The following is a 56,596-nucleotide window of genomic DNA, read 5'->3' as shown; positions in this document are numbered from 1 at the left end:
GCCGTCGGCTGTCGTGTGCGTCGCGAAGTCGCCCGTCACCGCGTACTGCCTGTCGCCCGCGCTGCCGGTGATCGTATAGCTGTCCTTCTTGGCGTCGCGGCCGCCCTGCTTGTGGTTGTACTGGCCCGCGAACACCCACTCGCCGACCGCGACCTTGCGGTCCGGCTTGAGCGTCCAGGTGTAGACCAGGAAGCCGTCCCGCTCGGTCACCGACTGCGTGAAGTCGGTCTCCGGCAGCGAGCGCCAGGCTCCGGCCGAGGACACCCCGCCGGTCTGTGCCACCTTCAACCGCACGGTGAGCGCGGTCAGTTGTGCGGAGGTCTTCAGGGTGACGTCGGACTGCGCCCAGAAGTCGTTGCTGTGCGGGTCCACCGAGCCGTCCGACCACAGCGGCCCGTCCGTCTCGCCCCCGGCGGCCGGTGCCGTCGGGGTGGCGGAGGCCTTCGCGGTCGCGGAGGGCGTCGAACCCGCCGCCGGGGAGGAGGACTTCGGGGGTGTGCTGGGGGGCGGCGGCGGGACCACCGGGCGGGACGGCGGCCGGGAGGTGGGGTCCGGGGACGCGGAGGGCGTCGGCGACACCGCGACCGTCTTCTCGGTGGGCGTGTCCTGCACGGCCGAGGCGACCGCGTAGCCGCCGACGCCGAGGACCGCGGCGACCGCCGCAGTGGCGCCGACCACCCGGACCCAGCCCCACACGGGCGGCAGGGTGGCGCGATGGCCGGGGCGGGCCTGCGGGGCCACGCCCCGCTCGACCCGGGCCAGGATGCGGGCGCGGTCGGGCTCGTGCTCCTCGGCCGCCTCGTGCAGCCGGGCGCGCAGCTCGTCGTGCACGTCCTGCTGCCTCATCGGTTCCTTCCTCCGCTCTCACCGGCGCGCGGCGCCATCGCCGCGTGCACCCGCTGCGGCACACCCTGGGAGTCGCCGAGCAGTCTCTGCAGCTCGGCCATGCCCTTCGAGGTCTGGCTCTTAACGGTACCCACCGAGATCCCGAGGGCGAGCGCGGTGTCCTTCTCCGACAGGTCGAACGCGTGCCGAAGTACCACACACGCCCGTTTGCGGAACGGCAGGCGGCGCAGCGCCCCCTGGACGTCGACCACGCCGGCGATGTCCGGGTTCTCGGTCTTCTCCTCGCGGTGCGGCCAGAACAGGGCGATACGTCGCCGCTCGCGCACGGCGCTGCGGATGCGGGTGCGGGCCAGGTTGGCGACGACACCCCGGGCGTAGGCCACCGGGTGGTCGGCCGCGCGCACCCGGTCCCAGCGGTGCCAGAGCGCCAGCAGCGCGTCGGCGGCCAGGTCGTCGGCGGCGTCGGCCTCGCCGGTCAACATGTGGGCGAGGCGGGAGAGTTCGGCGTAGTGGCGTTCGAAGAAGGCATGGAACTCCGCGGAGGCGGCGTCGTCGACGACTGTGCCCACGGGTGACCTCTTCTGTCAGGGTGTCTGCGTCGTGCGTACCTGTGTCATGCAAATGACAGGTAAATCGACATGCGAACGTCCGGAGGAACGTTCCGGCGAGATCCGGAGCGTAGCAGTGATCTTTTTGTGTGTGCGGTACGGGGGTTCGGTGGCGGTCCGGTCCACCGGAGTCCATCAGGCCTGATTCCGTAACACGGAGAAAACCTGAAACCGGTTCAACGCGGGAACAATCCAGCCAGCATCCGCACACGATCGCTCAGGCAACGAGGAGTACGACCATGTCCGAGTCGCAGAAGGTGGACGAGCGGCAGAGCGCCCCGCCACCTGCCGGCAACACCGTCGACCGGTTCTTCAAGATCTCCGAACGAGGGTCCACCTTCGGCCGGGAGATACGCGGCGGCTTCGCCACGTTCTTCACCATGGCCTACATCCTCGTCCTGAACCCCATCATCCTCGGCAGCGCCAAGGACAAGTTCGGCCACACCCTTGACACCGGCCAACTGGTCACCGCCACCGCGCTGGTGGCCTGTGTGATGACGGTCATCATGGGCGTCGGCGGCAACCTGCCGCTGGCCATCGCGGCCGGGCTCGGCCTCAACGCCGTCGTGGCCTTCCAGTTGGCGCCGCTGATGAGCTGGTCCGACGCGATGGGCCTGGTCGTACTCGAAGGCATTTTGATCTGTGTGCTGGTGGTGACCGGCCTGCGCGAAGCGATCATGAACGCGATCCCACAGGCGATGAAGCAGGCGATCGGGGTCGGCATCGGTCTGTTCATCGCCTTCATCGGCTTCGTCGACGCCGGGTTCGTCAGCCGGATCCCGGACGCCGCGAACACCACGGTGCCGGTGCAGCTGGGCGCCGTCGGCCGGCTCACCGGCTGGCCCGTACTGGTCTTCTGTCTTGGCGTGCTCCTGACCATCGCGCTGGTCGCGCGCAAGGTGAAGGGCGCGATCCTGATCAGCATCGTCACCATGACCGTCGTGGCGATCGTCATCGACTCGGTCGCCGACATCAAGAGCTGGGGCCTGACCACGCCGAAGGTCCCCGACAAGATCGTCGACGCCCCCGACTTCGGACTCTTCGGCCACTTCAGCCTGTTCGGCGGCTTCGCCGAGGCCGGCGTCCTCACCGCCGTCCTCCTGGTCTTCACGCTGATCCTGTCCGACTTCTTCGACGCCATGGGCACGATCGTGGGCATCAGCGCGGAGGCCGGGCTGCTGGACGAGAAGGGGCAGGTGCCCGGCATCGGACGGGTGCTGTTCATCGACGGCGCGGCGGCGGTGGCCGGCGGTGTGGGCTCGGCCTCCTCCAACACGGCGTACATCGAGTCGGCGGCGGGGGTGGGCGAGGGGGCGCGCACCGGCTTCGCCAACCTGATCACCGGCGGGCTGTTCGGCCTCGCGCTCTTCCTGACGCCGCTGCTGACGATCGTGCCGCTCCAGGCGGCGGCGCCGGCGCTGATCGCCGTGGGCTTCCTGATGATGACCCACGTCAAGCACATCGACTGGGACAAGTACGAGATCGCCATCCCGGCGTTCCTGACGATCGCCGCGATGCCGTTCACCTACTCGATCACCGACGGGATCGGGGCGGGGTTCCTGGCGTACGTGGTGATCAAGGCGGTGCTGGGGAAGGCGAAGGAGGTCAACTGGCTGCTGTGGGTGGTGTCGGCGCTGTTCCTGGTGTACTTCGCGATCGATCCGGTGGAGCAGGTGCTGGGCGTGAAGTAGGGGGTGGGGCGCGGAGGTTGCGCTTTCGGCTGCGGGTTATTCGTGGCTGATCGCGCAGTTCCCCGCGCCCCTCAGGGGCGCTTCAGCTCGGGGCGCTTCAGAGTTCGGGTGGGTCTACTTCAACGCCGCCTGCATCATCGCCTTGGCCACCGGCGCCGCCAGCCCGTTGCCGCTGACCTCCGACCTCGCCGCGTCCGACTGTTCGACCAGGACCGCCACCGCGACCTCCTTGCCGGTGCTGTCGGACTTGCCGTACGAGGTGAACCAGGCGTACGGGGTCTTGGAGTTGTTCTCGCCGTGCTGGGCGGTGCCCGTCTTGCCGCCCACCGTCACGCCGTCGATCAGCGCGTTCGTACCGGTGCCCTGTTCGACGACCGTCTGCATCGCGGACTGCAACTGCTCGGCCGTGCCGGAGCTGACGATCTGCTCGGTGCCGGTGTCGTCGTCGTAGTTCTTCAGCACGTCACCACCGCTGTCGGTGATCTGCGAGACCATGTGCGGCGAGACCAGCTTGCCGCCGTTGGCGATCGCGGCGGAGACCATGGCCATCTGGAGCGGGGTCGCCGTGACGTCGAACTGGCCGATGCCGGAGAGGCCGGTCTGCGCCTTGTCCATGTCCGACGGGTAGACGCTGGCCCAGGCCCGCACCGGGATGTCCTGCTCGGCGTTGTTGAAGCCGAACTTCTCTGCCATCGCCCGCACCTTGTCCTGGCCGAGGTCGACGGCCATCTTGCCGAAGACGTTGTTGCAGGAGTAGCGCAGCGCCGTGCGGATCGAGGCGTCCTCGCAGGGGGCCGTGCTGCTCTCGTTCTTCAGCGGAGTCGTCGTGCCCGGCAGGGTGTACGGGTTCGGGCTGTCGGTCTTGACGTTGACGTTCGCGTATAGACCGTCCTCCAGCGCCGCCGCCGCGACCACCAGCTTGAACGTCGAACCCGGCGGCAGCGGCTGGCGCAGTGCCCGGTTGGTGAGCGGCTTGTCCGCGTCGGCGTTCAGCTTCTTCCAGGCCGTACCGGCCGTGTTGGCGTCGGTGAGCGAGGAGGGGTCGTACGACGGGGTGGACTCGACCGCGAGGATCTTGCCGGTCTTCGGGTCGATCGCGACCGCCGCGCCCTTCTTGTCGCCGAGCGCCCGGTACCCCGCCTTCTGGACGGCCGGGTCGATCGTCGTGATCACGTTGCCGGGGTCGGCGCGCTGGTCGGTGACCGTGTCCATGACCGTCTTCAGCCGTGTGTCGGTGCCGTTCAGCAGGTCCTGGTAGATGCCCTCCAGCTGGGTCGGGGCATAGGCCTGCGAGGCGTAGCCCGTGACGGCCGCGTACAGCTTGCCGTCCCTGTACGTGCGCTTGTACTTGAGGTCACTGCTGCTCAGGGTCCGTGCCGAGCCGGTGACCGAGTCACCGGCCACGATGATGTTCCCGAGCGGCCGCGAGTACGTCTCGATCGCGTTGCGCCGGTTGTCCGTGTCGTCCGCGAGGGTCTGGCCGTCGTAGAACTGCACCCATGTCGCCCTGAGCAGCAGAGCGAGCACGAGCAGCAGCGCGAAGACGGACGCCCGCCTGATCGTCTTGTTCATTCCGCTCAGACAGACGAGCGAAGACGGGTCGTCCGTTCCCTCGGGGGCGGAATTCTCATCGCCCGTTCATGCGGAACCGGGCTAGAGCCGGCGCGTGGCCAGGGTCAGGCGGTCCCGGGCGTCGAACAGGGCGTCCTTGATCATCTGTTCGTGGGCGGGGGTGAGCCGGGCCACCGGGACCGAGCAGCTGATCGCGTCGCGGGCCGGGGTGCGGTAGGGGATCGCCACCCCGAAGCAGCGCAGCCCGAGCGTGTTCTCCTCGCGGTCGATCGCGAAGCCCTGTTCACGGATCTGGTGGAGCTCCTCGATGAGCTTCTCGCGGTCCGTGAGGGTGTGCTCGGTGAGCGCCGGGAGGGTCTCCGGGAGCAGTTTCCGGACCTGCTCGTCGGTGTGGGTGGCGAGCAGCGCCTTGCCGAGGGAGGTCGAGTGCGCGGGCAGCCGGCGGCCGACCCGGGTGAAGGGGCGCAGATAGTGCTGGGACTGGCGGGTGGCCAGGTAGACCACGTTCGTGCCGTCGAGGCGCGCCAGGTGGATGGTCTCCGTGGTGTCGTCGGAGAGCCGGTCCAGGGTCGGGCGGGCCGCCGCGACCACCTCGTCGCCGTCGATGTACGACGTGCCGACCAGCAGGGCCCGGACCCCGATGCCGTACCGGGTACCGGTCGCGTCCGTCTCCACCCAGCCCAGCTCCACCAGGGTGCGCAGCAGCATGTAGAGGCTGGACTTGGGATAGCCCACGGCCTCCTGGACCGCCGCGAGGGAGTGCATACCGGGCCGGCCGGCGAAGTACTCGAGCAACTCCACGGTCCGTACCGCGGACTTGACCTGTGCCCCGCCGCCTGTCTCGCCTGCCGACATCGCCCTTGACCCCTTCGTTGGACGAGAAACCGAGGTTATAGTCTCCAACAGCATATTCATCATCAGAGACAGCGTTCAGTATATCGAACATCCCTGGTGAGTGACCCGGCTCTGCGGCAGAACGCAACTCATGGAGGGACCCGCGGTGGCAGCAGCACCAGTCTGGAGTGTCGACCCGCGCACCGGGAAGCAGCGTGAACAGGTTGCGGTGGAAGCCACAGCCGAGGAGGTGGACACCACCGTCACCGCGGCGCACGCCGCACGCGGCTCCCTGGCCGACCGCACGGTCCGCGCCGCCTTCCTGCGGTCCGCCGCCGCCGGACTCGACGCGGCCAAGGGCCACCTCGTGGAGGCCGCCGACGCCGAGACCGCGCTCGGTCCGGTCCGGCTCACCGGGGAACTCGCCCGCACCACCTACCAGCTGCGGGCCTTCGCCGACATCGTCGACGAGGGCGCCTTCCTCGACGTCATCGTCAACCACCCCGACGCCACCGCCACCCCGCCCGTCCCCGACCTGCGCCGCTACAAGGTCCCGCTGGGCGTCGTCGCCGTCTACTCCGCCTCCAACTTCCCCTTCGCCTTCTCGGTCGCCGGCGGCGACACCGCGAGCGCGCTGGCCGCGGGCAACCCGGTCGTCGTCAAGGCCCACCCCGACCACCCGGGCCTGTCCGAGCTGGTCGCCAAGGTGCTGCGCCGGGCCGCGGCCGAGCACGGCATCCCCGCCGAGGTGGTCGGTCTGGTGCACGGCTTCGAGGCCGGCATCGAGCTGATCAGGCACCCGCTGGTCGCCGCGGCCGGCTTCACCGGTTCGGTGCGGGGCGGGCGTGCGCTGTTCGACGCGGCCGCCGCGCGTCCGGTGCCGATCCCGTTCCACGGCGAGCTGGGCTCCCTCAACCCCGTCCTGGTCACGGAGGCCGCGGCCGCCGAGCGCGGCGGGGAGATCGGCACCGGGCTCGCCGGGTCGATGACGCTGGGCGTCGGCCAGTTCTGTGTGAAGCCGGGCCTGGTGCTGGTGCCGGCCGACACCGCCGGTGACGGCCTGGTCAAGTCCCTCACGGACGCGGTCAGCGACACCGACGCGGGCGTGCTGCTCGACCACCGGATGCGGGACAACTTCGTCGCCGGGGTCGCCGAGCGCGCCGGACTCCCCGACGTGGAGAGCCCGGTGACCCCGGGCGCGGGCGGCGAGCACACCGTCAGCGCGGGGTTCCTCACGGTGCCGGCGAGCCGGCTGGCCGAGGAGGGGGCGTACGACCTGCTCCTGGAGGAGTGCTTCGGGCCGGTGACCGTGGTGGTTCGTTACGCGGACCGGGGTGAGGCGACGGCGGTGCTGTCGCGGCTGCCGGGGAATCTCACGGCGACGGTGCACGTCTCTGCCGAGGAGGCCGCGGGGGAGGGGCTCGGGGCGGAGATCCTCGCGGAGCTCACGCCGCTGGCCGGCCGGGTGCTGGTGAACGGGTGGCCGACGGGGGTGGCCGTGGCGCCGGCCCAGCATCACGGTGGGCCCTACCCGGCGACCACTTCCACGTCCACGTCGGTGGGCGGTACGGCCATCGAGCGGTGGTTGCGGCCGGTGGCTTATCAGGGGGTGCCGGAGGCTTTGCTGCCGGAGGAGTTGCGGGATGACAATCCGCTGGGGCTTCCTCGGCGGTTCAACGGGGTGCTGGAGCGGTAGCGGCGCGGGGGTGCGGGTGCGTCGCCGGGTGCCGGTTCGTTGTGGTTGCTCGCGCAGTTCCCCGCGCCCCTTCGGGGCGCGCCTGGCCGGGCGTAAGGCGAAAAGTTCTGCTGACACAATCTGACCATGGACGTGGAACTTCCCGAACTTCCCTTTCCCCTCCGTACCTACGGGCCCGACGGGCACTGGTTCTATGAGGACGGTGTGCTCACCGGGTGGGCCGGGGCCCGGCAGGATCGGTTCGTGTCGCCGACCGGGGAGGCCCTGGATCCCGCCTCGGACGCACCCCGGCTGCTCGGGGCGCCCGAGGGGGACTTCCAGCTGATCGCCCGGGTCACCGTCGGGTTCGGTGCCGCCTTCGACGCCGGTGTGCTGTACGTCCACGTCGGCGACCGGGCCTGGGCCAAGCTCTGTCTGGAGAACTCCCCGGACGTCCCCACCGTCTGCACGGTGGTCACCCGGGGGCACTCCGACGACTCCAACGCCTTCACGGTGGAAGGGAGTTCGGTCTGGCTGCGGATCAGCCGGACCGGGCGGGCGCTCGCCTTCCACGCCTCCCGCGACGGCAAGAGGTGGGTCTTCGTGCGGCTGTTCACGCTGGGCGGGGAGAAGGAGACGGAGGGCGCCCTGGTCGGCTTCATGACCCAGTCGCCGATAGGGGAGGGGTGCGTGGTGACGTACGACCACATCGAGTTCAGGCCCGACTGGCCGGCCGACCTCCGCGACGGAAGCTGAGCGGCGAGCGACCGCGGAACCGGTGCGGGCGTGGCCGCGTCCTCCGTTGCATGATCAGTGACCGTCTGAAGGGGCTGCGGGTGATCCGTACGGCCCTGCCCGCCGAGGCCGAGAAGATCGCCGCGCTGCACCACCGGGCCCGGTCGACGTACTACCCGGACGGCCTCCCGGACGACGGCGTCGACTGGACGGCGGCCTGGCGGGGAGCCGTCGAGCGGCCCGACGGGCAGGTGCTGTGCGTGGTGGAAGCGGGCGTGATCACCGCGGTCGCCTCCTTCCGTGCGCCGGAGGGCGCGCCTGCGGAAACGGTCAAGCTGTTCCAGTTCCACGTCGACCCCGACCACTGGCGGGCCGGGGTCGGCACCGCCCTGCACGCCGCCTGCCTGGAGCAGTGGCGGGCCGACGGCAGGCGGACGGCCGTGCTCGACGTGCACACCGACAACCGGCGGGCCCAGGCCTTCTACGCCCGCCAGGGCTGGGTGCCGGACCCGGAGCACCCGCCCGTCGACGGTGACCACCACCGGTATCTGCGGTACACGGTGCGCGGGGAATGAAGCGGGCTGATTGAAGGTTCAGGCAGTTGAGAGACGTCTTACTACCTGGAGAGCCGAAGACATGCGCGTCGAGATCTGGAGCGACATCGCCTGCCCGTGGTGCTACGTGGGCAAGGCCCGCTTCGAGAAGGCGCTCGCCGCCTTCCCGCACCGCGACGAGGTCGAGGTCGTGCACCGCTCCTTCGAGCTGGACCCCGGCCGCGCCAAGGACGACGTCCAGCCCGTGCTCGCCATGCTCACCAAGAAGTACGGCATGAGCGAGGCGCAGGCCCAGGCCGGCGAGGACAACCTGGGCGCCCAGGCCACCGCCGAGGGCCTCGACTACCAGACCCGCGGCCGGGACCACGGCAACACCTTCGACATGCACCGGCTGCTGCACTTCGCCAAGGAGCAGGGCCGGCAGGACGAGCTGATCCAGCTCCTGTACCGGGCGAACTTCGCCGAGGAGCGGTCCCTGTTCACCGAGGGCGCCGAGCGGCTCGTCGAGCTGGCCGTGGAGTCCGGGCTGGACGCGGAGGCGGTGCGCGGGGTGCTCGCCGACCCGGCCCGCTACGCCGACGACGTCCGCGCCGACGAGCGCGAGGCCGCCGAGCTCGGCGCGAACGGGGTGCCCTTCTTCGTCCTCGACCGGAAGTACGGGGTCTCCGGCGCCCAGCCCGCCGAGGTGTTCACCCAGGCGCTCGGCCAGGCCTGGGGCGCGCGTTCCCCGCTGCAGCTCATCGACGAGGGTGGCGCCGAGGCCTGCGGGCCGGACGGGTGCGCGGTCCCGCAGCACTGAGAAACCCCAGGTCAGGGCGGTCGTATAAGCAGGGCTTAGCGGTTCTGCGTAAAAATCCGCAATGGACGGGGGGTTCCGTGGGCCGCAGAGTGGAGCCATGGAGACCACGGAGACGTTCGAGAGCCTCGTCCGCGCCGAGTTCACCCCGAAGAGCACCTATCTGAACACCGCCAGCAACGGCCTGCTGCCGGCCCGCACCGTCGCCGCCCTGCACGAGGCGGCGCTGCTGCGGGCCGAGGGCCGTCCGCTGACCTCGCTGTACGAGGACGTGGAGGCCAGCCGGGCCGCGTACGCCCGGCTCGCCGGCGTTCCCGCGACCCGGGTTGCGGTGGGCGCGTCGGTCGCCGCGCACTCCGGCGTGATCGCCGCCTCGCTGCCCGCCGGCGCCGAAGTCCTCACCGCCGAGGACGACTTCACCTCCGTACTGAACCCGTTCCACGTCCGCGGCGACCTCAAGGTCCGCGCCGTGCCGCTGGAGCGGATCGCCGAGTCCGTCCGGCCCGGCACCGCGCTGGTCGCGGTCAGCGCCGCCCAGTCCGCCGACGGACGCGTCGCCGACCTGCCGGCCATGCGGGAGGCCGCCCGCGAGCACGGAGCGCGTACCTACGTCGACTTCTCCCAGTCCGCCGGCTGGCTCCCGATGGACGCCGACGGCTACGACTTCTCGGCCGCGGTCTCCTTCAAGTGGCTGCTCGGCCCGCACGGCACCGCCTTCCTCGTGGTCCCCGAGGACTTCGGTGGGCTGACCCCGCTGCTCGCCGGCTGGGTCGCGGGCGAGCAGCCGTGGGACAGCTGCTACGGCCCGGTCACCGAACTCGCCCACTCCGCCCGCCGGTTCGACCTCACCCACGCCCTGTTCACCTTCGCGGGCCTGCGCCGCTCCCTCGACCTGATCGAGGAACTCGGGGTGGCCGCCGTGCACGCCCACGACGTGGCCCTCGCCGACCGGTTCCGGGCCGGACTCGCCGCCCTCGGCCACGCGCCCCTGCCCGCACCCGGTTCGGCGATCGTCTCGGTGCCCGGACTCGGCGGCCGGCAGCCGGAACTGAGCCGCGCCGGCATCGAGGTCTCCAACCGGGCGGGCAACCTGCGGGCCGCGTTCCACCTGTACAACACCGCCGCGGACGTGGACCGGCTCCTGGACGTGCTCGGCGACTGAGCGGACGCGGACACGACCGGGCCGGGACCCCGTCCCACGGGAGGTCCCGGCCCGGCCGGCTCAGGGGGAGATCACCGCACGGGCGTGAAGTCCCGCGCCCCGATGAACTCGGGCCGGCGGACCGGTGCCGAGAACGGTTCCACCGCCGCGTTCTCCACGCTGTTGAACACGATGAAGACGTTGCTGCGCGGGAACGGCGTGATGTTGTCGCCGGAGCCGTGCATGCAGTTGCAGTCGAACCAGGTCGCCGAACCGGCCCGGCCCGTGAACAGCTTGATGCCGTACTCGCCGGCCATCTCGGTCAGCGCCTCGTCCGAGGGCGTGCCCGCGTCCTGCATCTGCAGCGACTTCTTGTAGTTGTCCTCGGGCGTGGCGCCGGCGCAGCCCAGGAACGTCCGGTGCGAGCCCGGCATGATCATGAGCCCGCCGTTGGTGTCGTGGTTCTCGGTCAGCGCGATCGAGACCGACACGGTCCGCATGTTCGGCAGCCCGTCCTCGGCGTGCCAGGTCTCGAAGTCCGAGTGCCAGTAGAAGCCACTGGCCCCGAACCCGGGCTTGACGTTGATCCGCGACTGGTGGACGTAGACGTCCGAGCCGAGGATCTGCCGGGCCCGGCCGACCACCCGCTGGTCGCGCACCAGGTTCGCGAAGACCTCACTGATCCGGTGCACCTCGAAGACCGAGCGGATCTCCTTGGACTTCGGCTCGACGATCGAGCGCTCGTCGGCCCGGATCGCCGGGTCGGCGACCAGCCGCTCCAGTTCCTCCCGGTACACGGCGACCTCGTCGTCCGCGAGGAGCTGGTCGATGGCGAGGAAGCCGTCCCGCTCGAACTCCTCCAGCCGGTCCGTGGCGATCGGCCCGGCCGCACCGGGCGCCGACCAGACGACCGGGTCCTTGCGGGGTACGGAGACCTCGACCGGGCCACGGCTCGGGTACAGGTCGGTGATCGTGGTCATGGGTCAGCCCTCCTCCGTCAGCAGGGGATAGACGCCGTTCTCGTCGTGGTCCTCCCGGCCGGTGACCGGCGGGTTGAACACGCAGATGCAGCGGAAGTCCTCCTTGACGCGCAGCGTGTGCCGCTCGTGCCCGTCGAGGAGGTACATGGTGCCGGGCGTGATCGTGTACGACGTCCCGGTCTCGCGGTCGGTCAGCTCGGCCTCGCCCTCGACGCAGACCACGGCCTCGATGTGGTTGGCGTACCACATCGACGTCTCCGTGCCCGCGTACAGGATCGTCTCGTGCACCGAGAAGCCGACCCGCTCCTTGGCGAGGACGATGCGTTTGCTCTCCCAGGTCCCGGACGCGGCCTTGACATGCCGGTCGGTGCCTTCGATCTCCTTGAACGAACGGACGATCACGGTGGTGTACAGCCTCCTTGCTAGATCCTGGTCAGACGGTCTCCCGGACGGCCCGGGCGAGGATGCTCAGCCCCTCGTCCAGCTCGTCCGGGGTGATGGTCAGGGCGGGCAGCAGCTTGACGACCTCGCTCTCCGGCCCCGACGTCTCGATGAGCAGCCCCAGTTCGAAGGCGCGTTTGGCGATCCGCCCGGCCCGCGCCTTCTCGTGGAACTCCATGCCCCACACCAGACCCCGGCCCCGGTACTCCCGCACGTCGGCGAGGTTCTCCTCGACGATCGCGATGAGCCCCTGCTCGACCTGCTCGCCCTTGGTCCGGGTCTGCTTCTCCATCGCCGGGCCGTCGGTCCAGTAGGACTCCAGGGCGGCGGTCGCGGTGACGAAGGCGGGGTTGTTGCCGCGGAAGGTGCCGTTGTGCTCGCCCGGCTCCCACACGTCCAGCTCGGGCCGGAACAGGCACAGCGACATGGGCAGCCCGTAGCCGCTGATGGACTTCGACACCGTGACGATGTCGGGGACGATCCCGGCCTCCTCGAAGGAGAAGAAGGCGCCGGTCCGTCCGCAGCCCATCTGGATGTCGTCGACGATCAGCAGCATGTCCTGCCGTTCGCACAGCTCCTTGAGGGCGCGCAGCCACTCGGCCCGGGCGACGTTGATGCCGCCCTCGCCCTGCACGGTCTCCACGATCACCGCGGCGGGCTTGTTGAGCCCTGATCCCTGGTCCTCGAGCAGCCGCTCGAACCAGAGGAAGTCCGGGACCTTGCCCTCGAAGTAGTTGTCGAAGGGCATCGGCGTCCCGTGCACCAGCGGGATCCCGGCCCCGGCCCGCTTGAACGCGTTGCCGGTGACGGCGAGCGACCCGAGGGACATCCCGTGGAAGGCGTTGGTGAACGACACGATCGCCTCGCGCCCCTTCACCTTCCGCGCCAGCTTCAGCGCGGACTCCACGGCGTTGGTGCCGGTCGGCCCGGGGAACATGACCTTGTACGGCAGGTCGCGCGGCCGCAGCACCAGGTCCTGGAAGGCCTGGAGGAACGACCGCTTGGCGGTGGTCGACATGTCGAGGCCGTGGGTGACCCCGTCGCGTTCCAGATAGTCGAGCAGCGCCCGTTTCAGCACCGGGTTGTTGTGGCCGTAGTTGAGTGACCCGGCGCCGGCGAAGAAGTCCAGGTACTCGTGGCCGTCCTCGTCGTACATCCGGCTGCCCCGGGCCCGGTCGAACACGGTCGGCCAGGCGCGGCAGTAGCTGCGGACCTCGGACTCCAGGGTCTCGAAGACACTCAGGTCGGGCTGGGTGATGGTCACAGGGAGGCTCCTCAGTGCGATGTGGGGGTCAAGGGGCCGATGCGGTACAGGACTTCGGGATCGTGCGGACCGTCGGGGAACTCGCCGGCCTCGAACAGCACGGTGCGCTCGACGGTGGCGCCGTGCCGGGCGGCGTACGAGGTGAACAGCCGCTCGGAGGCGGTGTTCCCGGGCGTGATGGTGGTCTCCACGGCGGTGAGCGGCTGTTCGGCGGCCACCCGCGCCGTGAGCCCGTCCAGCAGCTGCGCCGCGACACCGCGGCCGCGTTGCACGGCATCCACGGCCACCTGCCAGACGAGCAGCGTGTCCGGGCGGTCCGGCCGGGTGTATCCGGTCACGAATCCGACGGGCTCGCCGTCCGCGCCGCGCGCCACCGCCGACGTGCCGGAGAAGTCCCGGCACCACAGCAGATAGCTGTACGAGGAGTTCAGATCGAGGCTTCCGGAATCCTTTGCGATACGCCACAGGGCGGCGCCGTCGGTCACCATCGGGCGCTCGACGATCAGGTCTGCTTGTGGTGCGGTCATGCGGACTGAATTTAGCGAGGCAAATGCAAAAATGCACGGCAGGTGCTGTTGCCAGCTCGATCTGCCGTGCCCGTATGTGCCGATATTTCCCACCACAAATCGGGCAAATGACCCGCTTATGTGGAGTGTGTCACAGGGTTGAAACCTGGATGAAATTCCCCCGGTTTAGCTCCGCAAAAAGCGGGCAGAAGACTCGGGTAAGCCATCCAGTAAAAGGGAATTCGGAATTGCCTTGAATTCTGGCGCCGTTAACGCTTTCGATACGCTTCCGCAGGATGTCGGCGTGCCCGTTGCGCCGGGCGTACTCCTCGATGAGATGGATGAGCACCCAGCGCAGACTGACCTCGACACCGTCCATCGGACCGCCGACGATCCGCCCGTCGTCGAATGACCGCCCGCGCGCAGCTCCGGCTCCCCGCACGATCTCCCGCCGCCACACATCGAGCGCCTCGCCGAGCCCGAGCCCGGGGACGAGGCTGTACCCCGTCTCCTCCTCGTAGACCGGAGGTACGTCGAGTCCCGCGAACACCCGCTGGAACCAGTCCGTTCCACCTCGGCGAGGTGCTGCACCAGGCCGAGCAGGGTGAGTTCGGAGGGCTCGGCGGACACGACCCGCACTTGGTCGGCGTCCAGCCCCGCGCACTTCAGCTCCAGCGTGGCCCGTTGGAAGTCGAGCCAGGTCCAGCAGGGGCCGCTCGGGGCCGGGTCAGGAGGGGGATAGGACGGCCGCAGGGGAGGGTCTGGGATGTGTCGGCGGTCATGGCCTCACCCTGCTCCAAACCTCACTCGGTCCCGCCGGATCAGCAGCTGCCCCGGTGTGTTGAAGAACCACGACCCGGCGGGCATTTTTCCCATAGCGCTGCGCAGGACCAGAGCGGAGCCTTACTTTGCTCACGAGGTCAGTGCTTTCGGGGAGGGTAAACGGGGATGCTGGAACAGGCGTTGATGACGTTGGCCGCGGCCTGTGGAGCCGCCGTTGTACGGGCGGCGGGGACGGATGCGTGGACCGGGTTGCGGGTGGCGGTGGCACGTTGGCTCGGGCGAGGCGACGGACAGCGTGAGCAGGCGGAACTCGAACGACTGGACCAGACCGCCAGTGAACTTCAGTCCGCGGAAACGGCCCAGGCCGAGGTACTTCGTATCCGTCAGGAAGCGGCCTGGCAGGCTCGTATCGAGGCCTTGCTGGAGCGCCTGGACCACGACGAACGGGCGCAGGCCGCGGAGGAGCTGCGCACCCTGCTGACCCAACACACCCACCAGGGCGGGGTATCGGCCGGACCGGGAGGCCTGGCTGTGGGCGGAAGTGTGGACATGCACGCCGGGGAAGGTTCGATCGTGGCGGGGGTCATCCATGGAGGCGCGCACATCGGACGCCCTTCGAAGCCGGATCCGTCCCAGGGCTGAACGGACCGGCTAACTCGAGACCAGCCCTGCCCACGGTCGACGCCCGTGCATCGAGGGCCTTCTCACGTCCTACCGAACACCACGGGGCGGCCGTCGGACGAGGCCTCGGGGCCTTCTCCAGGACCGGGCCCGCCGCAGAGGTGAGCGTGCCAGGAGACATGTACGCCCCCGCGATGCCCCGGATCGTCACCGAGCAGAGCCAACTGCTCAACGTCACCGGCGGCGTTGCGGCGAGCTACGTCGTCGGTGACATCAACTACCACGTGGCCGACTCGGCGGAGACGGCCACGTGGAACTGGCAGCCTGTGGCCGGCACCGACCTGCTCGGCCTCGGTGTGCACCGTGCCCGCGCCGGAGGCAGCGATGGATCCGCGCTGCCGCCCTACGTCCTGCGCGACGTGGACGTCCAGATGCGGGACGAGCTGAGGATCGCGGCCGAGTCGGGCGGATTCGTACTGCTCACCGGCGACTCGACCGCGGGCAAGAGCCGCACAGCTCTCGAGGCCGTGCGGGCCGTGCTCCCCGGACATCTGCTTGTCGCCCCGCCCCAGGACGCCGATCTGCGGCCGTTGCGACGGGGACCCGACGAGCCCGGGTACGACCGGCATGTCCTGTGGCTCGACGATCTGGAGCGCTACTTCGGGCCGGGCGGCCTCGAACCGTCCCTGCTGACATCGCTGATCAGGTCCCGCTTGGTGGTGTTGGCGACTCTGCGGGACGAGCGCTACGACACCCTGAGGGAGGTCGCCGACAAGGTATCCGGTGAAAGCGGCTCGAGCCGCATGCCGCCGGATACCGTACTGCGCGTACTGAACATGGTGGAGCCCATTGTCGTCAGGCGGTTGTGGAGCGACGCCGAACTCGCCCGGGTGGCGCAGGCCGACGACAGCCGCCTGAACGAGGCCCATGCCCGCCATGGCCTCCACGGCATCGCCGAGTACCTGGCAGCTGGGCCGGAACTCCTCGCTGAGTGGCGCAGGGCGGAGCGAGCCACCGCCAAGGGCGGCCATCCACGAGGCGCGGCACTCGTCGCGGCCGCCGTGGACCTGGCCCGCGTCGGTCTGATCGGCGACCTGCCAGCAGCCCTGCTGCAGGAGGTCCACCACGGCTACCTCAAGGCCCTGGGCGGCGCCGCGCTGCGCCCGGAGCCGTACGCCGAGGCCTTTGCCTGGGCTTCCCAGGTCCGCTACGGCGTCGCCAGTCTGCTGATGGAAGGCGAGGAGGACGGCAGCAAGAGACCTTTCGACTACCTCGTCGACTCGGTGGCCCGAGACTCCGAGGTGTCGGACGTACCGGATTCGGTGTGGCTCGCCGCCCTGGAGCACGCCGACGACGGGATGCGTCCGGACATCGCTCAGATCGCTTCGTTCAGCGGGCGGTGGGCGATCGCCGCGCAGGCATGGCGACCGCTTGCCGAGGTCGGCGATGAGGCGGCGGTCATCAACTACACCTCCGCCCAGCTGTTCCATCGTGTGGATCCGGACGAAATCGAACCGCTGCTGCGTCCGATGGCCGAGGCGGGGAGTGCGCTCGCCCAGCTGAACCTCGCCGCCGTACTGATGATGCGGGGAGCTGGAGAGGAAGCTGAGCGATGGTGGTTGGAGGCTGCGGAGCGAGGCCTGGTCCTCGCGGCTTTCAACCTCTTCAGGCACTACCGAAACAAAGGTGATGAAGAGAAGGCCGAGACCTGGTTGCGGAGTGCCGCGGACGGTGGCTACGCCACGGCCATCACCACACTGGCGACGCTCCTGCACATGCGTGGTGACGAGGCCGAGGCGGAGCCGTGGTGGCAGGCGGGAGCCATGGCCGGAGACACCGAGGCGATGTATGTGTACGGGCACTTGCTCCGGCTGCGCGGCGATGACCAGGCCGAGCGGTGGTTGCGCCGTTCCGCCGAACGAGGCCACGACCGGGCCGCGGAGATTCTGGGCCTAGCCGCCGACGAGCGTGGCGATCTCATCGGGGCTGAGAAATGGTGGCGTGCCGCCGCCGAGGCGGGAAACGCGGAGGCCGCCAACCAACTCGGGGTGCTCCTCAGCAGACAGGGCAAGCGGGCCGAGGGAAGAACGTGGTACGCCAAGGGAGCCGAGGGCGGCCACGAAGTGGCCATGTTCAACCTCGCCGTACGGCTGTCCGACGAGGGCGACGTAGAAGCGGCCAAGGAGTGGTATCGGCGGTCGGGTGAAGCCGGGCATGCCGAGTCCTTCACCAACCTCGGAGCCCTTCTCCTGGCGGACGATGCTGTCGGAGCCGAGGCCGAGTTTCGCCGGGCCGCGGACGCCGGTGACGCGATGGGATGCCTCAATCTGATCGACCTGCTGATCGTCGAAGGACGTTCCTCGGAAGCCCGGCCGCTGCTCCTCGAACTGCTCCGCGATCCCGATGGCGCAGAGGAGATCATCACGTTCGCCGAAATGGTCCGGCGGCGGGGGAGGTCGCACGTGGCACGGACCATCATGCAGTGGGCAGCCGAGACGGGTCGCATCGACGCGGCCCACAACCTTGGGATCTATTACTCCCTGCAAGGGATGGTCGAGGAAGCGGAACACTGGTGGCGCGTCTCCGCCCCCGGGTTCTCGGTCTCCGCTTACAACCTCGGCATCCTGCTTTCCCAACGTGGTGAGACAGAGGAGGCGGCCTCTTGGTGGCGCAAGGCTGCCGATGAAGGACACCAGCAGGCGAGCCTCCGTCTCGCCGACTGGCTCGTCGAGTCCGGGGCGACGGAGGAAGCCGAGGAAAGGCTCCGTCACCTGGCCGGTGAGTTCGCCGAAGCCGCCTTTGCGCTGGGCCTGCTGCTCTTCGACAAGCCCGGCGGTCGTACAGAGGCCGGGTACTGGTGGCAGCAGGTCGAGGAGCATGGGGACGCGGACACCATCTTCGACTGCGCGTGCTACTTCGCCGAGCGTGGCGACCAGGAAAGGACAGAGTTCTGGTGCCGTAAGGCGGCCGAGGCCGGGCATCCGCGGGCAGCGCTGAACCTCGGCATCCTGCTGGCCGGGCGCGGATTGTGGGCAGAGGCCGAGTCGTGGGTGGCCGAAGCTGTGCGCAGTGGCCTTGAGGACGCGGCTCAACCCCTGGCGCAGATAAGGGAGATCCTGGCCTCCCTGTGAAACTCCGGAGCCTGTCCTTTGACCTTCGTTCGCCCCTGGCGGGGCGGCCGGCAAGCCCGAGAGTGAGCGGTCGAACCTGGATGCTTTGCTCTGCGGGGTAGTTGCATACTCACCGTATGGCCTTGTTATCTGCTCGGTTTCGGGATCCGCGCAGCACCGAGTACGACTTCATCAACTTGATCATCGTGCGGTGCCCCGGTTGCGAGAAGCCCGCCCGTGTCGTTCCAGCGCCCGAAGACTCCGCTCCCGGGGGCTGGATTCTGTTTCGGCCGCGGCGTCTTGTCTGTCGTGGCTGCGGACTGTCACGGGTGTGGAGCGGCCGTCAGGTCACGCTCTCTCCCGGCACAGTTCGATCAGCGACGGATCCGTACTTCGGATTGCCGCTGTGGCTTCAGGCCGAGACTCGGAACGGGTGGTTGTGGGCGTACAACCTCGAACACCTCGACTTGATCCGTCGCTTCGTCCAAGCACCGCTGCGTGAAAGGGCTCCCTGGTATGACATCGGACAGAAGATGACGTTGGTGGCCTGCCTTCCGGCCTGGATCAAGCGAGCGAAGAACCGAGACGAGATCCTGCGTGCCGTCAGTCTGATCCACGCCTCACTGGTTGCCGCCTGACCTCCTTGCCAGCGTCCGAACGTCCCGACACCTGGGGCGGCCCGATGCCGTGACCACGGCTGTCAGCGACCGCTACGGCATCGCTCGCGCCATGGCCTGGGACCGCGTCCACCCGTGTCTGGCCACCCGCTCAGTATGGATCGACCGCATCGGCGGACTTCCTGCCATCGAGGGCGCGTTGATTCGACTGGAAGTCGACCGCCTGCCCGGCGGCCACGATCCACCTCCGTGCGGCTGTGGACGCCGACCACCTGTCTACCGGCTGAGGTGTCGTCCTGCGTCGACAGGCGTTTCTGCGCCGATTCGACCCGGATTATGGCAACGACCCTACTCAGCGTCTGATCGGGTCTCGTCACTCACGGTCAGGGCGGGTCGCACCATAAGTTACAACCTTAGCGCTACCGCCCCTGTGCCCAGGCCGCGGAGACGGCCCGCCGGGCCCCTTCCAGGTCCACCGTCCGGCCCTGCTTGGCCAGCCCCGCGCCGAGTGCCGCCAGGCTCGAGTGGACCGCGCCCACGGTCGCGTCCATCCCGTAGTGGTTCACCCGGATCATCTCGGTGGCCAGCGCGCCCCCGCCCGCGGCCAGCGGCAGTGTGCCGTCACCCGCCAGCGCCTCGGCGACCAGCTCCGAGGCCACCACCCCCGACGGCACCCGCAGAGTCGTGGCGACCGGCGCCGCGTCCGACTCCTCGTACACATACGGCTCCAGGCCGCCGCCCAGGGCCACCGCCCCGGCCCGGGTGGCCAGTGCCGCCGTACGGTGACGGCGCATCACCGCCTCCAGCCCGTCCGCCTCGATCCGCTCCAGGCATGCCTCCAGGGCGAGCATCTCCAGCTGCGCCGGCGCGTGCAGCAGCACCTTGCGGCCGCCGTCGACCCAGCGCTCCTTCCAGTCCAGCAGCGACAGGTACGACCGGCGCGGGGCCTGCGGGTTCGCCGCCATCCGGGCCCACGCCCGCTCGCTCACCGACACCGCCGAGACACCGGCCGGACCGCCCATCGCCTTCTGTGCCCCGATCACGCACAGGTCCACGCCCCAGGCGTCCGGCAGTACCGGCTCGGCCCCGACCGAGGCGACCGCGTCCAGATAGAAGAGGGCACCCTGCTCCCGTACCACCGCGCCGATCTCCGCGACCGGGTTGGTGTTGCCGGTCGCCGCCTCCGCGTGCACCAGGGAGACGAAGTCGATCTCCGGGTGCTCGGCGAACGCCTCCCGGATCTGCGCGGCCGTCACCGCCGAATGGAACGGCACCGTGAGGTCGATCACCGTCGCACCGCAGTCCCGCAGCCAGTTGCCGAAGGTCTGCCCGTAGGGGCCGGTGATCACGTTCAGTGCGGTCGTCCCCGGCCCGGCGGTCGCCCTGATCGCGCCCTCCAGCGGCAGCAGCGCCTCGCCCTGTGTGATCAGGACGTCCTGCCGGGTGTCCAGGAGCCGGGCCACGCGGTCCTCGATGGCGGCGAAGTGCGCGGCGCTCAGCGGGGGCAGGTCGAGGAAGGGGTGGGTCACGGCGGTGCTCTCTTCGCTCACGGAGGGGTGGATCAGCATGAGCGTAACCGGCACCCGCCTCCCCCTTTGCGCCGGTGCTGACCGGCGACTTCTTAGGCCGGACGGCCTCACGGCCATCGGTTTGGTTTGAGATACCCAAACATCTCCTTATAATCGGAACCCGCAGAACCGGAATCCAAAGCTCCCTCACAGCCTCGCGGGGAGCCCCACAGACCTACGGGAGGTCTCGTGACCACGCTCCTCGGGCACCGCCGGGCTCGCGCCCTGGCCGCCGTCACCGCCGCGGCCGGGCTCGCCCTCGTGGCCGGCTGCACGTCGAGCGGCAACGGCTCCAGCGCCTCCAGAACGGCCGCGGGCGGGGTCGAACTCGTCAAGGCCGGCCAGCTCACCACCTGCACCCACCTGCCGTACCCGCCGTTCCAGTCGGAGATCGACGGCAAGGTGCAGGGCTTCGACGTGTCGATGATCGACCTGGTCGCCAAGGACCTCGGCGTGAAGCAGCAGATCCTCGACACGCCGTTCGAGAACTTCAAGACCGGCGCCTTCCTCAACTCCGGCGAGTGTGACCTGGCCGCGGCAGGCATGACCATCACCGCCGAGCGCAAGAAGAACGTCGACTTCTCCGACCCGTACTTCGACGCCACCCAGGCCCTCCTGGTCGCCAAGGACAGCGGTATCACCTCGCTCGCCGACGCCAAGGCGAAGAAGGTCCAGCTGGGCACCCAGGCGCAGACCACCGGCGAGGACTACGCGAAGGCACAGGGCTTCGACCCGGTCTCCTTCGAGTCCTCCGACGCCGTCCTCAACGGCCTGCGCACCGGCCAGGTCAAGGCCGTCGTCATCGACTACCCGGTGGTCCAGGGCTGGCTCAAGGACAAGGCCAACGCCGCCGCCTTCCAGGTCGCCGGGCAGATCAACACCGGTGAGCAGTACGGCTTCACGGTCAAGAAGGGCAACACCAAGCTCCTCGCCGCCGTCGACAAGGCGATCGCGGACGCCAAGGCCGACGGCACGTACAAGAAGCTGTACGAGAAGTGGATCGGTCCCTACGACGCCTCGGCCGCGTCCCCCGCCGCCTCATGACCGTCGGCACGGACACGGAACTCCAGCCTCGCAGGAAGGGCCTGTCCCGGCGGCAGAAGCGCCGGCTCTCGCGCGGTGTGCAGTACGTCGTCTTCGCCGCCGCCGTGGTCGCCTTCGCGGTCGGCGCCGACTGGGGACGGCTGCAGAACCAGTTCGCCCAGTGGGACATCGCCCGGCAGATGTTCCCGGACGTCATCACGCTGGCGCTGAAGAACACCGTGCTCTACACGGTGTCCGGCTTCGTCGTCGGCCTGGCGCTCGGCATGCTGATCGCGCTGATGCGGCTCTCCTCCGTCGGCCCCTACCGCTGGCTGGCCGGCATCTACATCGAGATCTTCCGCGGCCTGCCCGCTCTGCTGATCTTCATCTTCATCGGGGTCGCGGTCCCGCTCGCCTTCCCCGGCACGGAGATCATCGGCGGCACCTACGGCAAGGTGGCCCTGGCCCTCGGCCTGGTCGCCGCCGCCTACATGGCCGAGACGATCCGCGCGGGCATCCAGGCAGTCCCCAAGGGACAGCTGGAGGCGGCCCGTTCGCTGGGCTTCTCGCCGGCCCGCGCGATGATCTCGATCGTCATCCCGCAGGCGTTCCGCATCATCCTCCCGCCCCTGACCAACGAGTTGGTGCTCCTCTTCAAGGACTCCTCCCTGGTCCTGTTCCTCGGCGTCACCCTGGAGGAGCGCGAACTGTCCAAGTACGGCCGCGACCTGGCCAGTACGACCGCCAACTCCACGCCGATCCTCGTCGCCGGCCTGTGCTACCTGCTGGTCACGATCCCGCTCGGCTTCGTGGTGCGCCGCATGGAGGCGAAGGCCCAGGAGGCCGTCAAATGAGCCGACCCGAGATCGAGGTCAAGGACCTGCACAAGTCCTTCGGCGACAACGAGGTGCTGCGCGGCATCGACCTGGAGATCGGCCAGGGCGAGGTCGTGTGCGTCATCGGCCCGTCGGGCTCCGGCAAGTCCACGTTGCTCCGATGCGTCAACCTCCTTGAAGAGCCCACCAAGGGCCAGGTGTTCGTCGGCGGCACGGAGTTGACGGACCCGGACGTCGACATCGACGCCGTGCGCCGCCGTATCGGCATGGTCTTCCAGCAGTTCAACCTCTTCCCGCACCTCACGGTGACCGAGAACCTCACGCTGCCGCAGCGGCGGGTGCTCCGGCGGGACAAGGCGCGGGCCGCGCGCGTGGCCGCCGAGAACCTGGCCCGCGTCGGCCTCTCGGAGAAGGCGAACGCCTACCCCGCCTCCCTCTCCGGCGGCCAGCAGCAGCGCGTGGCGATCGCCCGCTCGCTGTCGATGGGCCCCGAGGTGATGCTCTTCGACGAGCCGACCTCGGCCCTCGACCCGGAGCTGGTCGGGGACGTCCTGGCGGTGATGCGGATGCTGGCCCGGGAGGGCATGACCATGATGGTGGTCACCCACGAGATGACCTTCGCGCGGGAGGTCGCCGACCGGGTCGTCTTCATGGACGGAGGGGTGATCGTGGAGGACGGCGCCCCCGACCGGGTCATCGGCAACCCGCGGCACGAGCGCACTCGCCATTTCCTGTCGCGCCTGCTGGATCCGGCGATGGCGGACGTGGAAGAGGACGGTACGCCGTAGGACGCGCCCGCTAGGACGCGCCCGCTAGGACGCGCCCCAAGGGGGCGCGGGGCTGTATTCGATATGCGGCTACCGCCGCGCGGGCGCGACCAGCCACGACGCACCCGCACCCGACGAACTATCGTGCGTCCCATGAGCGATCAAGCGGTGCTGCACGTAAAGGGACGGATCCTTGTCGGCCCCGACGATGTCCGCGACGAACTTTGGGTCCTCGGCGGACGCATCTCCTACGACCGCCCCTTCGGCACCCAAGACATCCGGACCGTCGAAGGCTGGGCCCTCCCCGGCTTGGTGGACGCTCACTGTCATGTCGGCCTTGGCCCACAGGGGCCGGTCGACCCGGCGACAGCCGAGTCGCAGGCCCTCACCGACCGCGAGGCCGGCACCCTCCTCATCCGGGACGCCGGGTCGCCCTCCGACACCCGCTGGGTCGACGACCGCGAGGACCTCCCGAAGATCATCCGGGCCGGCCGGCACATCGCCCGCACCCGCCGCTACATAAGGAACTTCGCCCACGAGATCGAGCCGGACGACCTGGTCGCGTACGTAGCCCAGGAGGCCCGGCGCGGTGACGGCTGGGTCAAGCTGGTCGGCGACTGGATCGACCGCGACCTCGGCGACCTGGCCCCCAGCTGGCCGCGGGACGCGGTGGAGGCGGCGATCACGGAGGCGCACCGGCTCGGCGCCCGGGTCACCGCCCACTGCTTCGCCGAGAACTCGCTCCAGGACCTGGTCGAGGCCGGCATCGACTGCATCGAGCACGCGACCGGCCTGACGGAGCAGCTGATCCCCCTCTTCGCCGCGCGCGGTGTCGCCATCGTCCCGACCCTCGTCAACATCGCCACCTTCCCGCGGCTCGCGGCCGGCGGCGACGCCAGGTTCCCGCGCTGGTCGGCCCATATGCGCCGGCTCCACGAGCGCCGCTACGACACCGTCCGGGCCGCCTACGACGCCGGCATCCCGGTCTACGTCGGCACCGACGCCGGCGGCTCCCTCGCCCACGGCCTGGTCGCGGGCGAGGTCGCCGAGCTGGTCACCGCGGGGATCCCGCCCGTCGACGCGCTCGCGGCGACCAGCTGGGCGGCCCGCGCCTGGCTCGGCAGGCCCGGCCTGGAGGAGGGCGCGCCGGCGGACCTGGTGGTGTACGAGAGCGACCCGCGCGCGGACGTACGCGTCCTCGCGTCCCCCCGACGGGTGGTGCTGAACGGGCAGGTCGTCGAGTAAAGGAACGCCTGTGCCTGGCGACTCGAACGCGCGCGCGGAAAGTCCACTGATGAGTGAAGTCACGCAGGATTGCCGCCCGTTCACCCCTGGTGCGTAATTCTTGGCGGGTCCCGAGCAAGTTTCCTCTGGGGGTCCCACCACCTTGAACAGCGACACATTCCGTATGCCCGCACGCCGTCTCGCGACCGTCGCGACGGCCACCGCCCTGGTCGCCGGTCCCGCGGTCCTGGCGGGCGCGGGCGCCGCACACGCGACCACCGACCAGGGTCGCGCCGGCGCGGTCGTCCTCCGCACCGGCCTGGACGTCTCCCTCCTCAACAAGACCGTGAACGTCCCGCTCGCGGTCTCCCTGAACGAGGTCCGGGCACCGCGCAGCGCCGACCGCACCGCGCTGACCGCCACGCTCGACGGAGTGGACGGCGGCAAGCCGTTCAACGTCCTGGGCGCCGATGTCGCCTCGGCGAAGGCGACGGTCTCCGACAGCCTGGCCGAGGGCTCGGTCCACCTCGCCCACGCCCGGCTGCACCTGCCCGGCCTGCCCCTGCTGTCCCTCGTCGAACTCGACACGGTCACCTCCAAGGCCACCTGCGAGACCGGCAAGCAGCCGGTGGCCTCCGCGAACGTGCTCGGCGCCGTCACGGTCCTCGGCAAGCGCGTGACGCTGAGCGCGGGCGGCCCCACCGACGTCAAGGTCCCCGGCGTCGGCGAGGTCCGCCTCGACCTCTCCAAGCGCGAGACGACTTCGACGACGGCGGCGGCCAGCGCCCTGGAACTCAAGGTCTCCGTGAACCCGCTGAAGCTGAACGTGGCCGACGTGGAAGGAACGGTGACCCTCGCGAAGGCGACCTGCGAGACACCGCCGGACCCGGCCGCCCCGTCGGACCCGGCCGACCCGGTGACCGACGTCAAGCCCCAGGGTGCCCCGGTGAAGGAGACCAGGCTGGCGGAGACGGGCGGGAGTTCGGTGACGCCGTATGTCGTGGCGGGAGCGCTGGCGTTGCTTCTGGCGGGTGGAGGAGCGGTGACCGTCGCCCGACGCAAGCGGTAGAGCCCCGTAAGGGGCGCGGGGCGGTAGTCGATCTGTGGCTACCGCCTCGCGGGCGCGACCGGCCACAGACAACCGGCACTCGGCAACGGCGCGCAGTCCCCGCTCTCCTCACCCCCGAACCAGACTCAGCGCCCGATCCAGCGCCTGCAAGAACCCGTTCACCGTCCCCCGGTCCCGCACGGCGACCCGCACCCACTCCTCGTCCAGCCCCGGAAACGTGTCCCCCCGCCGCACCGCATACCCCAACACCCGCAACTGCCGCCGCACCGCGGCGGCCCCGGCCATCCGGACGAGCACGAACGGCCCCTCCGCAGGCCCCGCCACCCGCACCCCCTCCGGCGCGAACTCCTCGAGCCCCGCCACCAGATGGGCCCGGTCGGCCGCCCCCCGGTGCGCCGCATGCGCCGCCTCCGCCAGCGCCCGCGGCGCCACACACGCCTCGGCCGCCACCAACGCCGGCGCCGACACCGGCCACAACGGCTGCGCCCGCGCCAGCTCCGCGATCATCTCCGGCGCGGCCAGCACATAGCCGACCCGCAGCCCGGCCAGCCCCCACGTCTTCGTCAGGCTCCGCAGCACCACCAGCCCCGGCACGTCGGTCCGCCCGGCCAGCGCCTCCCGTTCACCCGGCACCGCGTCCATGAACGCCTCGTCGACCACCAGCGTCCGCCCGGGCCGGGCGAGCCGGGCGATCGTCTCGGCGGGATGCAGCACCGACGTGGGGTTGGTCGGATTGCCGATCAGCACCAGATCCGCGTCCTCCGGCACGGCCGCGGGATCGAGCCGGAACCCGTCCCCCCCCCGCAGCAGCACCCGGTCCACGGTGTGCCCCGCGTCCCGCAGCGCCGCCTCCGGCTCGGTGAACTGCGGATGCACCACCACCGGCCGGCGCACCTTCAGCGCACGCGCCAGCAGCACGAACGCCTCCGCCGCGCCCGCCGTCAGCAGCACCCGCTCCACCGGCAGCACGTGCCGCGCCGCGACCGCCGCCCGCGCCGCCCGCCCGTCGGGATAGGCCGCGAGACCGGCCAGCGACCCGGCGATCCGCTCCCGCAGCCAGGCCGGGGGAGTGTCGGCCCGTACATTGACCGCGAGGTCGATCAGCGCGGAACCGTCGTCACGGACCTCGGCGTCACCGTGGTGCCGCAGATCGTGCGGGCCTCCCGAACCGCCGGAACCACCGGAACCGTCGTCAGTGCGCATGCGCGTGCCCGCCGTGGTGATGGTGGTGCCCGTGGTCGTGGCCGTCGTCGTCGGGATGGAAGTGCGGTTGCTGCGGCAGCCCCACCTTGTCCTCGAAACCGGGCATCGCGATCCGGTACACACACGAGTCGCAGTTCATCCGCACCTCGCCGGCGGCCGCCTCCCGGTACCGCTCCATCACCAGGTCGAGCAGCTCCGGCTCGGGCCCGATGACGTCCGCCGAGCGCACCTCGGCCCCGGGGTGCGCGGCCGCCCAGCCCTCGGTCTGCTGCCGCACCCGCTCCGGCAGGATCCCGGTGAACAGGAAGTACGGGAGTACGACGATCCGGCGCGCCCCCAGTTTCAGACACCGGTCGAGTCCGCTCGGCACGTCCGGCGCGGCCAGCGACACGAACGCCGTCTCCACACCGGCGTAGCCGCGCCCCTCCCACAGCAGCCGCGCCGCCCTGTGCACCTCGGCGTTGGCGTCCGGGTCCGTGGAACCCCGGCCCACCAGCAGCACGGTGACGTCCGCCCGGTCCATCGGCGCGCGCCCCCCGTCGGCGCCCAGTGCCTGGTCCAGGCGCCGCTCGAGCACGGTCAGCAGCGAGGGGTGCGGGCCCAGCGGACGCCCGTACGTGTAGGAGATCCCCGGGTGCCGTTCCTTCTCCCGGGCCAGCGCGGCCGGGATGTCGCCCTTGGCGTGCCCGGCGGAGACCAGCATCAGCGGTACGGCGGCGAACCGTCGTACCCCCCGCTCGACCAGCTCGGTCACCGCCTCGCCGAGCGGGGGCGGGGACAGCTCGATGAAGCCGCCGGCGACGGGCAGTTCGGGGTGGCGGTGCCCCAGCTCCCGTACGAAGTCACGGAACGCCTCGGCCCCGGCTTCGTCCCGGGTGCCATGGCCGGCGATGAGCAGGGCGGGCGGGGTGGTCACAGCGTCTCCTCGGAAGTGGGGTGGTACAGCAGGGCGTTGAGTGCGGCGGCGGCGACCGCCGAGCCGCCCTTCTCGGACACGTTGCTGACGGCGGGCAGCCCGCTCTCCCGCAACGCGGCCTTGGATTCGACGGCACCGACGAAGCCGACGGGCAGACCGATGACGAGAGCGGGGGAGGCGTCCAGCGTCAGCAGCTCCTCCAGGGCGGTCGGCGCGTTGCCGATCACCCACAGGGCACCGGGCCCGACCTGCTCGTAGGCGAGCCGGATCGCGTGTGCCGAACGGGTCAGGCCGGGACCGGAGCCGGCGTCGCGCAGCCGGCACACCGTCTCCCGGCGGGTGATCCCGGCGGCGACCATCTCCACGTCCACGACGACCGGCGCCCCGGCGTGCAGCGCGGCATGCGCCTTCACCAGGTCGTCCTCGTCGGTCACGAGGTCGGTCGCGTACTCCAGGTCGGCGGCCGAGTGGATGACCCGCTCCACCACGGCACGGGTCAGCGGCGGAAAGTGCGAGGTGTCCAGGCGGGCCCGCAGCCGCCGGAAGGACTCCTCCTCGATGGGGTGGACGACCCGGTTCATTCGGCCCCCTCCGGAGCGCTCTCCTGCCAGCGGTAACCACGCGGGGTGACCATGCGCCCGGCGATGTTCCTGGTCGCGGTGTTGCCCACGGTCACGACGGTCATCATGTCGACCCACGCCGGGTCCAGTGCGCCCAGGGTGGTCACCCGGCTCGACTCGTCGGGGCGCGAGGCGTTGCGTACGACACCGACCGGCGTCGTCGGCTCGCGGTGCTCGGCGAGGATCGCGAGCGCCTTCGGCAGCTGCCAGTCGCGGCCCCGGGAGCGCGGGTTGTAGAAGGTCACCACGATGTCCGCCTCGGCGGCGGCCCGTACCCGGCGCTCGATGACCTCCCACGGCGTGTGCAGGTCGGACAGGCTGATGGAGACATGGTCGTGGCCCAGCGGCGCGCCCAGAATTGCCCCGGCGGCGAGCGCCGCGGTGACACCCGGGACACCGATCACGTCGATGTCGTCGGAGGCCTCGGCGAGCGCGGGGGAGGCCATCGCGTACACGCCGGCGTCGCCGCTGCCGATCAGCGCGACGGCATGCCCGGCGCGCGCTTCGCCGACCGCGGTCCGCGCCCGCTCCTCCTCGGCGCCGAGCCCCGACTCCAGGACGCGGGTACCGGGCCGCAGCAGGTCGCGGATCTGGTCCACGTACTGGTCGAGCCCGACGAGCACGGAGGCGCGCCGGAGTTCGGCCTTGGCGCGTGGGGTGAGCAGGTCGCGGGCGCCGGGTCCGAGCCCGACGACCGCGAGCCGGCCGCGCGCGAGTCGTCGTACGACGGCGCAGGTCGCCATGGCGGGCCCGGCGTCCTCGGGGGCCGACTTCCGCTTGGGGACGAGGAGTTCGCCGCCGCGCACCAGGGCCGCGGCCTCCGCGACGGACGGGGTGCCGACGGCGGCCAGCGGCGCGCCGGAGGGGTTGGGCACCGCTACCGCGGCCAACTCCTCGGCGGCGTACGTCACCAGGGGGACCCCGAGCCGTGCGGCCGCCTCGACGATGCCGGGCTCCTCGGCCTTGGCGTCGACGGTGGCGAGTTCGGCGACGCTACGAGGGGAGAGTCCCGCGTCCCGCAGGGCCCCCGCGATCAGGGTGAGCACCTCGTCGACCGGAGCGCCCTTGGAGGCGCCGACGCCCACCACGAGGGACGGCGGGCGCAACAGCACCTCGCGCTCGGCGGGTTCGACCGCGCGGTCGGTCAGCCGGACCGTGTGCGCGCCCTCCCCGGCCAGCGGCAGCGGCGGCAGCGGCCACGTCAACTCCGTTCGCAGGGCGACCGGTTCACCGTCCAGCAGGGCCCGTGACACGGTCGCCACCGAGCCCTCGACCGGGAAGCCCAGGGTGTCGAGGCCGGGCAGTCCGACGGAGTCCGTCGCGGTGGTCACCACCGGCTGCGCGGCCAGTACCTCGGCCACCTCCCGGGCGAGTTCGTTCGCGCCGCCCGCGTGCCCGCCGACCAGGGACACGGCGAACCGCCCGCCCTCGTCGACGCACACCACACCCGGGTCGGCCGTCTTCTCGCCCAGCAGCGGGGCGATCAGCCGGACCACCGCACCCGTGGCCAGGAAACACACCAGTTGCCCGCACTCCGCGAACGCGGACCGCACGGCGTCCCCGACCGGACCGTCGTAGACCCGCGTGCGGTCCGGCCACGCCGCGGCCAGCCGGTCGCGTGCCGCCGCCCCCGCCGCGGTGGCGGAAATGAGGCCGATCACTGAGCAACTCCTTCTTCGGAAAGGGGGATTCGATTCCCCCACAGCAGGAACACGGGATTGGCCGCCGCCAGCCGGGTCACGTCCCCCGGCAGCGGCGCGAGACGCGAGGACTGCAGCAGCACCCCGTCGCAGGAGAACCCGGCACCGGTCAGCGCCTCGCGCGCCGCCGGTACCCGGTCCAGGGCGGCCAGCGCGACCACCACCGACCGCCGGGCCCGCAGCGCGCAGGCGCCGACCACGGCGGGCAGCTCACGACCGCCGCCGCCGACGAACACGGCGTCGGGATCCGGGAGCCTGGGCAGGACCTCCGGCGCCGTACCGTGCACCACGTCCACGTACACGCCGTGCGCACGCGCGTTGGCGGCGATCCGCTCGACCCCGTCCGCGGCCTTCTCCACGGCGACGGCGGCGGCCCCGAGCCGCGCGCACTCCACCGCCACCGACCCGGAACCCGCGCCGACGTCCCAGACCAGGTCGCCGATCCGCGGCCCGAGCCGGGCCAGCGCCAGCGCCCGTACCTCGAACTTGGTGATCATCGAGTCCCGGTGCGCGAACTCCCGCTCGTCCAGGGCCCATCGGACAGGCCCGGCGGGCACCCCCGCGACGGTACGCACCGCCCCCAGCACCCGCGCCGGGTCCAGGCACAGCACCACACTGACGTCCGCTCCCCAGTCCCGGCCGGCGGCCTCGGCGGGCATGACCCGCTCCACCCGCTCCCGCTCGGGGTCACCGAGCGCGCTCGCCACGACCAGCAGCCGGTCCGCCGGCACCGCGGCCCCCAGCTCCGCCGGGCCGGCCCCCGGCCCGGTCAGCACCGCCACCTTCGGATGCGCCCGGCACACATGGACCGCCGTACGCGGCTCCCGCCCGTGCGCGCTCACCACCACCGCGTCGTCCCAGGGCAGCCCGACCCGTGCGAACGCGGCGGCGACGGACGACACCCCGGCCCGCACCTCCAGCCGCTCCGGCCCGAACCGCTCGGCCAGCGCCCGCACGATCCCGAAGAACCCGGGGTCGCCCGAGGCCAGCACGGCCACGGACCGGTCCTTGCCGGCGTACTCCTCGATGGCGTCGAGCGCGGGTGCCAGCGGCCCGAGGACGATCCGCTCGGCCCCCTCCGGCAGCCGGACCGCGTCCAGGTGCCGCCGCCCGCCGACCACCAGCTCGGCCCCGGCCAGCGCGTCCGGCGGGAGCGGCGCCCCCGTCCCGGTACCGAAGACCGTGATCACGTACTCGCCCCCCGCTCACGCAGGGCCCGCCGGGCCTGAGGGTCGGCCTTGCGGAAGCCGTGGAAGTGGCCGGGGTGGTAGAGGTGCGAGCGGGTGCCGTGGGCGTCCAGGGCGGGGCCGACCAGGAACAGGGTGTGCTTCCAGAGCTTGTGCTCCTTGACCGTCTCCTCCAGCGTCTCGATCGTGCACTTCACGACCAGCTCCTCCGGCCAGGTCGCCTGGTAGGCGACGACCACCGGCGTCGACGTCGGATAGCCGCCCTCCAGCAGCTCCCGCACCAGCTGCCCGCTGCGCGCGGCGGAGAGGAAGATCGCCATGGTGGTGCCGTGCCGGGCGAACTCCCGTACCTCCTCGCCCGGCGGCATCGGCGTCTTGCCGCCGCCGAGCCGGGTCAGGACGACGGACTGGGCGACCTCGGGAATGGTCAGCTCGCGCCGGGCGAGCGCGGCGACGGCCGAGAAGGAGGACACACCCGGCACGATCTCGACCTCGACGCCGATCCCGGCACACCGGTCGACCTGCTCCTGGGTACCGCCCCACAGGGCCGGATCGCCGGAGTGGATCCGGGCGACCCGCAGCCCCTCCGCCCGGGCCCGCTCGTAGACGGCGACGACGTCCTCCAACGACATCGTGGCCGAGTCGAGGATCTCGGCGTCCTCGCGCGCGTGCTGGAGGACCTCCGCCTGGACCAGGCTCGCGGCCCAGATCACCACGTCGGCCTCGGCGATCGCGCGCGCGGCCCGGAACGTCAGCAGATCGGCGGCGCCGGGGCCGGCACCGACGAAGGTCACCTTGCCGGTGGAAGCGGCGGCAGCGGCATCGGCCATGGAAAATCGGTCCTCTCTGGACAAACGGTGTTACGGGTGCTGCTGGATGTGCGCTGGGGCGGGTCGATCGGATAGCAAGGGCACATGGCGGTCTTCGTCGCGCTCGGCGCGTTCCTGATGACGCTGGCCGGCGGCTGGACGGCACAGCGCGTGACCGACCGTCGCCATCTGGTCCTGGGCCTGGCCGGCGGCCTGATGCTCGGGGTGGTCGGCCTCGACCTGCTGCCGGAGGCGCTGCACGCGGCCGGCCGGGAGATCTTCGGCGTACCGGCCGCCCTGCTGCTCTTCGTGGCCGGCTTCCTGCTGGCCCATCTGGTGGAACGCACGCTGGCCCTCCGCCAGGCCGCGCACGGCGGTGACGAACACGGTCACCGGGCGCCCGAGGTGGGCCTGACGGCGGCCGGCGCGATGGTCGGGCACAGCGCGATGGACGGCGTGGCGATCGGCGCGGCCTTCCAGGTGGGCGGCGGCATGGGCACGGCGGTCGCGCTGGCCGTGATCGCGCACGACTTCGCGGACGGCTTCAACACGTTCACCATCACGAGCCTCTACGGCAACGCGCGCCGCCGGGCGATAGGCATGCTGATCGCCGACGCCTGCGCACCCGTCCTGGGCGCCCTGTCCACCGTCTTCCTCACCATCCCGGAGACCGTGCTCGGCGGCTATCTCGGCCTCTTCGGCGGTGTCCTGCTGTATCTGGCCGCCGCCGAGATCCTCCCCGAGGCCCACCACGAACACCCCGCCCGCTCCACCCTGCTGTGCACGGTGGCCGGGGCCGCCTTCATCTGGCTGGTGGTGGGCATCTCGGGCTGAGGCGCTCACAGTTTCCCGCCTCTGCCACCGTCCCGGCGCGGCGGCGCGATGAGCGTGGAGAGATACGGCAGCGGGGAACCATCGAGCTCGGCGGCGGGCCGGATGGACTCCTCGTCCAGCCCCAGCGCCGACCCCCACACGGCGTCCTCGATCCGCCCGGTCTCCCGCAGCGCCTCGGCGACCGCGCCGGCCTGCCGCCCGAACTTGTACGCCACGACCGTCCCCGGCCCGCTCAGCGCGTCCTTCAGCACCTCGGCACCCGCCGTCACCGGCACCAGCGTCAGCGGCTCGGTCCCCTCGGTGAGCACGGCACCGGAACGGGCGGCGAGGTCCTGCATGGCGGTGATGCCGGGCACGGTCTCCACGACCACACCCGGGACCAGCCCGGCGATGGTCTGCGCGAGATAGGTGAAGGTCGAGTAGACGTTCGGATCCCCGATGGTGGCGAAGGCGACGGACCCGCGCTCCCGCAGCAACCCGGCGACCGTGGTGCCCGCCGCGTCCCAGGCGGCCTCGCGCCGCCCCCGGTCACTGCGCTCGTTCAGCGCGAACACGACCCGGACGACCTTCTCCGCGCCGACGTAGTGCAGCACGGTCGCCTCGGCGCGCCCCCGCTCACCGACGTCTTTTCCATCAGGCCCAGCCATTACGGGTACGACGACAACATCGGCCGCGCGCAGGGCGTTGACCCCCTTGACGGTCACCAACTCGGGATCGCCGGGACCCACCCCGACTCCGGTCAACCTGCTGCTGCTCATGACGTCCGGCACCTCTCCACGAACCTTCGGGCCACACCGGGCTCGGACGCCCAGTGCGTGTGCAGATAACTCGCGTGCACACCCTGCTGTACAAAACCCTCGACCCGCGGCCGGGGGGTACGCACACCCCACGCGGCCGCCGCACCGGCCCCCGGCTCGACCGCGGTCCGGTGAAACTCGTGCCCCCGCAGCCGGGTTCCGGCGACGGCCAGCACACTGTCGCTCACGGCGACCGCGTCCCGGTAGCCGAGAGTCAGCCGCTCGGTCATCCGCGCCCGGACGTCCAGCACACCGCACATCGCCAGCCCGTCCAGCTCCCGGCACAGATAGAGCAGCCCCGCACACTCGGCGGCCACCGGAGCACCGCTGTGAGCGAGGGCACCGACGGCCTTGCGCAGCGGCTCGTTGGCGGACAGCTCGGCGGCGTACACCTCGGGGAAACCCCCGCCGACGACCAACCCCCGTGTACCGTCCGGCAGTTGCTCGTCCCGCAACGGATCGAACGGCACGACCTCGGCCCCGGCGGCGGCGAGCAGTTCGGTGTGCTCGGCATAGGAGAAGGTGAAGGCGGCCCCGGAGGCGACGGCGACCACCGGCCGAAGCGGGGGCCCGGGGGCGGCAGCCCCCGAAGCCGGGGTCGAAGGGGCGCCGGCCCCTGGTGAGGGGACCGACGGGGGCAGCGGGGGCGAGGAAACCACGGCCGCAGCCGCATCCCACGCCGCACCCGGCACCACACCGGCCCCCCGGGCCACCCCCAGCAGCCCCTCCAGGTCACACCCGTCGGAGACCTGCGCGGCCATCGCCGCCACCGCGTCCACCGCCTCGCCCCGCCGCTCGGCGACCGGCACCAGCCCCAGATGCCGCGACGGCGTATCCACCTGGGCCACCCGCCGCAGCACCCCGAACACCGGCACCCCGGAAGACTCCAGCGCCTCCCGCAGCAACTCCTCGTGCCGGTCCGACGCCACCTTGTTCAGGATCACGCCCGCGACCCGCACCTCCGGATCCCACGACGCGAACCCGTGCACCAGCGCGGCCACCGACCGCGACTGCGACGACGCGTCCACGACCAGCACCACCGGCGCCCGCAGCAGCTTCGCGACATGAGCGGTGGACGCCAGTTCACCTTCCCCGGCGGCCCCGTCGTACAGCCCCATCACACCCTCGACCACGGCGATGTCGCAGCCGTGCGCACCGTGCGCGAACAGCGGACCGATCAGCTCAGGACCGCACAGATACGCGTCGAGGTTCCGCCCCACCCGCCCGGTCGCGAGCGCGTGGTACCCGGGGTCGATGTAGTCCGGTCCGACCTTGTGCGGGGACACGGCGAGCCCCCGCGCGGCGAACGCGGCCATCAACCCCGTGGCAACGGTGGTCTTGCCGCTGCCGGACGACGGCGCGGCGACGACCAGCCGTGGGACGGAAGACATCACCACTCGATGCCCCTCTGCCCCTTCTGCCCCACGTCCATCGGGTGCTTGACCTTGGACATGTCGGTGACGAGGTCGGCGAGGTCCACCAGCTTCTCGGGCGCGTTCCGCCCGGTGATCACGACATGCTGGTTCCCGGGCCGGTTCCGCAGCACCTCGACGACCTCGTCGGTGTCCACCCACCCCCAGTGCATGGGGTACGCGAACTCGTCGAGCACGTACAGCTGGTAGGTCTCGGCCGCCAGGTCCCGCTTGACCTGCTCCCAGCCCTCCCGGGCCTTCTCCTCGTTGTCCATCTGCGCGTCCCGCTGCACCCAGGACCAGCCCTCGCCCATCTTGTGCCAGGCGACGGTCCCGCCCTCCCCGGAGTCCCCGAGGACCCGCAGCGCCCGCTCCTCGCCGACCTTCCACTTCGCCGACTTGACGAACTGGAACACCCCGATCGGCCACCCCTGGTTCCAGGCGCGCAGCGCGAGCCCGAACGCGGCGGTGGACTTGCCCTTGCCGACGCCCGTGTGTACGACGACAAGTGGCCGATTACGACGCTGACGAGTCGTCAGTCCGTCGTCCGGTACGACACTCGGCTGTCCCTGCGGCATTACGCGGCCCTCCTCTGCACGTCCTTCACCAGCCCGGCGATGGAGTCCGCCCGCAACTCGTCGAGCGTCACCGCCGTACCGCCCAGTTCACCGGCCAACTGTCCGGCGAGTCCCAGCCGTACCGGTCCCGACTCGCAGTCCACGACCACCGAGGCGACCCCGTCGGCCGCGAACAGCCGGGCCGCCCGCCCGGCGAGCGCGACCGGCTCCGGACCGCCGGTGGCCCGCCCGTCGGTCACCACGACCACCAGCGCCCGTCGCGCGGGGTCCCGCAACCGCTCCACCCGCAGCACGTCGTGCGCCTTGAGCAGCCCGGCCGCGAGCGGGGTGCGCCCGCCGGTCGGCAACGCCTCCAGCCGGGCCGCCGCCGCGTCCACGGACGAGGTCGGCGGCAGGGCGACATCGGCGGCCGAGCCCCGGAAGGTCACCAGCCCCACCTTGTCCCGCCGCTGATAGGCGTCGAGCAGCAGTGACAGTACGGCCCCCTTCACGGCGCTCATCCGCTGCCGGGCCGCCATCGACCCGGACGCGTCGACCAGGAACAGCACGAGGTTGCCCTCGCGCCCCTCCCGGGTCGCCTGCCGCAGATCGTCCCGCCGGACCACCAGCCCCGGGCCGGACCGCCCGCGCGCCCGCTGATGCGGGGCGGCGGCCTGCACGGTCGCCGCCAGGTGCAGTTTGGTCAGGGCGCCCCGGGGCCGCCGGGCACCCGTCGTACGGCCGTGCTCGGTGCGCGCCCGGGATCGCCGCCCGGCGGCGCCCGTACCGATCCCCGGCACGGTCAGCACCTTGGTGCGGAAGGGCTCGGCGGCCCGCGTCGGCGCCTGCTCGCCCGAGCCGCCGGAGGCCTGCGGCTCGCCGTCCTCGCCGGCCTCGGGCCGCGCGCCCGTGTCGCCGCCCTGCGGGTCACCGTCGTCGGGCGCCGGCTGCCCGCCGCCCCCGCCGGGACCGTCCGGACCGGGATCGTCGTCCTCGGACTCGCCGGAGAACTCCTCCAGCGTCTGGTCCAGCTTGTCCTCGTCGAGGCCCGGCGCGTCAAAGGGGTTGCGGCGCCTGCGGTGCGGCAGCGCGAGCAGCGCGGCCTGCCGGACGTCCTCCGCCAGCACCTCGGTCCGCCCGGCCCACGCGGCCAGCGCGGTCGCCGTCCGCGCCATCACGATGTCGGCGCGCATACCGTCGACCTCGAAGGCCGCGCAGGTCGCCGCTATCTGCCGCAGCGCCCCGTCGCCCAGCCGCACCGACGGCAGCAACGCCCGTGCCGCCACGATCCGTTGCCGTACAGCGGCCTCCTCGCCGGCCCAACGCGCCGCGAATCCGGCCGGGTCGTCGTCGTAGGCGAGCCGCCGGCGGACCACCTCCACCCGCTGGTCGGGCTCGCGCGAGGCGGCCACCTCCACCGTCAGCCCGAACCGGTCCAGCAACTGCGGCCGCAGCTCGCCCTCTTCGGGGTTCATGGTGCCGACGAGCAGGAACTTCGCCGCGTGCCGTACCGAGACACCCTCGCGCTCCACGTAGGAGGCGCCCATCGCGGCCGCGTCCAGCAGCAGGTCGACGAGGTGGTCGTGGAGGAGGTTGACCTCGTCGACGTAGAGGATGCCCCGGTGGGCGTCGGCCAGCAGACCCGGCTCGAAGGCCTTCACGCCCTCCGCCAGGGCCCGTTCGATGTCGAGGGCGCCGACCAGCCGGTCCTCGGAGGCGCCGACCGGCAGTTCGACCATGCGTGCCGGGCGGGACTCGAAGGCGCCGGGCGGGTGGTGCGGCCCGTCCGGGCAGGCCGGATCCGGGGTGGCCGGGTCGCAGGAGAAGCGGCAGCCGGCGACGACGTCCACGGTGGGCAGCAGCACCGAAAGGGCGCGTACCGCCGTGGACTTGGCGGTGCCCTTCTCGCCGCGCACCAGCACTCCGCCGACTGCCGGCGACACCGCGTTCAGCAGCAGCGCCAGCCGCAGGTCGTCCTGACCCACGACGGCCGTAAAGGGGAAGGGGGTGGTCACTGGTCGCCCTCCAGGTCGCCTTCGAGCTCCAGGTAGGTGGCGCGCAGCCGCTCCAGGGTGTCCGCGTCCGGCTCGGCCCACAGGCCCCGGTCGGCGGCTTCCAGGAGCCGTTCGGTGATGCCGCGCAGCGCCCACGGGTTGGACTTCTTCATGAAGTCCCGGTTCTCCGCGTCGAAGACGTACTCCGCGCTGAGTTTCTCGTACATCCAGTCGTCCACGACCCCGGCCGTGGCGTCGTAGCCGAAGAGGTAGTCGACGGTCGCCGCCATCTCGAAGGCGCCCTTGTAGCCGTGCCGGCGCATCGCCGCCATCCAGCGCGGGTTGACCACCCGGGCCCGGAAGACACGGTGGGTCTCCTCGCCGAGGGTGCGGGTCCTCACCTGGTCGGGTGTGGCCGAATCACCTACGTACGCCTCGGGGTTGGTGCCGGTCAGATGGCGCACCATCGCCACCATCCCGCCGTGGTACTGGAAGTAGTCGTCGGCATCGACCAGGTCGTGCTCGCGCGTGTCCACGTTCTTCGCGGCGACCGCGATCCGCCTGAACGCGGTCTCCATGTCCCCGCGCGCCGCCCGCCCGTCGAGCCCGCGCCCGTAGGCGTAACCGCCCCAGACGGCGTACACCTCGGCGAGGTCGGCGTCGGAGCGCCAGTTGCGGGCGTCGATCAGCGGCAGCAGGCCCGCGCCGTACGCGCCCGGCTTGGAGCCGAAGATACGGGCGGTGGCGCGCCGCCGGTCGCCGTGCTCGGCGGTGTCCTCGTCGGCGTGGGCGCGCACGTAGTTCCGGTCGGCCGGTTCGTCCAGCTCGGCGACCTTGCGCACGGCGTCGTCGATCAGCCCGACCACGTGCGGGAACGCGTCCCGGAAGAAGCCGGAGATCCGGACCGTGACGTCGATGCGCGGCCGGCCCAGTTCGTCCAGCGGGACCACCTCGAAGCCGGTCACGCGCCGCGACGCCTCGTCCCAGACCGGACGGCAGCCCAGCAGCGCCAGGATCTCGGCGATGTCGTCGCCCTGGGTGCGCATCGCGGAGGTGCCCCACACCGTCAGCCCGACGGACTTCGGATACGCGCCGGTGTCCTGGAGGTACCGCTGAACCAGTGAGTCGGCGAGGGACTGGCCGACCTCCCAACTCAGCCGGGAGGGAATGGCCTTGGGGTCGACGGAGTAGAAGTTGCGGCCGGTCGGCAGGACGTTGACCAGCCCGCGGGTGGGGGAGCCGGACGGTCCCGCCGGTACGTAACCGCCGTCGAGCGCCTTGAGGATGTGGTCGATCTCGTCCGTGGTGCGGGCCAGCCGGGGCACGACCTCGGCGCAGGCGAACTCCAGCACGGCGACGGCGTCGGGGAGTTCGGTGCCGAGGACGTCACGGATGAGAGAACGGCTGTCCGAGACGGCCCAGTCGCGCTCCTCCATCCCTTCCGCGATCCGTCGGCAGAGCTGCTCCAGCAGGTCGATGGCGTCGGCGGCCGTGCGGGACGGACCCGCCACGAGATCGGACAGCTCGACCGGCACCTTCACGGGCGCACCGGGCTCGGCGAGCAACTCCTTCTCGGCCAGACCGAAGTGAGCGGCCAGCGCGGCCCTGAGCCCCGGCAGCGCGTTGGCCTGCCCGCCCCACACCTGCGAGGCCCGCAACACGGCCAGCACCAGGTTCACGCGCGGCTCGCCGGCCGGCCCGCCGCCGAGGATGTGCAGGCCGTCGCGGATCTGCACGTCCTTGATCTCGCACAGGTAGCCGTCGATGTGCATGACGAACTCGTCGAAGTCGGCGTCGTCCGGCTGGTCGTCCACATGCAGGTCGTGGTGGAGTTCGGCCGCCTTGACCAGCGTCCAGATCTGCGCCCGTACGGCCGGTGCCTTCGTCGGGTCCAGGTCGGAGGCCAGCGCGTACTCGTCGAGCAGCTGCTCCAGCTTGGCCAGGTCGCCGTAGGTGTCGGCGCGGGCCATCGGCGGGACCAGATGGTCGACCACGGTGGCGTGCCCGCGCCGCTTGGCCTGGGTGCCCTCGCCGGGGTCGTTGACGATGAACGGGTAGATCAGGGGCAGCTCGCCGAGGACCGCGTCCGGCGCACAGCCGGCGCTCAGCCCGAGCCCCTTGCCGGGCAGCCACTCCATCGTGCCGTGCTTGCCCATGTGCACGACCGCGTCCGCGCCGAAAGAGTTCTCGAGCCACCGGTAGGCCGCCATGTAGTGGTGAGACGGCGGCATGTCCGGGTCGTGGTAGATCGCGATCGGGTTCTCGCCGAAGCCGCGCGGCGGCTGGATCATCACGACGACGTTCCCGAACTGCAGGGAGGCGAGGACGATGTCCTCCCCGTCGACGTAGAGGGAGCCCGGCGGCTCGCCCCACGCCTCGGTCATCGCGTCCCGCAGCTGAGGGTCGAGCTTCTCGAACCACGCCCGGTAGTCCGCGAGCGGCACCCGCGCGGGCGCCGAGGCCAGCTGCTCCTCGGTCAGCCACTCGACGTCGTGCCCGCCGGCCTCGATCAGGCGGTGGATCAACTCGTCGCCGCCGGACGGGTATGCGGTGACGCCGTAGCCGGACTCCTTGAGGGCGTCGAGGACCCGCACCGCCGAGGCCGGCGTGTCCAGACCGACCGCGTTGCCGACCCGCGAGTGCTTGGTCGGGTACGCGGTGAAGACCAGCGCGACGCGCTTCTCCGCGTTCGGCTTGTGCCTCAACCGCGCGTGCCGCAGGGCGATGCCGGCGACCCGTCCGGCCCGCTCGGGGTCGGCGACGTACACCGGGACGTCGGCTCCGTCGTCGTCGACCCGCTCCTTGAAGGAGAAGGGGACCGTGATCAGACGGCCGTCGAACTCCGGGATGGCGACCTGCATCGCCGCGTCCATGGGGGAGAGGGCGGCGTCGGACTCGTCCCAGGCCTGCCGGGAGGAGGTCAGGCAGAGGCCCTGCAGCACCGGGACGTCCAGATCGGCGAGCGCCCCGATGTCCCAGGCCTCCTCGTCGCCGCCGGCCGAGGCCTGCGAGGCGTGGGTGCCGCCGGCCGCCAGCACGGTGGCGACCAGCGCGTCGGCCCCGGCGAGGATCTCGTACAGCCCGGCGTCCGCCCCGCGCAGCGAACCGCAGTACACCGGAAGGGCGTTGGCGCCCCGTGCCTCGATCGCCTCGCACAGGGTGTCCACGAAGCCGGTGTTGCCGCTGAGTTCATGGGCCCGGTAGAAGAGCACCCCGACCGTGGGGCGGCCGGCTTGGATCTGGTACGAGCCGTGCACCCCGAACTCCGGCATCTTCTGCGGCTCGGCGAACCCCTCGCCGGTCAGCAGCACGGTGTCGGACAGGAACCGGGACAGCTCCAGCAGGTTGGCGGGGCCGCCCTCGACGAGATAGCGCAGCGCCTCCGCGACCACGCCGGCCGGCACCGACGACTCGGCCATCAACTCGGCGTCCGGCACGGTCTCGCCGCCGAGCAGCACGGTCGGCACCCCGGACGCCCGGAGCGCGGCGAGCCCGTCCTCCCAGGCCCGCTTGCCGCCGAGCAGCCGTACGACGGCGATGTCCGCGCCCTCGATCAGCGCGGGCAGCTCCTCCGTGACGTCGACGCGCGTCGGATTGCCGATCCGGTAGTCGGCACCGGCGGCGGCCCGGGCCGCCAGCAGATCGGTGTCGGCGGTCGACAACAACAACACAGTGCTCATGCGGGCGCTCCCGGTGGGATGAAAGGCAGTCCTTGCGGCGCGCCCGACTCGATGAGCCGCCAGAGCGCGTCGGTGTCCGCGTGCTGTTCGATCAGGTCGCCGAGCCGGTCGAGCTGCTCCTCGCGCAGCGCGGCGAACGAGGTGTCGGGGGCCGGCACGAACCGGCGGCCCGCGGCGGCCGCCACCTCGCGCAGAAAGGCCCGGCGGAAGCCGTCCGACTCCAGGGAGCCGTGCCAGTGGGTGCCCCAGGTCTGCCCGACCCGGCAGCCGTCCAAGAAGGGTTCCCCTCCGGTGACTTCGGCGACCCCGTGATGGATCTCGTACCCCTCGACGCGCTCGCCGAGGGCCTCGCCGGCGGGGCGGGTGAGGGTCTTCTCCCGGGCGAACCGCACCCGTACGGGCAGCACCCCGAGACCGGCCACCTGCCCGCGCCGGCTCTCGACCTCGTCCTCGATGTGCTCCCCGAGGACCTGGAAGCCACCGCAGATGCCGAGCACCGGCCGCCCCTCGGCGGCCCTGCGCTCCAGCGCCTTTGCGAGCCCCCGCTCCCGCAGCCACTCCAGGGCCCGGACCGTCCCCCGGGTGCCCGGGATCACGACGAGATCGGCGTCGGCGAGCTCCTCCGGACGGTCCACGAACCGCACCACGACGCCCGGTTCGGCGGCCAGCGCGTCCACGTCCGTGAAGTTGGACATCAGGGGGATGGCGCAGACGGCGACCCGCAGGACGTCCGCACCGACGGGCGGGGCCGTGTTCGACTCCCGGACGGTCCCGCGCAGGGAGACCCTCAGTCCGTCCTCCTCGTCGATCCCGAGACCGTGCCGGAAGGGGAGCACGCCGTAGGTGTGCCGCCCGGTGAGGCCGTGCAGCATGTCGAGGCCGGGCTCCAGCAGGGAGACGTCGCCCCGGAACTTGTTGACGAGGAACCCGGCGACGAGGGCCTGGTCCTCCGGCGAGAGCAGGGCGACGGTGCCGAAGAAGGAGGCGAACACGCCCCCGCGGTCGATGTCGCCGACGACGAGCACCGGGATCCGCGCGTTGCGCGCGATCCCCATGTTCACGATGTCGGTCCGGCGCAGGTTGATCTCCGCCGGACTGCCCGCCCCCTCACAGATCACCGCGTCATACGTGCCCCGCAACTCGGCGAGACAGTCGAGCACGGTCCCGAGCAGCTTCTGCTGCCGTCCACCGTGATAGCCGCGCGCACTCATCTCACCGACCGGCTTGCCGAGCAGCACGACCTGACTGCTCTGCTCGCCGCCCGGCTTGAGCAGCACGGGGTTCATCAGCGCGGTCGGCTCGACCCGGCAGGCCTGCGCCTGCATGGCCTGCGCCCGCCCGATCTCGGCGCCCTCGCGCGTGACGAAGGAGTTGAGGGACATGTTCTGCGCCTTGAACGGCGCGACCTTGACGCCCTGCCGCGCCAGCCACCGGCAGATACCGGCGGTGACGACACTCTTGCCGGCATCCGAGGTGGTACCCGCGACGAGGAGACCTCCGTTGTTCATGAGGAACACCCCGGGTGCCGCACGGCCGACGGCGCCGGGTTCTTTGCAACCCGCCCCCGCAGCAGGGCTCCGGCCGCACTCACCCCCAGCGCGAGCCACCCCACCCGCCGTGACAACCGCACCGCCCGCTCGATGTCCGCGACTTCCACGCTCCGCCCCTCCCCGTTCAGCACCGGCCGATGCTCGACCCGCCCGCCGTATGACAAGGTCCCGCCGAGCCGTACCCCCAACGCCCCCGCGAACGACGCCTCCACCGGCCCGGCGTTGGGGCTCGGGTGCTTCGCCGCGTCGGCCCGCCAGGTCCGTACGGCCCCCTTGGTGTCATCTCCTGCGACGGCGGCCAGCACGGCGGTGAGCCGTGCCCCCGGCCACCCCGCAACGTCGTCCAGCCGCGCCGAGGCCCACCCGTACCGCCGGTACCGGGCCGACTTGTGACCCACCATGGCGTCCAGGGTGTTGACGGCCCGGAATCCGAGCAGCCCCGGCACCCCGCCCACGGCCCCCCACACCAGCGCACCCACGACCGCGTCGCTCGTGTTCTCGGCGACGGACTCCACGACGGCCCGGGCGATCCCGTCGGCGTCCAGGGCCTGCGGATCCCGTCCGCACAGATGCGGCAGCCGGGCCCGGGCGGCCTCGACGTCCCCCGTCCTGAGGGCGTGCCCGATGACGCCGGCCTCGCGGGCGAGTGAAGTGCCCCCGACGACGGCCCAGGTGGCGGTCGCGGTGAGCGCGACGGAAGCGGCGGTGGACGGTCGTAGGACCCGCTGGGCCAGGGCACCCAGAGTCACGGCGCCGCCGGCGCAGGCGGCGGTGTGCAGCGCGCCCCACCCGCGGTGGTCCCGCCACAGCGCCCGTTCGACGGCCCCTGCCGCCCGTCCGAACGCGGCGACCGGATGCCCGCGGCGCGGATCGCCGAGCAGCAGATCGCCGAGAAGGCCGGCGGCGGCGCCGTACGCGAAGACGCGACCGGCACCCATCGGCTCAGCCCGCCGCGGGGGCGGGAACGGGCCTGGTACTCAACCTCGAACGGCAGCCGCGCATGGCGATATGTCCTCACTCAGGGTGTCCACGCCCTGGTTCGACGAGACCGGCGGTGAGAGTTCCTGGCTCCCGGGGACTGCTATCCCGGTGACAGTGGCGGGACCGCGCCGGATTCGCACCGGCTTCCTCTCTTGCCGCCGTACTTGGCTCCGGAAGTCCACCACGCCCCCGGAAGAACCGTCAACTTGCCGTTGACCTGCGGGGGGAGTGTGTGGGAAGGCCCACACCGGTGGTCCAGCGGGGCTCGTGGGACATGCCGAAGGCTCCTCCCGAGCGAGTCGGGGAGGAGCCTTGCCCGGCCGAGATCAGGCCTTGACCACGATCAGGACTTGGCCACGATCAGGTGGATGCCGTACGCCACCGCGGCCGCGCAGGCGGCGAAGCACAGGTAGGCGGCGGTCACGGCCAGGGCCGCGGAGTTGCCCTGGGCCATGGCGCGTTCGCGGGCCGAGAGGCCCTTGATGCCGAGGGTGAAGAGGGCCACCATGCCCACGGTGACCACGAGGCTGACGCCGAAGACGGAGCCGATGGCTGCCCAGTCGATGTTCATGTCGGTTCTTCCTCGGGGGTCAGACGGTCGCGGCCGGGTCGGTGGCGGCGGCCGGCGCGGGTGACGGGGCGGGGGACGGGATCGTGGCGGTGAGGTCGTCGGTCACCGTGCCCGCGGGCGGCGGGGTCACGGCGGCCATCGCCGCGGTCACCACGCCGGCCGGCTCCGTGCCGTCGGTGTCGTTGACGTTGGCGCTGTCCACGACCTCGCGGCGGGAGAGCTTCCAGATCGTGGCGCTGGAGGCGACGAGGAAGACGGCGACGACCGCCGTGCCCCAGTCGCCGAGGTCCGTCACGGACTCGGCGAGCGCCCCGACGACCGCGGCCGCGGGGAGGGTGAGTACCCAGGCGACCATCATGCGGGTCGCGGTGGACCAGCGGACCGTGCCGCCCTTGCGGCCCAGGCCCGCGCCCATCACGGAACCGGAGACGACGTGCGTGGTGGAGAGGGAGAAGCCGAGGTGGGAGGAGGCCAGGATGGCGGTGGCCGCGCTGGTCTGGGCGGCGAAGCCCTGCTGCGGCCGGAGGTCGGTCAGGCCCTTGCCCATGGTGCGGATGATCCGCCAGCCGCCGATGTAGGTGCCGAGGGCGATGGCGAGGCCGGCGGAGAGGATGACCCAGGTGGGAGGGTTCGAGCCGGGGGCGATGGAGCCGCCCGCGATCAGCGCGAGGGTGATGATGCCCATCGTCTTCTGCGCGTCGTTGGTGCCGTGCGCGAGGGAGACCAGGCCGGCGGAGGCGATCTGACCGGCGCGGAAGCCCTTGCGGGTGGCGTTGTCGTCGGCGTTCTTGCCGATCGCGTACGACAGGCGGGTGGAGAGCATCGCCGCGAGGCCCGCGACGACGGGGGCGGCGACCGCCGGGAGCAGGACCTTGGTGACCAGCACGTCGCCGTGGACCGCGCCGAAGCCGGCGGAGGCGACGGTGGCGCCGATCAGACCGCCCATCAGCGCGTGCGAGGAGCTGGAGGGCAGACCCACCAGCCAGGTCACCAGGTTCCAGAGGATCGCGCCGACCAGGGCGGCGAAGATGACCTCGGGGCGGATGCCGTTCTCGTCCACGAGGCCCTTGGAGATCGTGTTGGCGACCTCCACGGAGAGGAAGGCACCCACCAGGTTGAGCGCGGCCGACATGGTCACCGCGATCTTGGGCTTGAGCGCGCCGGTCGAGATGGTCGTGGCCATCGCGTTGGCGGTGTCGTGGAAACCGTTCGTGAAATCAAACGCGAGTGCGGTCACCACCACAATCGCGAGGATCAGCGAGAAGCTTTCCATTTACCCAGACAATCTTTAGAGGTCATCGGCCGTTGGACCGTAAGCAACCTGGATGAACGGAAGGTGAACTGAGATGGTCTCTGTGGTGACTGTGATCGGCCTCGGGGTATCCGCGCGCGGGAACGGCCGAAGCCGCCGTCCCGTATCAGGTCCGGCGGCTCAGTCGCCCGTTGGTCAGTAGCCCTTGGCGAACGCCTTCAGCCGGCTCGCCGACCCGTTGAAGAGATTCTGGTCACCCGGCAGGCTGCCGCCGTTGTCGTACTGCCAGAAGGTCCATCGCGACCACCCGGCCGGCAGCGCGCCCGCGTCCGCCGAGCCATGGCGGGCGATCCACAGGGGATGGTTCGCGGCGAAGGCGCCGCTGCCGCCGGTGCAGAGGTTCCACCAGTGGGTGGTCGTGTAGATCACCGGCCGCTGACCGGTCTCCCGCTTCAGTTCGTCACTGAAGGACTTGATCCACTTGACCATCTCGGAGTGGCTCAGCCCGTAGCACCTGTGCTTCTTGTCGTACGGGTTGTACTCGACGTCGAGCGCCGGCGGCAGTGTCCAGCCGTCCGCGGTCCAGGTGCCGCCGTGGCTCACGAAATACGCGGCCTGCTGAGCGCCCGACGACCTGTTCGGCAGGGCGAAGTGGTAGGCGCCCCGCATGATTCCGGCCTTGCGTGAACCGTTGTACTGCTGGCCGAAGTACGGGTTGCGGTAGGTGTTGGACTCGGTCGCCTTGATGTAGACGAACTTGGCGCCTTTCGCCTTGGCGCCCGGCCAGTCGACGTTCTTCTGGTGCGAGGAGACGTCGTGCCCCTTCGGCGGGCTCGCCGCGGACGCCGGTGTCCCGGCGAACGCGGTCGCGGCCCCCGCGAGGGCGAGAGCGGCCACGGACGCCGCGAGGACGCGGACGTGATGACGGTGGCGGTGACGGTGGTGCGACGCAGAGCGGTCACGGGCCATGTTTCCCCCCGGAATGGCGACGTGTACGAAAAATCGTCCAGAGATTATTGGAAGATCGGCATATCGTCGACGATCTTCGGCCAAGCCTTGAAATGGGGCTCTTTGTGCGGATTTGCGCTCTACTGAATTCGGGATGTCCGGCCTAAAGTGCCCTGCCGTACAAGCCGGTTGGGGCACTGCCTGGCAGGATCGGGCCATGGCTGAGCAGTGGCGGGACGAACGTGACGGACGGGATGGGCGCGGCGACGCACAGGGTGTGGCGGAGCCGCGAAGGCGGGATGTACGCGCGGAGGAGGCGATCGCCTGGCGCGAACTCGTCGCCACCGCCCGCCGCACGGTGACCGACGGACTGGTCGTCGGCACCTCCGGCAACGTCTCGGTCCGTGTCGGCGACACCGTGCTGGTCACGCCGTCGGGCGTGCCGTACGACCGGCTCACCCCCGACGACGTGACGGGTGTCGACCTCTCCGGTCGCCAGGTGCTGGGCGCCCTGGTCCCGACCAGCGAGCTGCCGATGCATCTCGCGATCTACGGCGGTACGGACGCCGGTGCCGTCGTGCACACCCACGCCGTGCACGCGACGGCCGTCTCGACGCTCGTCCCGGAGCTTCCGGCGATCCACTACATGTCCGCCGCGCTCGGCGGCGCCGTCCGGGTTGCCCCGTATGCGACCTACGGCACCGACGAGTTGGCCGAGAACATGCTCCGCGCCTTGACCGAACGCTCCGGCTGCCTCCTCCAGAACCACGGCACGATCACCTACGGCACCACCCTGACCCAGGCCTACGACCGCACGGCCCAGCTGGAGTGGATGTGCCGCCTGTGGCTGACGGCGTCCGCCGTCCCCGGCCTGACCCCGAGCCTGCTCTCACCGGAACAGGTGGCGGAGGTGGGGGAGCGCCTACGGGGCTACGGCCAGCAAAAGGTGTAGCCGCTGACGGGCCGGCCTTCCGTGTCCCGCTCGTAGGGTTCCTCGCGTCCCGCCCCCTGGGTTCCTCGTCTCCCGCTCTTCGGGCTTCTTCTTCCGCGCTGCTCGACTCCTTCTCCGCCGCGACGGCGCCACGCCACGACGTACGTCCCCGGCGGTGCCGAACTCGCCTCGTCCCCTTTCGAAGGCTTCGCCCGCGTGACAAACGGCCCCGCCTCCACTGGCCGCCGTCCCGCTCCGCCCCGACACTGGACAGGTGCGCCCAGTCAAAGTCACGGCCGCCGCCGTCGGTGCCGTACTCGCCGCCGGCGCGGCCAGCGTGGCCGCGGGGCGGTTCGCCAGTGATGCCGCGCTGAAGGCGCCGCCGGGCCGGCCCCTGCCCACCGAGCCCCGGCTCACCGTGCACGGCAGCACGGTCGGCCGCATCACCCTCACCCGGGACCTGGCCTCGCTGCGCCCCGGCACCTACGGCCTGGCCGGCGACGGCTCGCACGCGGTCGTCGGCGCCGTCCTGGACTCCGCCGCGAACACCCCGGACACCGTCGTACGGCGGCTGGAGCGCGTGACCCACGGCACCCTCGAAACCGGCGACAAGGTCTGGCTCACCCCCAACGTCCACATCGGCAACCCGGGCGCGGCCCTGGGCCTGGACCACGCCGACATCGACCTGCCCGGCGAACTCGGGGCGCTGCCCGCCTGGTTCGTGCCCGGCTACCGGGACACCTGGGTGATCGCGGTGCACGGCCTCGGCACCACCCGTGAGCTCGCCATGAACGTCATGCAGTTCCTGCACGGCCGGCGCCTGCCCGTCCTCGCCCTCGCCTACCGCGGCGACCTCGGTGCCCCGCGCCCCCCGGACGGCCTGAACCACCTCGGCGAGAGCGAGTGGCGCGACCTGGACGCGGCGATCCGCTACGCCGTCCGCTACGGCGCCCGCCGTGTCGTCCTGTACGGCTGGTCCACGGGCGCCACCATGGCGCTGCGCGCCGTCGCCCACTCGGCGCTGCGCGAGCGCGTCTCCGGGCTGGTCCTGGACTCGCCGGTGCTCAGCTGGGAGGCCACCTTGCGCGCCCTGGCCCAGGCCCGGCACATCCCCGAGCCGCTGCTGCCGCTCGCGGTGCGCGCCGCCCAGGGCCGCGCCGGCCTGCACGCCGACCACTCCGGCGACCCCGTCGACCCGGATCAGCTCACCGTGCCCACCCTGATCGTCCACGGCCCGGACGACACGGTGGCCCCCTGGGTGTACTCCCGCCGGTTCGCCGCACAGCGCCCCGACCGCATCGCCCTGCACACCGTGCCGGACGCCCCGCACGGCGCGATGTGGAACGCCGACCCCGAGCGCTACGAGGAGCGGCTGCGCCGATTCCTCACGCCTCTGATGTGATGCCCCCTTATATCTCCTCTCGTATGACATGACACCCTTGACATGATTTTCCCCGCACCCGCGGCCCTTCCCCGACCCCGCCCCGGCACAAGCCGGAGACCCCGATTCCAGTCGGTCCGGCGGGTTCCGTTTAAGGCCGTACCACTGGCCTGAACATGTCTCCTCGCCTCCCCGCGGGTCCCGTGCGTTGGCCAGCCCCGTCGCCCGCCGTGACATTCCGTTTGGGTTTTCGGACCGTCAACCGGAAGACTGCACCCGTGACGTCCCGTATCCCGCGCGACTCAAGGCTTCGACTCGTCCGAACGCGACCCCTGGCCGCAGCCCCCCGAGCGATGAACCAGCGGCCCGCGCGTCGCCCCGCACCCCGCCCACCCGAGGGCACCCCGGCCCCCGCTGAGCTGGCCAGAATGGCACGGTCCGGGCTGGCCGGAGCGGCCCGAGTCGCCCACTGGGCCGACACGGCCCTCGGTCCGGGCAGCGACGGCGCGACCGCCGACGGCAAGGCCACTCTCTCCGAGGCGTCCGCCGAACGCGCGTCCGGCGATCTGGGCCTGACCGTGGCTCAGATCCGCGCCGACTGGGACACCGCCCGGCTCGCCGGCCTGGTCGAGGTGCACGGCGACAGCGCACGCCCCGGCTGGCGCCTGCGCGCCTGGGACCGCGACGACAGCGCCGTGCTGCGCGGCTGGGTCGCCCTCTTCGACGCCTGGTCGCTCGCCCATCCGGAGCCCGCGGAGTTCGAGGCCGCCGCCGTCGCCGAGGTCGTCTCGGCCATGCCCCAGGTGCTCTCCTTCCTCCAGCTGTCCGCCGGTCCCGTCCCGGTCGAGCAGCTCCTGGACCTGCTGCGACAGCGGGTCACCGAACTGCGTACCGAGCGCTGCGAGGTCCCCTACGAGACGGAGACCGGGATCGGCGCCGTGGGCGGGTCCGCCGTGCCCGCCGCCACCGTGCCCGCCGCCCGCACCGACCTGGCGGACCGCGCACCGGCCGACGATCCCGCCCCGGCCGAGGACGCCGAGCTCGCCCCCCTCCTCGACTGGTCCCTGCACGCGCTCGCCTCCGTCGGCGCGCTGACCTACGGCGTCGGCCAGGCCACCCTCACCCCGCTGGGCAGCTGGGCGGTCTGGGTCAAGCTGGAGCAGATCTGCGTGGCCGCACAGAGCCCCGCCGGGAACATCGAGGTCGCCGCCGAGGAGATGCTGCGCGGTTGCGCCCAGCTCCGCCCCAACGCGGCCCGCGCCGAGTACCGCGCCTGGCTCGCCGCCCGCCCCGTCGGCAGCGCCGTCGCCGAACTCGTCGCCGCCGCCCGCGGCGAGGACGCCCTGCTGCGCGGTCTCGCCTTCGAGGCGCTGCGCGTGGTCGGCGCCCCCGCCGAACCGGACGTCCACGCGGTCGTCGACGAGCCGACCCTGCGGCCGTACGCCCTGCTGTGGCTGGCCGAGCACGACGGGGCCGACCCGGAGGACGCCCACGAGGTGCTCACCCGCGAAGAGGCCACCTGGCTCTGGGTGGACACGGCCGCCGCCGTCGCCGACCACGGCGAGGCACCGCTGCTGGTCCGCCATCTGGAGTCGGCGCTGCAGCCCACCGTCCCCGCCCTGCTCGACGAGGTGCGCGCCGTCGGTCACCCACGCACCGTGCAGGTCCTGGTCGCCCTCGCCGCCGCCCACCCCGACCCGGCGCTCGCCAAAGCCGTCCGCCGGGCGGCCTTCCAGGTGCACACCGGCGGCTGACGGCGGAGGCGGGGCGGGCAGGTCAGGCCGTTATCTCCGGGGCGTAGGTGCCGAAGCTCCAGACATTGCCCTCGACGTCCCGGGCCATGTAGTCGCGCGAGCCGTAGTCCTGGTCCGTCGGGGGCATCAGGATCTCCGCGCCGTGGTCCACGGCCCGCTGGTGGTGTGCGTCGACGTCGTCCACGACGATGTACACCCCGGCCGGGCCCGCGCCCTCCATCGCCGCGTCGAAACGACCGCCGCGGCCCTGGGAGCCCAGCATGATCGCGCCGTTGCCCTGCACCAGCTCGGCGTGCAGCACCATGCCGTCCTCGCCCTCGTACACCGACAGCTCGGTGAAGCCGAAGGCCTCCGTCAGTTGCTTGATCGCCGCCTTCGCGTCCGCGTACAGCAGCGACGGATAGATGCTCGGCCGTCCGCCGGTCGTGCCTGCCATGCCGATCACTCCCCTTGTGTGCCGGTCCCCCCGCAAGCCGTCGTCCGGCCTGCTGCACAGTCTTGCACCCGGCACTGACAACGCCTCCGGCCCGCGCTGCCGGTGCCGGCCGGGGGCTCAGCGGCCCAACGGGCCATCGGTTCATCAGTTCATCGGAAGGTGTTGCACCAGCTCATCGGAAGGTGTTGCACTGCGCCACGTCGCCGGTCCGGTACCCCTGGTAGAACCACTGCTGGCGCTGCTGCGCCGACCCGTGCGTCCAGGTCTCCGGCGTCACCCGTCCCTGGAACCGCTCCTGGATCCGGTCGTCGCCCACGGCCGCCGCCGCGTCGAGACCGTCCCGGATGTCGGCGCCCGTCAGGCTGGTGATCAGGGGCCGCCCGGTCGACTCGTCCTTCGTGGTCGTCGCGTGCCGCGCCCACACCCCGGCGTAGCAGTCGGCCTGGAGCTCCACCCGAACCGCATTGCTGTTCACGCCGGTCAGGTTGTCCTGCGACCGGCTCAACGTGCCCATCAGGTCCTGAACATGGTGCCCGTACTCGTGCGCCACGACGTACGCCTGGGCGAACGGGCCGCCGCTCGCGCCGAACTCGGACCGCAGCTCGTCGAAGAAGCCGAGGTCCAGATAGACCTTGCGGTCGCCCGGGCAGTAGAACGGCCCGACCGCCGAGGTCGCCGTACCGCACGCGGTGCCGACCCGGCCGGTGAAGAAGACCGTCGGGGCGTTCGTGTAGGTGCCCCGGCGCTGCCGGAACTCCTGCTTCCAGAAGTCCTGCACGCTGTTGACCACCGCTACCATCCGGCAGTCGTCCTTGGTGTTCGCGTCCCGCCCGGTACGGCAGCTCTGCTGCACCTGCGCCAGCGAGGAGGAGGCGGGCGAGGGCGAGCTGTCACCGGAGGAGAGGCCGAGCTGGTCGGGGCCGACACCGAAGAACAGGGCGAGGAGCAGCGCGATCAGACCGGCCAGGCCGCCGCCGATGGTCGCCTTCCCACCCGGCACCCGGCTGCCGCGCACGTCCTGGACCTCGGAGGTGTCCAGGTTCGCGTCGTCGTCGAACTGCATGGGGCACCGCCTTCCGCTCGCACCGTCCCCCGCCTCCACCTTGCGCCATCCCGGCCGTCACTTCGCGCCGATGGCCCGGCGAACGCCCGATCGGGCGACGTCCCGTCCCGCCCCCGCGTCACGCCCACCCCCGCCTCGCGGCCATGACTACGCTCTGCGCCTGACCCATGCGACAAGGACGCCCGCCCGGGCGTCGAAGGGGGACCCGGTGCCCGTACTGCCCCACACGAGCACCCCACCGCCCACCACAGCCCCGGTCCCCGCAGCCGGCGTCCCCCGGGATCAGATCCCCGCCGCGGGCGGCCCCCGGAACCCGGTGCTCTCTCCCGACCGCCCCCGGAACCCCGCCCCCACGATCGGCGGCCCGCGCAGGACCGCCCCGGTGCCGGTACCCGCCGACCGCCCGCCGGTGCGCGCGTCCTCCCGGCCTTTCTCGAGCCCCCTCCGGCGCAGGCTCCCCACCCGCCGGCTCCTCCCCGTCGCCCTCGCCGTCCTCCTGGCCGCTGCCCTCCTCGGTGTGGTTCAGCAGGTTCGGCCCGCCCCCTACGGCGACCGCCTCACCCCCGGTCCGGCCGCGCACACCGCACGCGCGCGTGGGGCGGTGGTCGAGGCGTACGACGGACGGGCCCTGCGGTGGCGGTACGCGCGCGTGGGGCGGCGCCCGCTGAGCGTGCTGCCCGCGCGCGGGCACGCGATCGCCGTCTGGGACGACGGGCTCGTCACCGACACCGACGGCCGTTCCGTGCGCTGGCACCGCGCCCTGCCCGCGGCCACCGGCTGGCTCCGGCGACAGGGCGGCACCGGCGTCCTGCGTCCCCTCGGCCGCGGCATCCTCGCGGTCGTCACCCCGGCCCGCATCGCCGCGTACCGCACCGCCGACGGCGACCTGCGCTGGGTGCTGCCCGCCCGCGCGGGCTGCGCGTTCCGCCCCGAACGTGCCGTACGTCACGGCACCGCCCTGCTCGTTGCCCAGCCCTGCACGGACGGCGCCTGGACCGCGCAGCTCATCGCCGTGGACGACCTGGGCCGGATCGCCCCGCACCGCGCACCCCTCGGCAACGGCCTCCCCGGCAGCCGCCCCGAACACCCGCACGCCGAAAAAGCGCTTGCGTCGCCCCGTTAGACTTGGCCCATGGCCATTCTCCTCGCGCATTAGACGGCGGGAACGTCCTCAGCCGCCCACCCGTCAAATCCCGTACGCCCTGGAGTCTGTCCGTGATCTCCGCCTCCGGTATCGAGTTGCGCGCCGGTGCGCGCATCCTCATCGAGAACGCCACCTTCCGTGTCGCCAAGGGTGACCGCATCGGTCTGGTCGGCCGCAACGGCGCCGGCAAGACCACCCTCACCAAGGTCCTGGCCGGTGACGGCGTCCCCGCCGCGGGTACCGTCACCCGCTCCGGCGAGGTCGGCTACCTCCCGCAGGACCCCCGTACCGGTGACCTCGACGTGCTCGCCCGCGACCGCGTCCTCTCCGCGCGCGGCCTCGACGTACTGATCCGCAAGATGCGCGAGAACGAGCAGCGCATCGCCAACGGCCAGGGCGCCACCCGCGAGAAGGCGCTGCGGCAGTACGAGCGCCAGGAGACCGAGTTCCTCACCAAGGGCGGGTACTCCGCCGAGGCCGAGGCCGCCACCATCGCCGCCGCGCTCAACCTGCCCGACCGGGTGCTCGGCCAGCCCCTGCACACGCTCTCCGGCGGCCAGCGCCGCCGTATCGAGCTGGCCCGGATCCTGTTCTCGGACGCGGACACGCTCCTGCTGGACGAGCCGACCAACCACCTCGACGCCGACTCGATCGTCTGGCTGCGCGACTACCTGAAGACCTACCGCGGCGGATTCATCGTGATCTCCCACGACGTCGACCTGGTCGAGACGGTCGTCAACAAGGTCTTCTACCTGGACGCCAACCGGTCCCAGATCGACGTCTACAACATGGGCTGGAAGCTCTACCAGCAGCAGCGCGAGGCCGACGAGAAGCGCCGCAAGCGCGAGCGCGCCAACGCCGAGAAGAAGGCGGCCGCGCTGCACTCGCAGGCCGACAAGATGCGCGCCAAGGCCACCAAGACGGTCGCCGCGCAGAACATGGCCCGCCGCGCGGACAAGCTGCTGGCCGGCCTGGACGCGGTCCGGGTCTCCGACAAGGTCGCCAAGCTCCGCTTCCCGGACCCCGCGCCCTGCGGCAAGACCCCGCTGACCGCCGAGGGCCTGTCGAAGTCGTACGGCTCGCTGGAGATCTTCACCGATGTCGACCTGGCCATCGACAAGGGCTCCCGGGTGGTCATCCTCGGCCTCAACGGCGCCGGCAAGACCACCCTGCTGCGGCTGCTCGGCGGGGTCGAGCAGCCGGACACCGGCGAGGTGCTCGAGGGCCACGGCCTCAAGCTCGGCTACTACGCCCAGGAGCACGAGACCCTGGACCCGGACCGCACGGTCCTGGAGAACATGCGTTCCTCCGCCCCCGACATGGACCTCGTCGAGGTCCGCAAGGTGCTGGGCTCGTTCCTGTTCTCCGGCGACGACGTCGACAAGCCGGCCGGTGTCCTCTCCGGCGGCGAGAAGACCAGGCTCGCCCTGGCCACCCTGGTCGTCTCCTCGGCGAACGTCCTGCTCCTGGACGAGCCGACCAACAACCTCGACCCCGCCAGCCGCGAGGAGATCCTCGGCGCCCTGCGCACCTACAAGGGCGCGGTCGTCCTGGTCACGCACGACGAGGGCGCCGTCGAGGCGCTCCAGCCCGAGCGGATCATCCTGCTCCCCGACGGTGTCGAGGACCTGTGGGGCGCCGACTACGCGGACCTGGTCGCGCTCGCCTGAGAACCGCGAGAACCGGGAGAACCAGCCCCCTCGTCCTCACGTGCCGGTCTCGTCGTCCTCGCTTGATCGAATGCCTGATCCACTGGCTATGGATCATTCGGCTTATCGGTGATCCATCATCTGTGTGAGATCTCCTCGTATCGAGGTGTGTCATGCACCGATTTCGCGGCCGATCCCTTTGTCGACAAGGAGTCGGCCGCTTTCCGTGTCTGACCTGGCACTTCGCGGAAGAACCCGTTCGGCCCCATGGGTACCACCCGTAGGAATCACAGATTCCGCTTGTGGGGATGCACTCCTGTCGTCACAACGATGTCTCACGGACCTTGCCGAATGGGTGGCCATCGCGCCCCGGAGGGGTGATCATGAGGGGACCAGAGCGCACTTCCCATGAGGAGGCACGGGTGGCCGAGACTCTGAAGAAGGGCAGCCGGGTAACCGGCGCCGCGCGCGACAAGCTCGCGGCAGACCTGAAAAAGAAGTACGACTCCGGTGCGAGCATTCGGGCACTGGCCGAGGAAACCGGCCGCTCGTATGGCTTCGTCCACCGGATGCTCAGCGAGTCGGGTGTCACGCTGCGTGGGCGTGGCGGGGCGACGCGGGGCAAGAAAGCCGCGTCCTGACCCCGGGGCGGCCCATCGGCTTCGATGGTGGCCACCCGGTCGGCCGACTGATCGGCCGGGTGGTTACTGTGCAGTCACTTAGCATGCCGTAAGGCAATGCGTGATGACCGCACACATCGGAGGCGCCCCATGGCTTCGCCCGACCAGGATCTCGTTCCTGTTCTCGACAAGGACGGCGTACGGCTCACCGTGGACGACGCGCTCGCCACGGTGACGCTGACCAACCCGGCCAAGCGCAACGCTCAGAGCCCCGCGCTGTGGCGGGCGTTGGCAGAGGCCGGGCGGTCGTTGCCGGGGTCGGTCCGCGTTGTCGTGCTGCGCGGTGAGGGCCAGTCCTTCTCCGCGGGCCTCGACCGGCAGATGTTCTCGCCGGAGGGGATCCCGGGCGAGCCGACGTTCATCGAACTCGCGCGCCGTGACGACGCCGGGCTCGACGCGGCCATCGCCGAATACCAGCAGGCGTTCACCTGGTGGCGGCGCAACGACCTCGTGTCGATCGCCGCCGTGCAGGGCCACGCCATCGGGGCCGGCTTCCAGCTCGCCCTCGCCTGTGACCTGCGCGTCGTCGCGGACGACGTGCAGTTCGCGATGCGCGAGACCAGCCTGGGCCTGGTGCCGGACCTCACGGGTACGCACCCGCTGGTCTCTCTCGTCGGCTACGCCCGCGCGCTGGAGATCTGCGCGACCGGACGGTTCGTACAGGCCGAGGAGGCGGTGGCCTCCGGGCTCGCCAACCTCGCGGTGCCCGGTGCCGAACTCGACGCCGCGGTGCGCGACCTGGCCGCGGCGCTGCTGGCCGCGCCCCGGGACGCGGTGGTGGAGACCAAGGCGCTGCTGCGGGGCGTCGGCGACCGTACCTACGAGGAGCAGCGGGCTGCTGAGCGACAGGCCCAGGCTCGGCGGCTGCGGGACCTGGCGGGCGTGGGCGAGTAGTTCGGTGCGGGCGGGCGGGTGCTGGTCGCACCCATGCGGCGACAGCCGCATATCGATACAGCCCCGCGCCCCCTTCGGGGCGCTTCAGCTGACGTCCGTCACCAGCACGGCCACCGTGGGGTGATCCCCCAGCGCCGCGCTGACCGCTGTACGGACCCTCCTCGCCACGTCCACGGCCCTGGGCCCGTCGGCCAGCGCAACCTCCACCCGCACATGCCGGCGCGGCAACGCCGCCTCGAAGTGCACCTCCCGGCTCAGCGCCCCCGTCACCCGCGCCACCCCCGCTACCGCCAGCGCCGCCGCCGTCACCCGTGCCCCGTCCGGGTCCGTGCCCTCCCGGACCGACGGCGGCCGAGGCGGACGTACGGCCTCCGGCTCCGTCCGGTCCGCCG

At 71.5% G+C, this 56,596-nt stretch carries 50 protein-coding genes, 1 pseudogene and 1 riboswitch (2 of these 52 only partly in view); of the genes and pseudogenes, 22 read left to right on the top strand and 29 right to left on the bottom strand.

The window, feature by feature from the left end; all coding sequences use genetic code 11:
* Together ACWGJB_RS11390 and ACWGJB_RS11385 are read right to left on the bottom strand one after the other, a co-directional pair.
* Nucleotides 1-846 carry the 5' portion of a hypothetical protein gene (locus ACWGJB_RS11390; RefSeq protein WP_453379963.1) on the bottom strand. Its footprint begins 9 nt before the window's first position, so 846 of the gene's 855 nt are visible here — the first part of the coding sequence; it begins with the start codon at nucleotides 844-846; the stop codon falls past the left edge of the window.
* Complete coding sequence (locus ACWGJB_RS11385; protein WP_453379962.1) at nucleotides 843-1,415, bottom strand: SigE family RNA polymerase sigma factor; 573 nt, start codon at nucleotides 1,413-1,415, stop codon at nucleotides 843-845. Before ACWGJB_RS11385 ends, ACWGJB_RS11390 begins: the two co-directional genes overlap by 4 nt.
* A gap of 278 nt (nucleotides 1,416-1,693) precedes the next feature.
* Between ACWGJB_RS11385 and ACWGJB_RS11380 the strand changes: the two genes are divergently transcribed.
* Nucleotides 1,694-3,145 (top strand): NCS2 family permease, encoded by a 1,452-nt coding sequence (locus tag ACWGJB_RS11380; protein ID WP_453379961.1) that lies wholly within the window; start codon nucleotides 1,694-1,696, stop codon nucleotides 3,143-3,145.
* Nucleotides 3,146-3,259: 114 nt separating this feature from the next.
* Here the strand turns inward: ACWGJB_RS11380 and ACWGJB_RS11375 are convergent, their stop codons facing one another.
* Both ACWGJB_RS11375 and ACWGJB_RS11370 read right to left on the bottom strand, forming a co-directional pair.
* Complete coding sequence (locus ACWGJB_RS11375; protein ID WP_453379960.1) at nucleotides 3,260-4,717, bottom strand: peptidoglycan D,D-transpeptidase FtsI family protein; 1,458 nt, start codon at nucleotides 4,715-4,717, stop codon at nucleotides 3,260-3,262.
* An 81-nt stretch (nucleotides 4,718-4,798) separates the two neighbouring features.
* The gene (locus tag ACWGJB_RS11370) at nucleotides 4,799-5,572 is read right to left on the bottom strand and encodes an IclR family transcriptional regulator (RefSeq protein WP_351694752.1); all 774 of its coding nucleotides are present in this window, start codon (nucleotides 5,570-5,572) and stop codon (nucleotides 4,799-4,801) included.
* Nucleotides 5,573-5,717: 145 nt separating this feature from the next.
* On the opposite strand from ACWGJB_RS11370, the gene ACWGJB_RS11365 reads away from it, so the two are divergent.
* The 5 genes from ACWGJB_RS11365 to ACWGJB_RS11345 all read left to right on the top strand — a co-directional run bounded on the left by ACWGJB_RS11365 (nucleotide 5,718) and on the right by ACWGJB_RS11345 (nucleotide 10,473).
* On the top strand, nucleotides 5,718-7,247 hold the full coding sequence (locus tag ACWGJB_RS11365; RefSeq protein WP_453379959.1) for an aldehyde dehydrogenase (NADP(+)): 1,530 nt from the start codon (nucleotides 5,718-5,720) through the stop codon (nucleotides 7,245-7,247).
* Nucleotides 7,248-7,373: 126 nt separating this feature from the next.
* Nucleotides 7,374-7,982, top strand: a complete 609-nt coding sequence (locus ACWGJB_RS11360; protein ID WP_453379958.1) for a DUF1349 domain-containing protein — start codon at nucleotides 7,374-7,376, stop codon at nucleotides 7,980-7,982.
* Nucleotides 7,983-8,032: 50 nt separating this feature from the next.
* Entirely contained in the window at nucleotides 8,033-8,536 is a 504-nt protein-coding gene (locus tag ACWGJB_RS11355; protein WP_453379957.1) for an N-acetyltransferase family protein, read from the top strand.
* A gap of 61 nt (nucleotides 8,537-8,597) precedes the next feature.
* Complete coding sequence (locus ACWGJB_RS11350) at nucleotides 8,598-9,314, top strand: DsbA family oxidoreductase (protein WP_453379956.1); 717 nt, start codon at nucleotides 8,598-8,600, stop codon at nucleotides 9,312-9,314.
* 97 nt (nucleotides 9,315-9,411) lie between these two features.
* Nucleotides 9,412-10,473, top strand: a complete 1,062-nt coding sequence (locus ACWGJB_RS11345; RefSeq protein ID WP_453379955.1) for an aminotransferase class V-fold PLP-dependent enzyme — start codon at nucleotides 9,412-9,414, stop codon at nucleotides 10,471-10,473.
* 71 nt (nucleotides 10,474-10,544) lie between these two features.
* Here the strand turns inward: ACWGJB_RS11345 and thpD are convergent, their stop codons facing one another.
* The 5 genes and pseudogenes from thpD to ACWGJB_RS11320 form a co-directional block, all read right to left on the bottom strand.
* Complete coding sequence (gene thpD, locus ACWGJB_RS11340) at nucleotides 10,545-11,432, bottom strand: ectoine hydroxylase (protein ID WP_453379954.1); 888 nt, start codon at nucleotides 11,430-11,432, stop codon at nucleotides 10,545-10,547.
* Between the two features lie 3 nt (nucleotides 11,433-11,435).
* Nucleotides 11,436-11,834 carry an ectoine synthase gene (locus tag ACWGJB_RS11335; RefSeq protein WP_351496114.1) on the bottom strand — a complete coding sequence of 133 codons (399 nt, stop codon included), beginning with the start codon at nucleotides 11,832-11,834 and terminating at the stop codon, nucleotides 11,436-11,438.
* Nucleotides 11,835-11,865: 31 nt separating this feature from the next.
* Entirely contained in the window at nucleotides 11,866-13,137 is a 1,272-nt protein-coding gene (gene ectB / locus ACWGJB_RS11330) for a diaminobutyrate--2-oxoglutarate transaminase (protein ID WP_453379953.1), read from the bottom strand.
* 11 nt (nucleotides 13,138-13,148) lie between these two features.
* Nucleotides 13,149-13,664, bottom strand: coding sequence for a diaminobutyrate acetyltransferase (gene ectA / locus ACWGJB_RS11325; protein ID WP_453379952.1), 516 nt, complete (start codon nucleotides 13,662-13,664; stop codon nucleotides 13,149-13,151).
* A 130-nt stretch (nucleotides 13,665-13,794) separates the two neighbouring features.
* Nucleotides 13,795-14,297, bottom strand: a pseudogene (locus ACWGJB_RS11320) (mycothiol transferase).
* A gap of 294 nt (nucleotides 14,298-14,591) precedes the next feature.
* Here ACWGJB_RS11320 and ACWGJB_RS11315 point away from each other — a divergent pair.
* The 3 genes from ACWGJB_RS11315 (at nucleotide 14,592) to ACWGJB_RS11305 (ending at nucleotide 18,795) form a co-directional block, all read left to right on the top strand.
* Entirely contained in the window at nucleotides 14,592-15,068 is a 477-nt protein-coding gene (locus tag ACWGJB_RS11315; RefSeq protein WP_453379951.1) for a cell division protein ZapB, read from the top strand.
* Nucleotides 15,069-15,226: 158 nt separating this feature from the next.
* Entirely contained in the window at nucleotides 15,227-18,178 is a 2,952-nt protein-coding gene (locus tag ACWGJB_RS11310; protein ID WP_453379950.1) for a hypothetical protein, read from the top strand.
* A 116-nt stretch (nucleotides 18,179-18,294) separates the two neighbouring features.
* Nucleotides 18,295-18,795, top strand: a complete 501-nt coding sequence (locus ACWGJB_RS11305; protein ID WP_453379949.1) for a hypothetical protein — start codon at nucleotides 18,295-18,297, stop codon at nucleotides 18,793-18,795.
* 398 nt (nucleotides 18,796-19,193) lie between these two features.
* On the opposite strand, the gene ACWGJB_RS11300 is transcribed toward ACWGJB_RS11305, so the two are convergent.
* A complete protein-coding gene (locus tag ACWGJB_RS11300; protein ID WP_453380272.1) occupies nucleotides 19,194-20,303 on the bottom strand; it encodes a pyridoxal-phosphate-dependent aminotransferase family protein in 1,110 nt (369 codons plus the stop codon).
* A gap of 228 nt (nucleotides 20,304-20,531) precedes the next feature.
* Between ACWGJB_RS11300 and ACWGJB_RS11295 the strand changes: the two genes are divergently transcribed.
* The 5 genes from ACWGJB_RS11295 to ACWGJB_RS11275 all read left to right on the top strand — a co-directional run bounded on the left by ACWGJB_RS11295 (nucleotide 20,532) and on the right by ACWGJB_RS11275 (nucleotide 25,261).
* Nucleotides 20,532-21,386, top strand: coding sequence for an ABC transporter substrate-binding protein (locus ACWGJB_RS11295; RefSeq protein ID WP_453379948.1), 855 nt, complete (start codon nucleotides 20,532-20,534; stop codon nucleotides 21,384-21,386).
* Entirely contained in the window at nucleotides 21,383-22,219 is an 837-nt protein-coding gene (locus ACWGJB_RS11290) for an amino acid ABC transporter permease (RefSeq protein ID WP_453379947.1), read from the top strand. The genes ACWGJB_RS11295 and ACWGJB_RS11290 overlap by 4 nt, the downstream gene beginning before the upstream one ends.
* Nucleotides 22,216-22,989 carry an amino acid ABC transporter ATP-binding protein gene (locus ACWGJB_RS11285; protein WP_453379946.1) on the top strand — a complete coding sequence of 258 codons (774 nt, stop codon included), beginning with the start codon at nucleotides 22,216-22,218 and terminating at the stop codon, nucleotides 22,987-22,989. Before ACWGJB_RS11290 ends, ACWGJB_RS11285 begins: the two co-directional genes overlap by 4 nt.
* Nucleotides 22,990-23,121: 132 nt before the next feature.
* Nucleotides 23,122-24,213, top strand: a complete 1,092-nt coding sequence (locus tag ACWGJB_RS11280) for an amidohydrolase family protein (protein ID WP_453379945.1) — start codon at nucleotides 23,122-23,124, stop codon at nucleotides 24,211-24,213.
* A 142-nt stretch (nucleotides 24,214-24,355) separates the two neighbouring features.
* Complete coding sequence (locus ACWGJB_RS11275) at nucleotides 24,356-25,261, top strand: SCO1860 family LAETG-anchored protein (protein ID WP_453379944.1); 906 nt, start codon at nucleotides 24,356-24,358, stop codon at nucleotides 25,259-25,261.
* A 108-nt stretch (nucleotides 25,262-25,369) separates the two neighbouring features.
* Here the strand turns inward: ACWGJB_RS11275 and cobC are convergent, their stop codons facing one another.
* From cobC to cobM, 6 genes are read right to left on the bottom strand one after another with little or no spacing between them, the layout of a single operon-like run.
* Nucleotides 25,370-26,464, bottom strand: coding sequence for an Rv2231c family pyridoxal phosphate-dependent protein CobC (cobC, locus tag ACWGJB_RS11270; RefSeq protein WP_453379943.1), 1,095 nt, complete (start codon nucleotides 26,462-26,464; stop codon nucleotides 25,370-25,372).
* Nucleotides 26,454-27,380, bottom strand: coding sequence for a sirohydrochlorin chelatase (locus tag ACWGJB_RS11265; protein ID WP_453379942.1), 927 nt, complete (start codon nucleotides 27,378-27,380; stop codon nucleotides 26,454-26,456). Before ACWGJB_RS11265 ends, cobC begins: the two co-directional genes overlap by 11 nt.
* A complete protein-coding gene (locus ACWGJB_RS11260; RefSeq protein WP_453379941.1) occupies nucleotides 27,377-27,961 on the bottom strand; it encodes a precorrin-8X methylmutase in 585 nt (194 codons plus the stop codon). The genes ACWGJB_RS11265 and ACWGJB_RS11260 overlap by 4 nt, the downstream gene beginning before the upstream one ends.
* Nucleotides 27,958-29,661 (bottom strand): precorrin-3B C(17)-methyltransferase, encoded by a 1,704-nt coding sequence (cobJ, locus tag ACWGJB_RS11255; protein ID WP_453379940.1) that lies wholly within the window; start codon nucleotides 29,659-29,661, stop codon nucleotides 27,958-27,960. Before cobJ ends, ACWGJB_RS11260 begins: the two co-directional genes overlap by 4 nt.
* Entirely contained in the window at nucleotides 29,658-30,890 is a 1,233-nt protein-coding gene (cbiE, locus tag ACWGJB_RS11250; RefSeq protein ID WP_453379939.1) for a precorrin-6y C5,15-methyltransferase (decarboxylating) subunit CbiE, read from the bottom strand. Before cbiE ends, cobJ begins: the two co-directional genes overlap by 4 nt.
* Nucleotides 30,887-31,717 carry a precorrin-4 C(11)-methyltransferase gene (gene cobM, locus ACWGJB_RS11245; protein WP_453379938.1) on the bottom strand — a complete coding sequence of 277 codons (831 nt, stop codon included), beginning with the start codon at nucleotides 31,715-31,717 and terminating at the stop codon, nucleotides 30,887-30,889. The genes cbiE and cobM overlap by 4 nt, the downstream gene beginning before the upstream one ends.
* Nucleotides 31,718-31,801: 84 nt before the next feature.
* Here cobM and ACWGJB_RS11240 point away from each other — a divergent pair, with 84 nt between their 5' ends.
* Entirely contained in the window at nucleotides 31,802-32,530 is a 729-nt protein-coding gene (locus ACWGJB_RS11240; RefSeq protein WP_453379937.1) for a ZIP family metal transporter, read from the top strand.
* A 5-nt stretch (nucleotides 32,531-32,535) separates the two neighbouring features.
* Here ACWGJB_RS11240 and cobI read toward each other — a convergent pair whose 3' ends face one another.
* The 10 genes from cobI to ACWGJB_RS11190 all read right to left on the bottom strand — a co-directional run bounded on the left by cobI (nucleotide 32,536) and on the right by ACWGJB_RS11190 (nucleotide 46,293).
* Complete coding sequence (gene cobI, locus ACWGJB_RS11235; RefSeq protein WP_453379936.1) at nucleotides 32,536-33,300, bottom strand: precorrin-2 C(20)-methyltransferase; 765 nt, start codon at nucleotides 33,298-33,300, stop codon at nucleotides 32,536-32,538.
* A complete protein-coding gene (locus tag ACWGJB_RS11230) occupies nucleotides 33,285-34,718 on the bottom strand; it encodes a cobyrinate a,c-diamide synthase (RefSeq protein ID WP_453379935.1) in 1,434 nt (477 codons plus the stop codon). The genes cobI and ACWGJB_RS11230 overlap by 16 nt, the downstream gene beginning before the upstream one ends.
* Complete coding sequence (gene cobO, locus ACWGJB_RS11225) at nucleotides 34,718-35,317, bottom strand: cob(I)yrinic acid a,c-diamide adenosyltransferase (protein ID WP_360481560.1); 600 nt, start codon at nucleotides 35,315-35,317, stop codon at nucleotides 34,718-34,720. Before cobO ends, ACWGJB_RS11230 begins: the two co-directional genes overlap by 1 nt.
* Nucleotides 35,317-37,311 (bottom strand): putative cobaltochelatase, encoded by a 1,995-nt coding sequence (locus ACWGJB_RS11220; RefSeq protein ID WP_453379934.1) that lies wholly within the window; start codon nucleotides 37,309-37,311, stop codon nucleotides 35,317-35,319. The genes cobO and ACWGJB_RS11220 overlap by 1 nt, the downstream gene beginning before the upstream one ends.
* The gene (cobN, locus tag ACWGJB_RS11215; protein ID WP_453379933.1) at nucleotides 37,308-40,970 is read right to left on the bottom strand and encodes a cobaltochelatase subunit CobN; all 3,663 of its coding nucleotides are present in this window, start codon (nucleotides 40,968-40,970) and stop codon (nucleotides 37,308-37,310) included. The genes ACWGJB_RS11220 and cobN overlap by 4 nt, the downstream gene beginning before the upstream one ends.
* Nucleotides 40,967-42,478 carry a cobyric acid synthase gene (locus ACWGJB_RS11210; protein ID WP_453379932.1) on the bottom strand — a complete coding sequence of 504 codons (1,512 nt, stop codon included), beginning with the start codon at nucleotides 42,476-42,478 and terminating at the stop codon, nucleotides 40,967-40,969. The genes cobN and ACWGJB_RS11210 overlap by 4 nt, the downstream gene beginning before the upstream one ends.
* Nucleotides 42,475-43,458 carry a cobalamin biosynthesis protein gene (locus tag ACWGJB_RS11205; protein ID WP_453379931.1) on the bottom strand — a complete coding sequence of 328 codons (984 nt, stop codon included), beginning with the start codon at nucleotides 43,456-43,458 and terminating at the stop codon, nucleotides 42,475-42,477. Before ACWGJB_RS11205 ends, ACWGJB_RS11210 begins: the two co-directional genes overlap by 4 nt.
* 101 nt (nucleotides 43,459-43,559) lie before the next feature.
* Nucleotides 43,560-43,699: riboswitch (cobalamin riboswitch) on the bottom strand.
* Between the two features lie 145 nt (nucleotides 43,700-43,844).
* The gene (locus ACWGJB_RS11200) at nucleotides 43,845-44,072 is read right to left on the bottom strand and encodes a hypothetical protein (protein ID WP_453379930.1); all 228 of its coding nucleotides are present in this window, start codon (nucleotides 44,070-44,072) and stop codon (nucleotides 43,845-43,847) included.
* Between the two features lie 19 nt (nucleotides 44,073-44,091).
* Nucleotides 44,092-45,345, bottom strand: a complete 1,254-nt coding sequence (locus ACWGJB_RS11195) for an anion permease (protein WP_453379929.1) — start codon at nucleotides 45,343-45,345, stop codon at nucleotides 44,092-44,094.
* A gap of 174 nt (nucleotides 45,346-45,519) precedes the next feature.
* A complete protein-coding gene (locus ACWGJB_RS11190) occupies nucleotides 45,520-46,293 on the bottom strand; it encodes a lysozyme (protein WP_453379928.1) in 774 nt (257 codons plus the stop codon).
* A 196-nt stretch (nucleotides 46,294-46,489) separates the two neighbouring features.
* Here ACWGJB_RS11190 and ACWGJB_RS11185 point away from each other — a divergent pair, with 196 nt between their 5' ends.
* The 3 genes from ACWGJB_RS11185 (at nucleotide 46,490) to ACWGJB_RS11175 (ending at nucleotide 50,338) form a co-directional block, all read left to right on the top strand.
* Entirely contained in the window at nucleotides 46,490-47,224 is a 735-nt protein-coding gene (locus tag ACWGJB_RS11185) for a class II aldolase/adducin family protein (RefSeq protein WP_453379927.1), read from the top strand.
* 253 nt (nucleotides 47,225-47,477) lie between these two features.
* Nucleotides 47,478-48,605 carry an alpha/beta hydrolase family protein gene (locus ACWGJB_RS11180; RefSeq protein WP_453379926.1) on the top strand — a complete coding sequence of 376 codons (1,128 nt, stop codon included), beginning with the start codon at nucleotides 47,478-47,480 and terminating at the stop codon, nucleotides 48,603-48,605.
* A gap of 332 nt (nucleotides 48,606-48,937) precedes the next feature.
* Nucleotides 48,938-50,338, top strand: coding sequence for a hypothetical protein (locus ACWGJB_RS11175; protein ID WP_453379925.1), 1,401 nt, complete (start codon nucleotides 48,938-48,940; stop codon nucleotides 50,336-50,338).
* Between the two features lie 22 nt (nucleotides 50,339-50,360).
* On the opposite strand, the gene ACWGJB_RS11170 is transcribed toward ACWGJB_RS11175, so the two are convergent.
* Nucleotides 50,361-50,774, bottom strand: a complete 414-nt coding sequence (locus ACWGJB_RS11170; RefSeq protein WP_453379924.1) for a VOC family protein — start codon at nucleotides 50,772-50,774, stop codon at nucleotides 50,361-50,363.
* 172 nt (nucleotides 50,775-50,946) lie between these two features.
* Nucleotides 50,947-51,837: a KPN_02809 family neutral zinc metallopeptidase gene (gene ypfJ, locus ACWGJB_RS11165; RefSeq protein ID WP_453379923.1), complete on the bottom strand. Its 891-nt coding sequence runs from the start codon at nucleotides 51,835-51,837 to the stop codon at nucleotides 50,947-50,949.
* A gap of 517 nt (nucleotides 51,838-52,354) precedes the next feature.
* On the opposite strand from ypfJ, the gene ACWGJB_RS11160 reads away from it, so the two are divergent.
* From ACWGJB_RS11160 to ACWGJB_RS11145, 4 genes are all read left to right on the top strand, one after another.
* Nucleotides 52,355-52,960: a hypothetical protein gene (locus tag ACWGJB_RS11160; RefSeq protein ID WP_453379922.1), complete on the top strand. Its 606-nt coding sequence runs from the start codon at nucleotides 52,355-52,357 to the stop codon at nucleotides 52,958-52,960.
* 92 nt (nucleotides 52,961-53,052) lie between these two features.
* Entirely contained in the window at nucleotides 53,053-54,651 is a 1,599-nt protein-coding gene (locus tag ACWGJB_RS11155) for an ABC-F family ATP-binding cassette domain-containing protein (RefSeq protein ID WP_453379921.1), read from the top strand.
* A 401-nt stretch (nucleotides 54,652-55,052) separates the two neighbouring features.
* Entirely contained in the window at nucleotides 55,053-55,271 is a 219-nt protein-coding gene (locus ACWGJB_RS11150) for a helix-turn-helix domain-containing protein (protein ID WP_046727957.1), read from the top strand.
* Nucleotides 55,272-55,400: 129 nt separating this feature from the next.
* Nucleotides 55,401-56,204, top strand: coding sequence for an enoyl-CoA hydratase/isomerase family protein (locus ACWGJB_RS11145; protein ID WP_453379920.1), 804 nt, complete (start codon nucleotides 55,401-55,403; stop codon nucleotides 56,202-56,204).
* An 84-nt stretch (nucleotides 56,205-56,288) separates the two neighbouring features.
* Here ACWGJB_RS11145 and ACWGJB_RS11140 read toward each other — a convergent pair whose 3' ends face one another.
* On the bottom strand, nucleotides 56,289-56,596 hold the end of the coding sequence (locus tag ACWGJB_RS11140; protein ID WP_453379919.1) for a nucleopolyhedrovirus P10 family protein. The gene runs 391 nt beyond the window's last position; the window shows 308 of its 699 coding nt (coding positions 392-699); its start codon lies beyond the right edge, outside the window; it ends in the stop codon at nucleotides 56,289-56,291.

The organism is Streptomyces sp. NPDC054813, assembly GCF_053611365.1.
This window is presented reverse-complemented; position numbering and strand designations above follow the sequence as displayed.

Excerpts from the sequence above, each read along its gene's own strand:
- ACWGJB_RS11380 (WP_453379961.1), top strand. The coding sequence starts at position 1,694 with ATGTCCGAGTCGCAGAAGGTGGACGAGCGGCAGAGCGCCCCGCCACCT.
- ACWGJB_RS11375 (WP_453379960.1), bottom strand. The coding sequence starts at position 4,717 with ATGAACAAGACGATCAGGCGGGCGTCCGTCTTCGCGCTGCTGCTCGTG.
- ACWGJB_RS11370 (WP_351694752.1), bottom strand. The coding sequence starts at position 5,572 with ATGTCGGCAGGCGAGACAGGCGGCGGGGCACAGGTCAAGTCCGCGGTA.
- ACWGJB_RS11360 (WP_453379958.1), top strand. The coding sequence starts at position 7,374 with ATGGACGTGGAACTTCCCGAACTTCCCTTTCCCCTCCGTACCTACGGG.
- ACWGJB_RS11355 (WP_453379957.1), top strand. The coding sequence starts at position 8,033 with ATGATCAGTGACCGTCTGAAGGGGCTGCGGGTGATCCGTACGGCCCTG.
- ACWGJB_RS11350 (WP_453379956.1), top strand. The coding sequence starts at position 8,598 with ATGCGCGTCGAGATCTGGAGCGACATCGCCTGCCCGTGGTGCTACGTG.
- ACWGJB_RS11345 (WP_453379955.1), top strand. The coding sequence starts at position 9,412 with ATGGAGACCACGGAGACGTTCGAGAGCCTCGTCCGCGCCGAGTTCACC.
- thpD (WP_453379954.1), bottom strand. The coding sequence starts at position 11,432 with ATGACCACGATCACCGACCTGTACCCGAGCCGTGGCCCGGTCGAGGTC.
- ectA (WP_453379952.1), bottom strand. The coding sequence starts at position 13,664 with ATGACCGCACCACAAGCAGACCTGATCGTCGAGCGCCCGATGGTGACC.
- ACWGJB_RS11315 (WP_453379951.1), top strand. The coding sequence starts at position 14,592 with ATGCTGGAACAGGCGTTGATGACGTTGGCCGCGGCCTGTGGAGCCGCC.
- ACWGJB_RS11310 (WP_453379950.1), top strand. The coding sequence starts at position 15,227 with ATGTACGCCCCCGCGATGCCCCGGATCGTCACCGAGCAGAGCCAACTG.
- ACWGJB_RS11305 (WP_453379949.1), top strand. The coding sequence starts at position 18,295 with ATGGCCTTGTTATCTGCTCGGTTTCGGGATCCGCGCAGCACCGAGTAC.
- ACWGJB_RS11290 (WP_453379947.1), top strand. The coding sequence starts at position 21,383 with ATGACCGTCGGCACGGACACGGAACTCCAGCCTCGCAGGAAGGGCCTG.
- ACWGJB_RS11285 (WP_453379946.1), top strand. The coding sequence starts at position 22,216 with ATGAGCCGACCCGAGATCGAGGTCAAGGACCTGCACAAGTCCTTCGGC.
- ACWGJB_RS11280 (WP_453379945.1), top strand. The coding sequence starts at position 23,122 with ATGAGCGATCAAGCGGTGCTGCACGTAAAGGGACGGATCCTTGTCGGC.
- cobC (WP_453379943.1), bottom strand. The coding sequence starts at position 26,464 with ATGCGCACTGACGACGGTTCCGGTGGTTCCGGCGGTTCGGGAGGCCCG.
- ACWGJB_RS11260 (WP_453379941.1), bottom strand. The coding sequence starts at position 27,961 with ATGAACCGGGTCGTCCACCCCATCGAGGAGGAGTCCTTCCGGCGGCTG.
- cobM (WP_453379938.1), bottom strand. The coding sequence starts at position 31,717 with ATGGCCGATGCCGCTGCCGCCGCTTCCACCGGCAAGGTGACCTTCGTC.
- ACWGJB_RS11240 (WP_453379937.1), top strand. The coding sequence starts at position 31,802 with ATGGCGGTCTTCGTCGCGCTCGGCGCGTTCCTGATGACGCTGGCCGGC.
- ACWGJB_RS11230 (WP_453379935.1), bottom strand. The coding sequence starts at position 34,718 with ATGTCTTCCGTCCCACGGCTGGTCGTCGCCGCGCCGTCGTCCGGCAGC.
- cobO (WP_360481560.1), bottom strand. The coding sequence starts at position 35,317 with ATGCCGCAGGGACAGCCGAGTGTCGTACCGGACGACGGACTGACGACT.
- cobN (WP_453379933.1), bottom strand. The coding sequence starts at position 40,970 with ATGAGCACTGTGTTGTTGTTGTCGACCGCCGACACCGATCTGCTGGCG.
- ACWGJB_RS11210 (WP_453379932.1), bottom strand. The coding sequence starts at position 42,478 with ATGAACAACGGAGGTCTCCTCGTCGCGGGTACCACCTCGGATGCCGGC.
- ACWGJB_RS11205 (WP_453379931.1), bottom strand. The coding sequence starts at position 43,458 with ATGGGTGCCGGTCGCGTCTTCGCGTACGGCGCCGCCGCCGGCCTTCTC.
- ACWGJB_RS11200 (WP_453379930.1), bottom strand. The coding sequence starts at position 44,072 with ATGAACATCGACTGGGCAGCCATCGGCTCCGTCTTCGGCGTCAGCCTC.
- ACWGJB_RS11195 (WP_453379929.1), bottom strand. The coding sequence starts at position 45,345 with ATGGAAAGCTTCTCGCTGATCCTCGCGATTGTGGTGGTGACCGCACTC.
- ACWGJB_RS11190 (WP_453379928.1), bottom strand. The coding sequence starts at position 46,293 with ATGGCCCGTGACCGCTCTGCGTCGCACCACCGTCACCGCCACCGTCAT.
- ACWGJB_RS11185 (WP_453379927.1), top strand. The coding sequence starts at position 46,490 with ATGGCTGAGCAGTGGCGGGACGAACGTGACGGACGGGATGGGCGCGGC.
- ACWGJB_RS11175 (WP_453379925.1), top strand. The coding sequence starts at position 48,938 with ATGAACCAGCGGCCCGCGCGTCGCCCCGCACCCCGCCCACCCGAGGGC.
- ACWGJB_RS11170 (WP_453379924.1), bottom strand. The coding sequence starts at position 50,774 with ATGGCAGGCACGACCGGCGGACGGCCGAGCATCTATCCGTCGCTGCTG.
- ypfJ (WP_453379923.1), bottom strand. The coding sequence starts at position 51,837 with ATGCAGTTCGACGACGACGCGAACCTGGACACCTCCGAGGTCCAGGAC.
- ACWGJB_RS11145 (WP_453379920.1), top strand. The coding sequence starts at position 55,401 with ATGGCTTCGCCCGACCAGGATCTCGTTCCTGTTCTCGACAAGGACGGC.